This window comes from Kaistia defluvii, assembly GCF_040548815.1.
In the GTDB taxonomy this organism is placed as follows: domain Bacteria; phylum Pseudomonadota; class Alphaproteobacteria; order Rhizobiales; family Kaistiaceae; genus Kaistia; species Kaistia defluvii_A.
On sequence record NZ_JBEPSM010000003.1, the window covers coordinates 1 to 57,671 of the forward strand.

At 66.6% G+C, this 57,671-nt stretch carries 48 protein-coding genes and 2 tRNA genes (1 of these 50 running past the window's edge); 27 read left to right on the plus strand and 23 right to left on the minus strand.

The window, feature by feature from the left end; translation table 11 throughout:
• Positions 1–558: 558 nt before the first annotated feature.
• Positions 559–3,108 (minus strand): DNA translocase FtsK, encoded by a 2,550-nt coding sequence (locus ABIE08_RS16895; RefSeq protein ID WP_354552849.1) that lies wholly within the window; start codon positions 3,106–3,108, stop codon positions 559–561.
• A gap of 320 nt (positions 3,109–3,428) precedes the next feature.
• Here ABIE08_RS16895 and ABIE08_RS16900 point away from each other — a divergent pair, with 320 nt between their 5' ends.
• A complete protein-coding gene (locus ABIE08_RS16900; RefSeq protein WP_354552851.1) occupies positions 3,429–4,298 on the plus strand; it encodes an isopenicillin N synthase family dioxygenase in 870 nt (289 codons plus the stop codon).
• Positions 4,299–4,357: 59 nt separating this feature from the next.
• Here ABIE08_RS16900 and ABIE08_RS16905 read toward each other — a convergent pair whose 3' ends face one another.
• On the minus strand, positions 4,358–5,353 hold the full coding sequence (locus ABIE08_RS16905) for a LacI family DNA-binding transcriptional regulator (protein WP_354552853.1): 996 nt from the start codon (positions 5,351–5,353) through the stop codon (positions 4,358–4,360).
• Positions 5,354–5,617: 264 nt separating this feature from the next.
• Between ABIE08_RS16905 and ABIE08_RS16910 the strand changes: the two genes are divergently transcribed.
• From ABIE08_RS16910 to ABIE08_RS16930, 5 genes are all read left to right on the plus strand, one after another.
• On the plus strand, positions 5,618–6,736 hold the full coding sequence (locus ABIE08_RS16910) for a BMP family ABC transporter substrate-binding protein (protein ID WP_354552855.1): 1,119 nt from the start codon (positions 5,618–5,620) through the stop codon (positions 6,734–6,736).
• 42 nt (positions 6,737–6,778) lie between these two features.
• Positions 6,779–8,305 carry an ABC transporter ATP-binding protein gene (locus tag ABIE08_RS16915; protein WP_354552857.1) on the plus strand — a complete coding sequence of 509 codons (1,527 nt, stop codon included), beginning with the start codon at positions 6,779–6,781 and terminating at the stop codon, positions 8,303–8,305.
• A complete protein-coding gene (locus ABIE08_RS16920; protein ID WP_354552858.1) occupies positions 8,302–9,393 on the plus strand; it encodes an ABC transporter permease in 1,092 nt (363 codons plus the stop codon). The genes ABIE08_RS16915 and ABIE08_RS16920 overlap by 4 nt, the downstream gene beginning before the upstream one ends.
• Entirely contained in the window at positions 9,390–10,304 is a 915-nt protein-coding gene (locus tag ABIE08_RS16925; protein WP_354552860.1) for an ABC transporter permease, read from the plus strand. Before ABIE08_RS16920 ends, ABIE08_RS16925 begins: the two co-directional genes overlap by 4 nt.
• Before the next feature lie 88 nt (positions 10,305–10,392).
• On the plus strand, positions 10,393–11,355 hold the full coding sequence (locus ABIE08_RS16930; protein WP_354552862.1) for a nucleoside hydrolase: 963 nt from the start codon (positions 10,393–10,395) through the stop codon (positions 11,353–11,355).
• Here the strand turns inward: ABIE08_RS16930 and ABIE08_RS16935 are convergent.
• The 13 genes from ABIE08_RS16935 to ABIE08_RS16995 all read right to left on the minus strand — a co-directional run bounded on the left by ABIE08_RS16935 (position 11,315) and on the right by ABIE08_RS16995 (position 27,714).
• A complete protein-coding gene (locus tag ABIE08_RS16935; RefSeq protein ID WP_354552863.1) occupies positions 11,315–13,360 on the minus strand; it encodes a bifunctional DedA family/phosphatase PAP2 family protein in 2,046 nt (681 codons plus the stop codon). The genes ABIE08_RS16930 and ABIE08_RS16935 overlap by 41 nt on opposite strands.
• Before the next feature lie 40 nt (positions 13,361–13,400).
• Positions 13,401–13,817, minus strand: coding sequence for a nucleoside diphosphate kinase regulator (gene rnk, locus ABIE08_RS16940; protein WP_354552865.1), 417 nt, complete (start codon positions 13,815–13,817; stop codon positions 13,401–13,403).
• Positions 13,818–14,280: 463 nt separating this feature from the next.
• Positions 14,281–15,528, minus strand: coding sequence for a D-amino acid dehydrogenase (locus ABIE08_RS16945; protein ID WP_354552867.1), 1,248 nt, complete (start codon positions 15,526–15,528; stop codon positions 14,281–14,283).
• Between the two features lie 136 nt (positions 15,529–15,664).
• Positions 15,665–16,636, minus strand: coding sequence for an ATP-grasp fold amidoligase family protein (locus ABIE08_RS16950; protein ID WP_354552868.1), 972 nt, complete (start codon positions 16,634–16,636; stop codon positions 15,665–15,667).
• A 14-nt stretch (positions 16,637–16,650) separates the two neighbouring features.
• Entirely contained in the window at positions 16,651–18,285 is a 1,635-nt protein-coding gene (locus ABIE08_RS16955) for a GMC family oxidoreductase (RefSeq protein ID WP_354552870.1), read from the minus strand.
• Between the two features lie 114 nt (positions 18,286–18,399).
• A complete protein-coding gene (locus ABIE08_RS16960; protein WP_354552872.1) occupies positions 18,400–19,449 on the minus strand; it encodes a GGDEF domain-containing response regulator in 1,050 nt (349 codons plus the stop codon).
• Positions 19,446–20,483: a chemotaxis-specific protein-glutamate methyltransferase CheB gene (gene cheB, locus ABIE08_RS16965; protein ID WP_354552874.1), complete on the minus strand. Its 1,038-nt coding sequence runs from the start codon at positions 20,481–20,483 to the stop codon at positions 19,446–19,448. Before cheB ends, ABIE08_RS16960 begins: the two co-directional genes overlap by 4 nt.
• 22 nt (positions 20,484–20,505) lie before the next feature.
• Positions 20,506–22,773: a hybrid sensor histidine kinase/response regulator gene (locus ABIE08_RS16970; protein ID WP_354552876.1), complete on the minus strand. Its 2,268-nt coding sequence runs from the start codon at positions 22,771–22,773 to the stop codon at positions 20,506–20,508.
• Positions 22,770–23,414 (minus strand): chemotaxis protein CheW, encoded by a 645-nt coding sequence (locus tag ABIE08_RS16975; RefSeq protein WP_354552878.1) that lies wholly within the window; start codon positions 23,412–23,414, stop codon positions 22,770–22,772. Before ABIE08_RS16975 ends, ABIE08_RS16970 begins: the two co-directional genes overlap by 4 nt.
• Positions 23,414–24,670 carry a CheR family methyltransferase gene (locus ABIE08_RS16980; RefSeq protein WP_354552879.1) on the minus strand — a complete coding sequence of 419 codons (1,257 nt, stop codon included), beginning with the start codon at positions 24,668–24,670 and terminating at the stop codon, positions 23,414–23,416. The genes ABIE08_RS16975 and ABIE08_RS16980 overlap by 1 nt, the downstream gene beginning before the upstream one ends.
• A complete protein-coding gene (locus ABIE08_RS16985) occupies positions 24,670–25,134 on the minus strand; it encodes a chemotaxis protein CheW (RefSeq protein WP_354552881.1) in 465 nt (154 codons plus the stop codon). Before ABIE08_RS16985 ends, ABIE08_RS16980 begins: the two co-directional genes overlap by 1 nt.
• Positions 25,135–25,160: 26 nt before the next feature.
• A complete protein-coding gene (locus ABIE08_RS16990) occupies positions 25,161–26,798 on the minus strand; it encodes a methyl-accepting chemotaxis protein (RefSeq protein WP_354552883.1) in 1,638 nt (545 codons plus the stop codon).
• Between the two features lie 277 nt (positions 26,799–27,075).
• Positions 27,076–27,714 carry a GntR family transcriptional regulator gene (locus ABIE08_RS16995; protein ID WP_354552885.1) on the minus strand — a complete coding sequence of 213 codons (639 nt, stop codon included), beginning with the start codon at positions 27,712–27,714 and terminating at the stop codon, positions 27,076–27,078.
• A gap of 192 nt (positions 27,715–27,906) precedes the next feature.
• Between ABIE08_RS16995 and ABIE08_RS17000 the strand changes: the two genes are divergently transcribed.
• From ABIE08_RS17000 to ABIE08_RS17020, 5 genes are all read left to right on the plus strand, one after another.
• Positions 27,907–29,157, plus strand: coding sequence for an extracellular solute-binding protein (locus ABIE08_RS17000; protein WP_354552887.1), 1,251 nt, complete (start codon positions 27,907–27,909; stop codon positions 29,155–29,157).
• A gap of 118 nt (positions 29,158–29,275) precedes the next feature.
• Entirely contained in the window at positions 29,276–30,382 is a 1,107-nt protein-coding gene (locus ABIE08_RS17005; protein WP_354552889.1) for an enolase C-terminal domain-like protein, read from the plus strand.
• A 13-nt stretch (positions 30,383–30,395) separates the two neighbouring features.
• A complete protein-coding gene (locus ABIE08_RS17010) occupies positions 30,396–31,352 on the plus strand; it encodes a carbohydrate ABC transporter permease (protein ID WP_354552890.1) in 957 nt (318 codons plus the stop codon).
• A gap of 10 nt (positions 31,353–31,362) precedes the next feature.
• The gene (locus ABIE08_RS17015; protein ID WP_354552892.1) at positions 31,363–32,208 is read left to right on the plus strand and encodes a carbohydrate ABC transporter permease; all 846 of its coding nucleotides are present in this window, start codon (positions 31,363–31,365) and stop codon (positions 32,206–32,208) included.
• 10 nt (positions 32,209–32,218) lie between these two features.
• Positions 32,219–33,307, plus strand: coding sequence for an ABC transporter ATP-binding protein (locus tag ABIE08_RS17020; RefSeq protein WP_354552894.1), 1,089 nt, complete (start codon positions 32,219–32,221; stop codon positions 33,305–33,307).
• A gap of 54 nt (positions 33,308–33,361) precedes the next feature.
• Here ABIE08_RS17020 and ABIE08_RS17025 read toward each other — a convergent pair whose 3' ends face one another.
• From ABIE08_RS17025 to ABIE08_RS17035, 3 genes are all read right to left on the minus strand, one after another.
• Positions 33,362–33,874, minus strand: a complete 513-nt coding sequence (locus ABIE08_RS17025) for an Hsp20/alpha crystallin family protein (protein ID WP_354552896.1) — start codon at positions 33,872–33,874, stop codon at positions 33,362–33,364.
• Positions 33,875–34,182: 308 nt separating this feature from the next.
• A tRNA-Gly gene (locus tag ABIE08_RS17030) sits at positions 34,183–34,257 on the minus strand.
• 228 nt (positions 34,258–34,485) lie between these two features.
• Positions 34,486–34,560 (minus strand) — tRNA-Gly (locus tag ABIE08_RS17035).
• 289 nt (positions 34,561–34,849) lie between these two features.
• Here ABIE08_RS17035 and ABIE08_RS17040 point away from each other — a divergent pair.
• The 5 genes from ABIE08_RS17040 (at position 34,850) to ABIE08_RS17060 (ending at position 38,050) form a co-directional block, all read left to right on the plus strand.
• Entirely contained in the window at positions 34,850–35,452 is a 603-nt protein-coding gene (locus tag ABIE08_RS17040; protein ID WP_354552898.1) for an outer membrane protein, read from the plus strand.
• A 182-nt stretch (positions 35,453–35,634) separates the two neighbouring features.
• Positions 35,635–36,153: a prolyl-tRNA synthetase associated domain-containing protein gene (locus ABIE08_RS17045; RefSeq protein ID WP_354552900.1), complete on the plus strand. Its 519-nt coding sequence runs from the start codon at positions 35,635–35,637 to the stop codon at positions 36,151–36,153.
• Between the two features lie 57 nt (positions 36,154–36,210).
• Positions 36,211–37,158 (plus strand): thioredoxin, encoded by a 948-nt coding sequence (gene trxA, locus ABIE08_RS17050; RefSeq protein WP_436409573.1) that lies wholly within the window; start codon positions 36,211–36,213, stop codon positions 37,156–37,158.
• A gap of 12 nt (positions 37,159–37,170) precedes the next feature.
• The gene (locus ABIE08_RS17055) at positions 37,171–37,848 is read left to right on the plus strand and encodes an LON peptidase substrate-binding domain-containing protein (RefSeq protein WP_354552901.1); all 678 of its coding nucleotides are present in this window, start codon (positions 37,171–37,173) and stop codon (positions 37,846–37,848) included.
• Between the two features lie 10 nt (positions 37,849–37,858).
• On the plus strand, positions 37,859–38,050 hold the full coding sequence (locus tag ABIE08_RS17060) for a Trm112 family protein (protein WP_354552903.1): 192 nt from the start codon (positions 37,859–37,861) through the stop codon (positions 38,048–38,050).
• Positions 38,051–38,341: 291 nt separating this feature from the next.
• On the opposite strand, the gene ABIE08_RS17065 is transcribed toward ABIE08_RS17060, so the two are convergent.
• Positions 38,342–39,580 (minus strand): ubiquinone biosynthesis hydroxylase, encoded by a 1,239-nt coding sequence (locus ABIE08_RS17065; protein WP_354552905.1) that lies wholly within the window; start codon positions 39,578–39,580, stop codon positions 38,342–38,344.
• Positions 39,581–39,699: 119 nt separating this feature from the next.
• On the opposite strand from ABIE08_RS17065, the gene tesB reads away from it, so the two are divergent.
• The 7 genes from tesB to xth all read left to right on the plus strand — a co-directional run bounded on the left by tesB (position 39,700) and on the right by xth (position 48,756).
• Positions 39,700–40,551, plus strand: coding sequence for an acyl-CoA thioesterase II (tesB, locus tag ABIE08_RS17070; protein WP_354552907.1), 852 nt, complete (start codon positions 39,700–39,702; stop codon positions 40,549–40,551).
• Between the two features lie 314 nt (positions 40,552–40,865).
• On the plus strand, positions 40,866–41,204 hold the full coding sequence (locus tag ABIE08_RS17075) for a P-II family nitrogen regulator (RefSeq protein WP_354552909.1): 339 nt from the start codon (positions 40,866–40,868) through the stop codon (positions 41,202–41,204).
• A 147-nt stretch (positions 41,205–41,351) separates the two neighbouring features.
• Positions 41,352–42,689 carry an ammonium transporter gene (locus ABIE08_RS17080; protein ID WP_354552910.1) on the plus strand — a complete coding sequence of 446 codons (1,338 nt, stop codon included), beginning with the start codon at positions 41,352–41,354 and terminating at the stop codon, positions 42,687–42,689.
• 204 nt (positions 42,690–42,893) lie between these two features.
• Entirely contained in the window at positions 42,894–44,069 is a 1,176-nt protein-coding gene (locus ABIE08_RS17085) for an aminotransferase class I/II-fold pyridoxal phosphate-dependent enzyme (protein WP_354552912.1), read from the plus strand.
• Between the two features lie 123 nt (positions 44,070–44,192).
• Positions 44,193–46,766, plus strand: a complete 2,574-nt coding sequence (locus ABIE08_RS17090) for an FtsK/SpoIIIE family DNA translocase (RefSeq protein ID WP_354552914.1) — start codon at positions 44,193–44,195, stop codon at positions 46,764–46,766.
• 133 nt (positions 46,767–46,899) lie between these two features.
• Positions 46,900–47,574 carry a LolA family protein gene (locus ABIE08_RS17095; protein ID WP_354552916.1) on the plus strand — a complete coding sequence of 225 codons (675 nt, stop codon included), beginning with the start codon at positions 46,900–46,902 and terminating at the stop codon, positions 47,572–47,574.
• A gap of 378 nt (positions 47,575–47,952) precedes the next feature.
• On the plus strand, positions 47,953–48,756 hold the full coding sequence (gene xth, locus ABIE08_RS17100; RefSeq protein ID WP_354552917.1) for an exodeoxyribonuclease III: 804 nt from the start codon (positions 47,953–47,955) through the stop codon (positions 48,754–48,756).
• A gap of 65 nt (positions 48,757–48,821) precedes the next feature.
• Here the strand turns inward: xth and ABIE08_RS17105 are convergent, their stop codons facing one another.
• Both ABIE08_RS17105 and ABIE08_RS17110 read right to left on the minus strand, forming a co-directional pair.
• Positions 48,822–49,301: a cyclic nucleotide-binding domain-containing protein gene (locus ABIE08_RS17105; RefSeq protein ID WP_354552919.1), complete on the minus strand. Its 480-nt coding sequence runs from the start codon at positions 49,299–49,301 to the stop codon at positions 48,822–48,824.
• A gap of 51 nt (positions 49,302–49,352) precedes the next feature.
• Entirely contained in the window at positions 49,353–50,036 is a 684-nt protein-coding gene (locus ABIE08_RS17110) for a response regulator transcription factor (RefSeq protein WP_266333909.1), read from the minus strand.
• A 152-nt stretch (positions 50,037–50,188) separates the two neighbouring features.
• Between ABIE08_RS17110 and ABIE08_RS17115 the strand changes: the two genes are divergently transcribed.
• A complete protein-coding gene (locus tag ABIE08_RS17115) occupies positions 50,189–50,740 on the plus strand; it encodes a L,D-transpeptidase family protein (protein WP_354552921.1) in 552 nt (183 codons plus the stop codon).
• A gap of 525 nt (positions 50,741–51,265) precedes the next feature.
• Here the strand turns inward: ABIE08_RS17115 and ABIE08_RS17120 are convergent.
• Positions 51,266–52,015: a YggS family pyridoxal phosphate-dependent enzyme gene (locus ABIE08_RS17120; protein WP_354552922.1), complete on the minus strand. Its 750-nt coding sequence runs from the start codon at positions 52,013–52,015 to the stop codon at positions 51,266–51,268.
• Between the two features lie 196 nt (positions 52,016–52,211).
• On the opposite strand from ABIE08_RS17120, the gene leuS reads away from it, so the two are divergent.
• From leuS to holA, 3 genes are all read left to right on the plus strand, one after another.
• Positions 52,212–54,845, plus strand: coding sequence for a leucine--tRNA ligase (leuS, locus tag ABIE08_RS17125; RefSeq protein ID WP_354552924.1), 2,634 nt, complete (start codon positions 52,212–52,214; stop codon positions 54,843–54,845).
• On the plus strand, positions 54,832–55,404 hold the full coding sequence (gene lptE, locus ABIE08_RS17130) for an LPS assembly lipoprotein LptE (protein ID WP_354552926.1): 573 nt from the start codon (positions 54,832–54,834) through the stop codon (positions 55,402–55,404). The genes leuS and lptE overlap by 14 nt, the downstream gene beginning before the upstream one ends.
• A 339-nt stretch (positions 55,405–55,743) precedes the next feature.
• Positions 55,744–56,775, plus strand: coding sequence for a DNA polymerase III subunit delta (gene holA / locus ABIE08_RS17135; RefSeq protein ID WP_354552928.1), 1,032 nt, complete (start codon positions 55,744–55,746; stop codon positions 56,773–56,775).
• A gap of 40 nt (positions 56,776–56,815) precedes the next feature.
• Here holA and ABIE08_RS17140 read toward each other — a convergent pair whose 3' ends face one another.
• Positions 56,816–57,671, minus strand: partial view of a ParB/RepB/Spo0J family partition protein gene (locus tag ABIE08_RS17140; RefSeq protein ID WP_354552930.1) — the 3' portion only. The gene runs 29 nt beyond the window's last position; 856 of the gene's 885 nt are visible here — the last part of the coding sequence; its start codon lies beyond the right edge, outside the window — the gene reads right to left on this strand; its stop codon occupies positions 56,816–56,818.

The following is a 57,671-nucleotide window of genomic DNA, read 5'->3' on the forward strand; positions in this document are numbered from 1 at the left end:
CTAGTCATCCAAAGACAACCCGTCAAGCACCCAAATAACAAAACTCAGAGACGAGTTTTCCGTTCGCCGGCAGCGGTGCCGCCCGCGTTCTTGAGCCGGGTTATAGGCCCCAACCCAACAACCGTCAACCCAAATCCGAACCTTCCGAAACACATTCCGAAAGCCGCAATGCCGCCTGTGGACAAGGCACGGCCAGATCCACGAGAAACCTAGGGATCCCGCCGCTTACAGCTAAGCGACTGAAAAGATTAACGTTCGTTGAGAGTTGATGGGCAGGCCAGAGGCCGCCGATACGGGACCGCTCTATTGACTGGATCAACGGCACCCGAAGCCGGAGACCGAGGAGCGAACTTCCGGCTCCTGCCTTGCAAGGCAGCTGATGCCAGGATCGTGCGTCCTTCGAGGCCGGCTGCGGCGGGACCTCCGGATGATGCAGAGGGTGGGCCACCGGCCCCCCATAAGGGGTGATTGAGAAAAGGATGCCGCGAAACAGAAACGGCGGCCCGAAGGCCGCCGTTTGAAGGTGTGCGTACAGAGACTCAGGAGAGCACGCTGCCCCTAGCGCTCCATGAAGATCTCGCGTTTGCCCGCGTGGTTGGCGGGGCCGACAATGCCTTCCTGCTCCATCCGCTCCATGATCGAGGCGGCGCGGTTGTAGCCGACCTGCAAGCGGCGCTGGATGTAGGACGTGGAAGCCTTGCGGTCGCGCAGCACCACGGCCACCGCCTGCTCATAGGCGTCGCCGCCTTCCTCGCCCATCGAACTCTTGTCGAACACGGCGACGTCTTCCTCGACCGGGGCGGCCTCATCAGCCTCCTCGTCGCTGGCGGTGACGGCGTCGAGATATTCCGGACGGCCCTGCCGCTTCAGATGCGCCACAACGTGCTCGACCTCGAGATCGCTCACGAACGGGCCGTGCACGCGGGTGATGCGGCCGCCGCCGGCCATGTAAAGCATGTCGCCCTGGCCGAGCAGCTGTTCGGCGCCCATCTCGCCGAGGATAGTGCGGCTGTCGATCTTCGACGTCACCTGGAAGGAGATGCGGGTCGGGAAGTTGGCCTTGATCGTGCCGGTGATGACATCGACCGAGGGACGCTGCGTCGCCATCACCAGATGGATGCCGGCGGCGCGGGCCATCTGCGCCAAACGCTGCACGGCGCTTTCGATCTCCTTGCCGGCGACCATCATCAGATCCGCCATCTCGTCGATGATCACGACGATGAACGGCAGATGGGTCAGGTCCATCACCTGCTCTTCCTGGGTCATCTCGCCCGTCGTCCGGTCGAAACCGGTATCGATCGTGCGGGTGATGACCTCGCCATTGGCGCGAGCCTCGGCGACGCGGACGTTGAAGCCGTCAATGTTGCGCACGCCGAGGCGCGACATCTTCTTGTAGCGCTCCTCCATCTCGCGCACGGCCCATTTCAGGGCGGTGACCGCCTTCTTCGGGTCGGTGACGACGGGGGTCAGAAGATGCGGGATACCCTCATAAACCGAGAGCTCCAGCATCTTCGGATCGATCATGATCAGGCGGCATTCTTCCGGGCGGTGCCGGTAGAGCAGCGACAGGATCATGGTGTTGATCGCGACCGACTTGCCGGAGCCGGTGGTGCCGGCGACGAGGAGATGCGGCATGCGGGCGAGATCGGCAATCACCGGTTCGCCGCCGATGGTCTTCCCGAGGCAGAGGCCGAGCTTGGCCTTGGCTTCGGCGAAATCCTGGCTGGCCATCAATTCGCGCAGCCAGACCGTTTCTCGGGTCTGGTTGGGCAGCTCGATGCCGATGACGTTGCGGCCTTCGACCACGGCGACGCGCGCGGATACCGCGCTCATCGAACGGGCGATATCGCCGGACAGGCCGATGACGCGGCTCGACTTGGTGCCGGGCGCCGGCTCCAGCTCATAGAGCGTGACGACCGGGCCGGGATTGGCGTCGATGATCTCGCCGCGAACGCCGAAATCGCGCAGCGTCTGCTGCAGGAACGTCGAGTTCTGGTCGAGATATTCGGCCGAGAGCTCGAAGGGCGGCTCGGTGACGGGCGGCTCGGCCAGCAGCTCGAGCGGCGGCAACTCGTACTCGCCGGCATGGAAGCTGACCACCGTCTCGGCGCGAACCGGCGCGGGCTGGGCCTCGGCAACGACTTCGACGGGAGCTGCAGCAGCGGGCTGGGGCGCCGCCGCTTCCACCGGCTCGCTGGCGACGGAGTCGAGGAAGCTCTCGCGGCGCAGGCGGCGCTGCTCCCGTGAACGGGCGCTCAGGCTTTGCGCCGGCGTGACCCAGATCGGCCATTCGAACCAAACCTGAATCGAGGCCTGGACGAAACCGGGCAGCAGGGTTTCGGGCGTGCGCAGCACCGGGGCGATGATCTGCGGCACGGTTGAGACCGGAGCCGCGACCGCTTCGGGCTTCGCCTCGGCGATGGCGGGCGCTGCCGGCGCCTCTGCCTTGGGCTCCGGACGGACCGGACGGGAAACCCGGCCCGGGGCAAGGTCGGCGGCCGGAATGCGCGGCGCGGCGACGGGCGCCTCTTCGAGCCCGATGACACGCGGCGGCGGCACGGCGCGGCCGACCTGGATCAGGCGCTCGAGCCGGCGAATGTTGGAAGGCCGCGCGGCGGCAACGATCTCGGCCTGATGCGCGTCGGCGTCGGAAACCGGCGTCTCGGCCGGCGGCGGGGGCGGCGCCAGTTCGACCAGCGCTTCGACCGACGCTGCGATCGGCTCGACCACCTCGGGGACGGCCACTTCAACTACTTCGGGAATGGCTTCAACCGGGGCCGCTGCCTCGGGCGCGTCACCATCCGCGCCTTCGCCCTCGGATGCGGAGCCGCGCGGGCGACGCAGATAGTCGGGCGTGCGGGTGAAGCGGGCGTTCATGCCGGCGGTGAAGGGCTGCAGCCAGGAGGGCAGCGGCTCGCCATCGGGGCCGAGCACCGGCGCATCGCGGGGCGCGGCCGGCGCGGGCTGGTGCGCCGGCGGAACTGGGGGCGCTACCGGCGCGCGGGACGAAGTGGCATAGCGGGGCGCCTCCCGATCCATCGAATTCGGCACGGCCGGTTCGGCGGGAATGAAGGCGAGAGGATTGGGAGGCCGATTGGAAGAACGCATGTTTGTCGCTGACCCTGGTACGCGGTCTGGCCGACCGTTGCTGGTCGCTCAGGAATACGAAGAACAGCGTTAACGAATGGTTTGAGCCGGACCGACAATCCACCATTCGGGGCCGCTGTTGCACGGGGTCCACAGGGCTGCCCGACAGGCGTCGCAACGCCGGCGGGAAGCGGCTGTTGAACAGGCCCGGAGGCCAGCGCGGCATTGCGGGAAAATGCCGGCCCGATTTTCCCGCTTGTCGAAACGAGAGAGCCGACGCAAGCTGATGAAATCGGCGTGGAGCCGAAGAGTTAAACGTTTATCCAGGAGGGATCTCGCGCATGGATACGATCGACCCGACGGCCAGCCAGGAGGGCGTCGCCGCTGTCTCCTACAAGGATCCCGCCGCGCCGGCTCTGTTTACCGATTCGCTGCACCGCACCGGCTTTGGCGTCGTTCGCGACCATCCGATTCCGCAGGCCCTCGTCGAGGAGGTCTATGCCGAATGGCTCGACTTCTTTAACGGCGACGCCAAGCACGCCTATGCCTTCGACAAGGCCAAGCATGACGGCTTCTTTTCCTCGGCGGTTTCGGAAACGGCCAAGGGCAATACCAAGCGCGACCTCAAGGAATTTTTCCACGTCTTCCCCTGGGGGCGCTATCCGGCCGAGGTCTCGGATGCGGCGCGACGCTATTATGCGCTGGCCAGCGAATTCGCCGGCGAGCTGCTCTCCTGGGTCGAGGCGCATACGCCGCCGGAAGTCAGCGCCAAATTCTCCATGCCACTTGCCAAGATGATCGAGGACAGTCCGGCGACCCTGCTGCGCATCCTGCGCTATCCGCCGCTGACCGGCGAGGAAGAGCCCGGCGCCGTGCGGGCGGCGGCGCATGAGGACATCAACCTGCTGACCGTGCTGCCGGCGTCGAACGAACGCGGCCTGCAGTTACGGACCGCGACCGGCGAATGGGCCGACGTGCCGTCCGATTTCGGCACGCTGGTGATCAATGTCGGCGACATGCTGCAGGAGGCTTCCGGCGGCTTCTACAAATCGACGACGCACCGCGTGGTGAACCCCTCCGGCGACGGCGCCCGCCGCTCGCGCGTCTCGATTCCGCTGTTTTTGCAGCCGCGCCCGGACGTGGTGCTGTCGGAGCGCTACACGGCCGAATCCTACATGGACGAGCGCCTGCGCCAGCTCGGCGTCAAATAGAGCTCCAGGCTCGCGGGATAGGGGTCAGTCCGAATGGCCCGCCCCTATCCTGGCGCCCGTCAGATCGCGCGCACGCTGTCGCGCTCGGTCAGCTCGACGTCGAGCGAGGTGACGTCGCTCGCCTCGGGATCGGTCATCAGGGTGAGAATCCGCGCCACGACATGGGTGGCGATCTGCGGAATCGAGGGCGATACGGTGGTGAGGCGCGGTGCGCACTGCTCCGTCTGCTTGCAGTCGATATAGCTCAGCACCGAGAGATCGCCGGGCACGTTGATGCCGAGCTGGTAGGCGGCCTGCAGCACGCCGAAACCAAACTGTGTGCCATAGGTGAAGACGGCCGTCGGCCGGGGCGATTTCTCCAGCATCGCCCGCGCCCGGTCGCGCGCATCGGGAAAATCATAGCCCGTCTCGACCATCCAGCGCGGGTCGAGATTGAGGCCGAGGCGTGCGGCGGCCTTGCGCGAACCGGCCAGCAATCCCTGCGCGCGCGGCAGGCTCGGGCCGGTCATCAGGCCGATGTCGCGGTGGCCGCGCTCGGCCAGATAGGTCAGCGCCATCTCGGCGCCGAGGTCGAGATGCTCGACCAGGCCCTGCTCGCGAAACTCGGCCAATCGGTCCCAGTTCAGCATCACGCAGGGCAATTGCGCCGCCAGCGTCGCCTCGTCCTCGATCCATTCATCGGAATGGCCGAGCACGACGACGCCGGCCGCGCGCTGCAGCAGCGAGGCCAGGGCGCCGCCGCGCCGCATCTTTTCCAGCGTCGCGATCTGCACCCGCAACACGCTCAGATCGTGCCGCTCGAAACGCGCCTCGATCGCCGCCGAAACGTCGTCGAAAAACGAGGTATCGGCGTGCGGCGCCGCCAGGAAGATGACCGGGACCTGGGCCGTCTTGAACCAAGCGGCCATCGAATCCTTGCTGTAGTCGAGATCGGCGATCGCCTTGCCGATGCGCTCCGCCGTCGCTTCGCTGACCGCCTTGGTCTTGTTCATGTAGTGCGAGACCGTGGCGATCGATACGCCCGCCAGCGCCGCTACATCCTTGATCGTGCTCATGCCCGCCACCCCATTCGCGCGATCATGCCGTCTCGTCGCCGCCTGTCCAGTCCCTTGGCCACCGAGGCACGCATCGTCGCATCCTTCCCTGCCCGCTTCTTCGGCGATGTTCGCCTGAGAAATCGTCTTGACGCGCCGACAACCTCGATTAAGCTCATGGAAAACGTTTAACTGATTTCAATTCGGTCGTCATCCGGGCCGTGGCGACCGGCCAAGAAAATCCGCCCGAACCAGAGCGAACAACGAGCAGGGACAACCCAGATCATGGCGCATATCACCCGCAGGGGCCTTTCCACCCTTCTTCTCGCCTCCGTCGCGACCGCGACGCTCGGCCTCGCCGCCTCGACCGGGGCTGCCCTGGCCGATGGCCCGAAGAAGGTGGTCTTCCTCGTCAACGGCAATCTCGGCGACAAGTCCTTCTTCGATCTCGGCGCCGCCGGCATGAAGCAGATCAAGGCGAAATACGGTGACGCGGTCGAGACCAAGGTCATCGAGATGGGCACCGACCAGACCAAGTGGCTGCCGACCTTCGAGGACGTCTCGGAGCAGGGTTTTGACCTGATCGTCTCGTCGACCTTCGAGATCGCCGACATCCTGAGCGAGGTCGCGCCGAACCATCCCGACCAGACTTATGTGCTCGTCGATGGCGTCATGCCCTATGAGAAGGGCGGCTATGACAACGTCTATTCCGTCGTCTTCAAGCAGAATGAGGGCTCCTACCTCGCCGGCATCCTCGCCGCCGGCCTGCTGAAGGACGGCACCATTCCCGCCGACCAGGGCACGTCGATCGGCTTCCTCGGCGGCATGGACATCCCCGTCATCAACGATTTCCTCACCGGCTATGTCGAAGGCGCGAAGTCGGTCAATCCGGACATCAAGGTGGCGATCTCCTATGCCGGCTCGTTCAACGACGCCGCCAAGGGCAAGGAACTGGCACTGGCGCAGTACCGCACCGGCACGGCGATCGGCTTCAACGTCGCCGGCTTGACCGGCCTCGGCCAGCTCGCCGCCGCCAAGGATGTCGGCAAATGGGCGCTCGGCGTCAATTCCGACCAGGAAGCGATCTTCAAGGAGAGCGACCCGGCCATGGCCGCCAAGGTGGCGACCTCGATGGTCAAGAACATCGACGTCTCGATCCTGCGCACCTACGACCTGTTCCTGGAAGGAAAGCTGCCGGTCGGCAAGGTGGAAGCCATTGGCCTGGCGGAAAATGCCGTCGGCCTGGTCGAGACCGGCAACATGAAGACGCTCGCCTCGGACGATCTGAAGAAGCAGATCGAGACGGCCCGCGCCGGCATCATCGACGGTTCGATCAAGGTCACCTCGGCCTTCGGCCTGGAGACGGACAAGCTCAACGCGCTGCGCGACAGCGTTCGCCCCTGAGCCTTCGTTTCCGAAGCCCTGCCCGATAGCCCTGGAGGTCGCATGACCGATCGGCCCCTTATCGCCTTTGCCGGCATCTCCAAGACCTATGGCAACGGCACCCTCGCGCTCGACGACGTGTCGTTCGCGATCCGGCCCGGCGTCATCCATGCCGTCTGCGGCGAAAATGGCGCCGGCAAATCGACCCTGATGAAGATCCTGTTCGGCCTCGAGCAGCCCTCATCGGGTTCGATTCAGCTGGATGGCGAGGCGGTGGCGATCGCCTCGCCCCGCGTCGCCGCCGAAAGGGGCATCGGCATGGTTCACCAGCATTTCTCGCTGGTGCCCTCGCTCTCCGTCGCCGAGAACATCGTTCTGGGCCAAGAGCCGCGCCGGGGTGCGTTTCTCGACCGGGTGGCCGCACGCCGCCGGGTCGAGGAATTGTCCCGGCGCTACAATCTCGCCGTCGACCCGGACGCGACGGTACGCACGCTCTCCGTCGCCGCGCAGCAGAAGGTCGAAATCCTCAAGGCGCTGTCGCGTGACGTCCGCGTGCTGATCCTCGACGAGCCGACGGCCGTGCTGACCCCGCCCGAGACCGAGGAATTGTTCGACCGGCTGCGCGACATGCGCGCCGCGGGCCTCACCATCCTCTTCATCTCGCACAAGCTGCGCGAGGTCCGCGCCTTAGCCAGCCATGTCACCGTGCTGCGCGCGGGAAAGCTTGTCGGCGACGCGCCGCTGGCCGCCATCGACGACGAGGCGATCGCCCGGCTCGTCATGGGCCAGGCGGCAGGCCCGGCGCTGAAGCGCGGCGGCCGGTCCTCCGGCGCGCCACGCGTCGTCGTCACCGGCGTTCATCTGAAGGCCCGCGACGCCAATGACCGCGTGGAGGGCATCGACCTGACCGTGCATGCCGGCGAAATCCTCGGGGTCGCCGGCGTCGATGGCAGCGGCCAGCGCGGCCTCGTCTCGCTGCTGACCGGCCGCGCCCAGCCGACGACCGGCGCCATCACCTATGAGGGCAAGCCGTCCGCCGGCCTCGGCACGGCGGCGTTGCGCCGGCTTGGCCTCGCCCACCTGCCGGCCGACCGGTTCCAGGATGGTGGCTCGAAGCGCATGACGCTGGTCGAGAACGCCATGGCCGGCGCCCACCGCCTTGCCGCCTTTTCGACCGGCCCTTTCCTGAAGCGCCGCGCGATGGAGACGCGGACGGAGGAGATGATCGCGCGCTACAAGGTGCGCTGCCCGGGCCCGAACGCGCCGCTCTCTGCGCTTTCTGGCGGCAATGCGCAGAAGCTGATCGCGGCACGCGAATTCGCCACCGAGCCGCATTTCATGATCGCCGACCAGCCGACGCGCGGCATCGACGTCGCCGCCGCCGCCTTCCTGCATGAGCGGCTCGCCGAGCTCGCGGCCAAGGGCGGCGCGGTACTGCTGATCACCGCCGATCTCGACGAACTGCTGACCCTCTCCGACCGCATCGTCATCCTCTATGCCGGCCGTATCGTCGCCCGGCTGGAGAACGAACCCGGCCTGACGCCGGAACGGCTCGGCCCCTACATGCTCGGGCTGGAGAGCGCCGCATGATCCGCTCCGCTTTTGCGTCCTTCGTCATCACCGCCATCCTGCTGGTTCTAGTCGTCGGCATCGTGCTCGTGCCGATCGCCATGAGCCTTCCCGATCCGCTCGCCGTGCTCGATACCTTCGTGTTCGGCCCGTTCCGCAATCCGCGCCATACGGGCAACATCATCGAGATGGCGACGCCGGCGATGATGTGCGGGCTCGCCGTCGCCGTGATGTTCCGGGCCGGCATGTTCAATCTCGGCGTCGAAGGCGCGTTCTTCCTCGGCGGCCTCGCCACGGTCGCCACCGTGCTGCTGGTGCCGCTGCCCGCCTTCGCCATGGCGCCGGTCGGCATTCTCGTCGGCGCCGTCGTCGGGTCCAGCGTCTGCGCCGTGCCGGGCTATCTGCGCGCGCGCTATGACGCGTCCGAACTGGTCTCGTCGCTGATGTTGAACTTCGCCGCCCTGTTCATCGGCCTGTTCGTCGTCAACTACTTCCTGCGCGATCCCGCCGCCGGCGCCATGGTGTCGTTCAAGATCCCGGCCGAGGCCAAGCTGCCGAAGCTCATCACCGGCACACGCATCCATCTCGGCACGCTGATCGCGCTCGCCGCCTGTGGCCTCGGCGCCGTGTACCTGTTCATGACGCGGGCCGGCTTCGAGGCGCGCATCGTCGGCTCCAATCCGAGCTTCGCCGCCCATCTCGGCCTGCCGATCCGCTCGATCCTGCTGCGTTCGCAGGTGATCGGCGGCCTGATCGCCGCCGGCGCAGGGGGCATCGAGATGCTCGGCCTCTACCAGCGCTTCTCCTGGCAGTCGCTGCCCGGCAATGGCTGGACCGGCGTCGTCGTGGCGATCCTCGCCCGCGACAACCCGATCCTGCTGATCCCGGCCGCGCTGTTCCTCTCCTACCTGCAGGTCGGCGGCGACCTGATCGCCCGCAATTTCGACGTGCCGAGCGAGGCGGTCGGGTTGATCCAGGCGCTGGTCCTGATCGTCGTCACCGCCCAGGCGATCATGCGCAACCCACGCCTGATCCGCCTCGTCGCGGGCAAGAAGCCGGCCGCCAGCCCGGCCCAGGAAACCAAGGCCGTCGAGGGAAGCGTCGCATGACCGATTTCGATCTCGCTTCCCTCATCACCTTCATCCCGGCCATCCTGCGCGTCACCACGCCGATCCTGCTCGCAGCCCTTGGCGTGCTGATCTCCGAGCGCGCCGGCGTGCTCAATATCGGCGTCGAGGGCATGATGCTCACCGGCGCCTTTGCCGGCGTCGTGGTCAGCGCCGCGACCGGCAGCGCGTCGCTCGGCTTCCTCGCCGCGCTGATAGCCGGCGGGCTGCTCGGCGCCCTTCTCTCCTTCGCCGTGCATGTGCTGAAATCCGACCTGATCCTGTCCGGCATCGCCCTCAACATGGCGGCCGCCGCTGGCACGACGCTGCTGCTCTTCATGCTGACGGGCGACAAGGGGATGTCGGGCTCGCTGTCGAGCAAGGTGCTGCCCCATCTCACCATCCCCGTCATCGCCGGCATTCCGGTGCTCGGCACGCTGCTATCCGGCCATCACATTTTGACCTATGCCGCCTTCCTGGCGGTGCCGGGCGTCGGCCTGTTCCTGATGCGCACGCCGATGGGTCTCCGGCTGCGCGCGGTCGGCGAAAATCCGGAATCGGCGGCCATTGCCGGCATCAATGTCCGCCGCGTGCAGATCGGCGCGCTGGTCACGTCCGGCGTCTTCGCCGGCGCGGCCGGCGCGTTCCTGTCGATGGGCTATGTCAGCTGGTTCTCGCAGAACATGAGCGCCGGCCGCGGCTTCATCGCACTCGCCGCTGAGGTGATGGGCCATGGCAGCGCGTCGGGCACGATGTTCGCCTCGCTGCTGCTCGGCCTCGCCGAGGCGGCGTCGATCGCGCTGCAGGGCGCCGGCCTGCCCAGCGAGCTGATGCAGACCGTGCCCTATCTTGTCCCCGTCATCGCCCTCGTCGTCCACGCCCGCCGCCGCCAGCGCCAGCTGGCGCGGGCGTGATTCCCCGGCGAAGGCGCCACCCCTTCCCTTCTTGCCCGACCGCCGTATCCCGGCCGGACGGGACCGACAGCCAAAGGAAATTCTCCGCATGAACAAGACCAAGGTCATCTTCGACACCGATCCCGGCGTCGACGACGCCATGGCGCTGCTCTTCCTGCACCACGCGCCGGAAATCGAGCTGGTCGGCATCACGACGACGCTGGGCAACGGCACGATCGAGACGACCACCCGCAACGCGCTCTACCTGGCCGAGCGCTTCGGCATCGACGTTCCGGTCGCGCAGGGCCCGGCCACACCGCTGGTCGGCCCGGCCGGCGAGCCGCCGCATTACGTCCATGGCCATAACGCGCTGGGCGATATCCCGCTGCCCGATACCATCGCCAAGACGGTCGACCCGCGCCCGGCGCACCGGCTGATCATCGACCTCGTGCGGGAAAGCCCGGGCGAGATCGCCATCGTCGCGGTCGGCCGCATGACCAATCTGGCTCTGGCGCTGCGCGAGGACCCGGAGATCGCCGGCCTCGTGAAACAGGTCGTCATCATGGGCGGCGCCTTCGGCTTCCATGGCAACCACGGCAATGTCACGCCGGCAGCCGAGGCCAACATCATCGGCGATCCGCTCGCCGCCGACGAGGTGACGGGCGGCAGCTGGCCGATCACCATGGTCGGACTCGACGTCACCCAGCGCACGCAGCTCACGACCGAATATCTGGAAGCGCTGGCACGCGACGGCGGCGAAGCCGGCCAGTTCATCTGGGACATCACCCGCTTCTATGTCGCCTTCCACCACGCGGCCGGCGTGCCGAACATGTTCGTGCACGATTCCTCCGCCGTGGCCTATCTGATCGATCCCACCCTGTTCACGACGCGAAGCGGCGCGATCCGGGTCATCACCGAGGGCATGGCGATCGGCCAGACCATCCAGAAGCCGGATGGCTACGCCTTCCCGCCCGGCGACTGGGACAACCGGCCTTCGCACAAGATCTGCACCGAGGTCGATGCCGAGCGCTTCAAGGCGTTGTACCGCCAGACGATTCTCCGCGGGGCATAGGCGCGACCGGCGCCGGCAGGGTCAGGAGCACGACCCGCCGGTCGCCGAGGCTGTGCGGCTGGGCGTCGATGCCGGCAAGCTCGCCCACGGCAGCCAGCTGCTCCGCGGGCGGAACTTCCTCGTCATGCAGCAACGTGACGAGGCGCAGCGGGTGGCGGATCGTCTCCCGCGTCACCGCGCCGAGATGGATTGGGTGCCGGGCCGCGTCATCGACGGCGAGATTCGTCGTTGGCCAGAAGCGCAGCACCAGCCGGCTGTCGGGGCCGAGCGGGCGCACCAAAGTCAGTGCCGCGAAGCGGCCGACATGGGTGAGCGGCAAGGGCGGCAATTGCGCCAGCGTCGCATCCGGCGACAGGAACCGCGCCATGGCGACGGCATCCCCCGAGGGGGCTTCCTGCCAGCCGGCGCCGACCAGCGCGGCACGCAACGCCACGACATCGACATCGGCCTGCAGCGGCAGCGCGCCGCCCTCGGAGCCGTCCAGCTCCCAGCGCTGCGCCGGAAGCGTGCTCCAGCCGCCGTCGAGCCAGTTGGCCTCGACCAAGGTCGTTTCGGGCATGCGCGGCCGGTAGGCCTCGAGCGCGGTCGGGAAATGCAGGTAGATCCGCACGCCGCCCGCAACGGCGAGCGCCACCACGACGACGGCGGCGAACCGCCAGGGCTGCATGGCGCGGATATCGGTGCGGCGGAACACCAGCGCGTAGATCGCCGCCAGCGCCGATCCCAGCATTAGGCCGGCCAGCACATCGGATGGCCAGTGCGCGGCGAGATAGACGCGCGAGGCGGCGACCGCCGCGATCAGCAGCCCGGCCAGCCCGAAGCCGACGATCTTCCAGCGCAGGGCTGCATGATGCGTCGCCAGCCAGGCGATCGAGGCATAAAGCGCGGCGGTGGACGTGGCGTGGCCGCTCGGGAAGCTGAAGGCATCGGCCCCGGAATAGAGATCGATCGGCCGGGGAATGAGCAGCACGCTTTTCAGGAGCGGGACCGACAGCGCCGCCAGCGCCAGGGTCACGACCAGCCCGCCGGCCAGCTTTCGCTTGCCATGCGACAGGATCCAGAGCGCGGCCGCGGCCAGCACGGCGGTGATGACGACGCCGTCGCCGACGCTGGTGATGGCGATCATCGCCTTGTCGAACGCCGGCGTGCGCCAGCCCTGTACCAGCGTCGAGATCGCGGCATCCATGCGGGTGATCGGCTCGCGCATGAAGACGTCTTCGGCGAGACCGACAAAGGCACGCGCCAGCGCGATCGCAGCGATGCCCATGACGATCAGCGTCGAGGTGCCGGGATCGTCGGGATCGAGGACATAGACGACGGCGCGGTCGAGCCATGTGCCGCGCCGCTTGCAGCCGACGACGAAATGGCGATAGCGCCGCGCGAGGCTGGGGGCGATCCAGCGTATGGCGAGATGGAGCGCCCAGATGGCGAGGCCCGCCAGAATCAGCGCGCCGACGACGAGGGCGACCAGCCGTCCGGCGATCGACCCGAGCACGCCGAGCGCCAGTCCCATGCCGGCGCCGGGCAGGATATGGGCCGGCGCCCAGACAAGGGCCGAGAGAATATTGACGACATAGAAGCGCAGAGGCTTCATGCCGACGACTCCGGCCACCACCGGAATGATGGCGCGAACGCCGGGCACGAACCGGCCGATCGCCACGCTCATCGCGCCGAAGCGATGAAAGAACGCCTCGCCCTTGTCGAACAGCTCGGGTCGCTCGCGGAGCGGCCAGGTGGCGCGGATCCGCTCCTTGTAGCGATGGCCAAGCCAGTAGGAGACGCCATCGCCGGCGATCGCGCCGAGCGTCGCCCAGAGCAGGACCGGCCAAAGCGGCAGATCCCCCAGGCCGACCACCGCCCCGATGGCGATCAGGATCGCCGTTCCTGGCACGAACATGCCGATGACCGCGATCGATTCGGCCATGGCGGTAACGAAGACGAGCAGGCCCGCCCAATGCGGGTGCTGGGCAACCAGGTCGATGAAGGACTGCAGCCAATCGTTCATGACAGCGTCCGGCCGCGACCTGGATGGGCCCGGCACTGCATCAGGCGGCAGCCTCGGTGTTGCCGATCTGGAGGACGGTCAGGCGTTTGATGTCGCCATTGCGGGTTTCCCAGCTGATCGATTCACCGACGCCGACGCCGATCAGCGCCGCGCCGATCGGGGTCAGAACGGAGATGCGGCCCTGGCCGATATCGGCGTCTTCCGGATAGACCAGCGTCACCTTGCGCACGGTACCGGCCGTATCGTCGCGGAACTCGACCTCATGGCCCATTCGCACGAAGGGATGGGCCCGCTTGCCATCGGCGACGATCCGCGCACGGTCGAGTTCCTCCGTCAGTACCGCCGCGACATCGGGAACCGTGTGCGTGGCCGCGCGGGCGAGCGTCGAAAGCCGCTCGTGATCGGCAGCGAGGATGGTGATCCGGGGCTTCGCGCGGCTGGCGCTGCGGGTGGTCATGGCGATGGTCTCCAAGGTTTGGTCGGGGACGGCTCGCGCTGAAGCGGCGATCGTCCCGGGAATAATCCGATGCAGAGCCCGCCCCTCCCGCAGCGCTCGGCGGCGAAGGGCGGTAGCGGCTTCCCAGGATCTCCTTGCGCAATCATGCATGGCGATCGAGTCGGATGGAATGGATTGAATGAGCAGTCATGCTGGCAGCAGCCCCGTGTCCGGGGCGAAGGCGCACGCCGAACCCGGGGCTAGTGTCCCGCGATCAGAAGACCTGCGTGGTGCAGGAAACGGCGAAAGGTCGAATGGCTCAGCATGGTGCTCAAGACATAAGCACACTGGCAGGAAAGTCAAACCCGGCGAGTGTCACACGTGAAACACCGGCACGGCTTCCCGGCCGGCTCGCAGACAGCACCATAAGGTCCCCGACAGGCGGCGTCCGAGCCGAACGGCGCCTGCGGGAGAAATGTCGGCATTAGCGCGGCGCGAAGGAGGCGATATCGACCTCGGGGCGCTGGCCCGAGATCTGGTCGGCGAGCGCCTTGCCGGAGCCGCAGGCCATGGTCCAGCCCAGCGTGCCGTGGCCGCTGTTCAGATAGAGATTGGGATAACGGCAGGCGCCAATGCGCGGCGGGCCATCCGGCGTGACGGGACGCAGGCCGGACCAGCGCTCGGCCGCATCGATCGCCGCCTGCGGCACCTTGGGAAACAGCATGCGGAGCGAAGCGATCAGCCCCTCATAGCGCTTCTCCGGCCGGGAGAAATCATAGCCGGCGAGTTCCGCCGTGCCGCCGACGCGGATGCGGTTCTCCAGATTGGTGTGGCCTACCTTCATCGATTCGTCCGAGACGGTGCTGACCGGGCCGACCGCATCCGAATGCGCGTCGATGGTGAGCGAATAGCCCTTCACCGGATAGATCGGCACCTTGACGCCATGCGGCTCCAGCAGGCCCTTCGACCAGATGCCGAGCGCCACGACCACGGCATCCGCCTCGATCGTCTTGCCCCCGGCAACGACGCCGATGACCTTTTCTCGTTCGATGACCAGCTTTTCGGCGGCCTGGCCGTAGAGGAAACTGACGCCCCGTTCCGCGCATCGCTCCGCCAGCGCCTGGGTGAACAGGAAGCAGTCGCCGGTCTGATCGGTTTCCAGCAGCACGCCGCCCACCACCCCGCTGGCGGGATCGATGTTGGGCTCCAGCGAAAGCAGGTCGTCGCGGCCGAGGCTGCGATGGGGAACGCCGAGCTCGTCGAGCACGGCGAGGTCGCGCCGGTAGCCCTCCGCCTGCGCCGCCTCGCGGAAAGCGACGATCAGCCCTTTCTGGCGACCGTCATATTCGATGCCGATCTCGGCCCGCATGGCGTCGGTGCAGTCGCGCGAATATTCGGCGAGCCGCACCATGTTGCGCTTGGCGGCGAGATATTGCTCGAGGCTGGAGGCGCGCCACATCCGCCAGAGAAACTGGCTCATGGCGAGATCCGGCATGCGGCTGACGATCAGCGGCGCATGCTTGGCGAAGATCCAAGACGCCGCCTTGCCGATCAGGCCCGGAAAGGCCCAGGGCGAGGAAAGCGCCGGCGAGATCTGCGCCGCATTGGCATAGCTGGTGCCGTGCCCGGCCGAGGGGTTCTTCTCGATCACCGTGACCTGATGGCCGGCCTCGGCCAGATACCAGGCCGTCGTCACGCCGATCACGCCGGCGCCGAGCACGACTATGCGCATTGCTTCCCCGAATTCTCATCGCCGGAATCCGGGCGATTCCGGCCGCCGCCCGAGCAGCGCCGCTACCGTTCAAGCGGAAGTCGCGCCGCCGATCAAGCGGTCGTTGCGGCTCCCGGACGAGGACGCCGCAGATCGCTCAGGCGAGCTCCGGAATCGGATCGACACCCAGCCGTTCGACATGCCGGCGCAGCATCGCCTGGTAGAGGGCGCGCCAGCCCGTTTGCGGCGTGGCGAGGAACCACGACTGCCGGAGATCCCAGCAACGCCCCATCTGCGCCAGCACGGCGGGATCCGAATTGGTCATCAACCCGGCCGAGGGATAGGGCGTGATCTCGCCGCCATAGAGCTTGCCGTCGACCACCATGAAGTCGACGCGCAGATAGTCCGTCCCCTCCGCCAGCCGCCGCGCGACCGCGATCGCGCGAGAATAGCAATCCGGCACGCGGTACTGCGCTGGCAGCGCGCGGCCGGGATCCTTCGCGACGGTGGAGTTGGTGACGCGCAGCCGGCGTCCCGCCGCATCGAAGATGCCCGACCGGCCATCCTCCGTCTTCTCGCCCCGATAAATCAGTGCGTAGAACACCTCGCCGGAAAAGAGATGGACCTTGATCTCGTCGATGGCGCGCGGATCCGGAGCGATGGCGCGTTCGGCAAACAGACGCTTCGGCGCCATGCCATAGGCCCATTCGAGCGCCTCGACGCCAAAGGTCTGCTCCAGCCAGCCCTGGCAGGTGGCGAGGAAGAGGGCCGCGTCGCCGCGCCGATGGCGGAAGAACCAGTTGCGGTCGCAGGCGGCGTTCATCTTCACGACAACCTCCGCATCCCGCAGCGAGGCAGGCAGATCGGCAGGATCCGTGCCTTGCCACAGCACTTCCGCCACCGCGACGTCCTGCTGCTGGAACAGGCGCTTGGCCTGCAGCTTGTCGCAATGGGCTATGAAGGCCGGGTTGCGGTCGAATACCCGGCGCCAGAACATCTTGTCGCTATAGCTGACCGGCAGCGCGACGCGGGGCAGCTGGCCGATCTCGGCGCGAAAGGCGCGGGTCGCCTTGCGATGCGTGGCATGGAGCGACGCGTCGATCGAACGGGCCAGCAGGCGACTCGGCATGCGCAGAATTTCCGCTAACGATCGAGCACCGCGGGCGCGACCGTCTCGTTCATCAGGATCGACACCGCCTTGTTGCCGAGCGCCAGCGCGATCGCGTTGGTATTGGCGGACGGGATGAACGGGATCGCCGCGCAGTCGATGACGCGCAGCCCCTCGACGCCGCGCACGCGCAGCTGGGTGTCGAGCACCGCCATCGGGTCGTCGTCGCGGCCCATGCGGGCCGAGCCGGAGGGGTGATAATTGGTTTTCACCGTCTTGGCACAGAAGGCGGAAAGCTCCGCGTCGCTGAGCTTGTCGGCGCCCGGCAGCAACTCGCCCTTGATGTTGGAGCCGACCGGCTCGGTCTTGAGCAGCTCGCGGGCAAAGCGCATCGAGGCGATGGTCAGGCGCAGATCATCGGGATCGCCGAAGAAGTTGGAATCGACCACCGGCTTGGCGGCCGGATCGGCCGAGCGCAGCTTGACCGAGCCGCGCGCCTTGGGCCGCAGCAGGCAGGAGGTCAGCGTGACGCCATGGGTCGGCTGCATGTCGGTGACGTCGCGGTCGAGATAGACGATCGGCGCGCAATAGAGCTGCACGGTCGGGCGGTCGCCGCCGTCGGGATCGTAGAACAGGCAGGATTCGATGCCCGTCGTCGTCACCGGTCCCGTGCCGAACAGCACATATTGCAGGCCGTTGCGCAGCATCGGCCAGCCCTTGTCCTCGCCGAAATAGCCGCTCGCGCGCTTCGTCGTGGCGATGACAGGCACCTCGTGGTGATCCTGCAGGTTCTGGCCGACGCCGGGCAGGTCGGTATGGACGGCGATGCCGTGCTCCTTCAGATGCGCCGCGGGGCCGAGGCCGGACAGCATGAGCAGCTTGGCGGTGTTGTAGGTGCCGGTCGCGACCAGCACTTCCTGCTCCGCCCGCGCCTCGAGGCGCTTGCCGTCCTTCACATATTCGACGCCGACGGCGCGGCTGCCCTCGGTGAGGATCCGCGTCACCAGCGCCTCGGTGACGACGGTCAGTCTCTTGTCGTTCATCACCTGCGACAGGAAGGAAAACACCGCGTCGCTGCGGCGCATCTTGCCGTCGACCACGCCCATCGTGTGCTGCATGACGCCGACGCCGTTTTGGCGGGCGCCGTTGAAATCGGGATTGTAGGGAATGCCGGCGCCCTGAGCGGCGAGGATGTAGTCTCGCGTCATCTCGCAGAGCTGGCCCGGATCGGACACCAGCAGGCTGCCATCGATGCCATGATAGGCGTCGTTGAACTTCTGGTTCTTTTCCAGCGCCTTGAAGTGCGGCAGCAGGTCGGCATAGCTCCAGCCGGTATTGCCGCCGAGAAACGCATCCCAATGGTCGTAGTCGTCGCGCTGGCCGCGCATATAGACCATGGCGTTGACCGAGCTGCCGCCGCCCAGAACCTTGGCTTGGGGCACGATCGGACCGCGGCCGCCAAGGCGCGGCTGCTCGACCGTGTGGTGCATTTCGAGGAAGTCCTCGCGGCCGAGATATTTCATGTAGCCGGCCGGCATCTGCATCAGCTTCGCATAGTGCGACGGGCCGCGCTCGATCAGCAGGACGCGGGCGCCATGGTCGCGAACCAGGCGGGTCGCGGCGACGCAGGCGGACGAACCGCCGCCGGCGATGATGTAGTCAAAGGCCATGAAAAGGATCCCGTCGGAGCGAAGGCGCTCTTTGCCGACAGGAAAAAGAATTTTGCGGCCCCGCGCAAGGTGTTGGCGAGACCATTCCGCATCGCCCCGCCGGAAATACGCCGGCTAGGCTTCCCGCTGGGACTGCGGATCCGCGCTTCCGGGATCGGCGGATGGCTCGTGCAGCACGACGCAGTCACGCCCGGCCGCCTTGGCGCGGAAGAGCGCGAGATCGGCGGCATTGACGATCTCGTCCGGATCGACGCCGGGGATCATTGTCGCAACCCCGATGCTGACCGTCACCCGGCCTTCGCCATGCGGAATGGCGAGATCGCGCACGCCCTGCGAGATACGCTCGGCCACCACGCTCGCCCCGGCCAGCGTCACGTCCGTCAGCACGATGACGAATTCCTCGCCGCCATAGCGCGCCGCCAGGTCGGTCGAGCGGTTGGCGCCGGCCTGCAGCACCGACGATACCTGCTTCAGCACCTCGTCGCCGGCGAGATGGCCATAGGCGTCGTTGTAGCGCTTGAAATTGTCGACATCGATCATCAGCACCGAGATGGCGGCGCGGTTGCGCAGGCCGCGCTTCCATTCTGCGGCGAGATATTCGTCGAAATAGCGCCGGTTGCCGAGGCCGGTCAGCCCGTCGATCCGCGTCAGCCGCTCCAGCTCGAGATTGACGCGCATCAGCTGGCGCTGGCTCTCGCGCAGCGCGCGATAGGCCTCGTCGCGCTGGACGTGATCGAGATAGGCGCGGGTGTGATAGCGGATGCGGGCGATCAGCTCGACGCGGTCCGGCAGCTTGACGAGATAGTCGTTGGCGCCGGCCTGGAAGGCCTCGCTCTTGATGGCGGGATCGTCCTTGGTCGAGAGCACGATAACCGGCACCGAATGGGTCTGGGCGTTCTGCCGGTAATGGCGGACCAGCTCCATGCCGTCGATGCCGGGCATCACCAGATCCTGCAGGATCACCGTCGGCTTGACCCGGTCGGCCACCCGCAGCGCCTCCATGGGATCGGTGCAGTAGTGGAAATCGATGTCCGACTGGCTGGCCAGCATGCGCCGGACCGCCTCGCAGATCATCACCTGATCATCGACCAGCAGCACCAGCGCCATGTAGTTGTCGGCGGGCGGCGGCGTCGATTGCGGAGCGGGGTCCTGTTCGCCCTTCATGGGGTCGCCTTTTCAGTATTGCTTCGCATGCACACGTCGACCAGACGCGGCGCGATCGAATCGAGGGGGAGGATTTCAACGGCGGCGCCCAGCGCGGCGGCCGCCTTGGGCATGCCGTAGACCGCGCTTGTCGCCTGATCCTGCGCCAGCGTCAAATGCCCACGGTCGCGCAGCTTCTTGAGGCCAATGGCTCCATCCCGCCCCATCCCAGTCAGCAGCACGCCAACCAGCGCATCCTGCCACCACCGTGCGGCGCTTTCAAAAAAAACATCCACGGAAGGTCGATAAAGCTGATCGCGCGGCTCGGCGCTATAACCGAGTTCACTGCGCGTCTTGAAAACCAGGTGGTCGCTGGTCGACGCGACGAGGACGGTTCCCGGCTGCGGCGGCTCGCCCTCGCGCGCGGCCCGTACTGGCAGTTTCGTTTGCTGGCCCAGCCAATCGGCGAGGCCGGCGACGAACTGCGCGTCGAGATGCTGCACGAGCACCAGCGCCGCCGGGAAATCCGCCGGCAACTTGCTGAGCACGGCGGCGACAGCGGCGGGGCCACCGGCCGAGGCGCCGATCGCGACCAGCGCCGGCGACGAACCCGCCCTGGGACGGACAGCAATCCGGGACGGGCGCGATGCGGTATGGTCCCGCATCAGCCGGCCGAGGGTGGCGATCTTGACCAGAAGCGGCGAGGCGCGAACCGAGCCATCCGTGCGGAGGCTGACGGAAGGAAGGTCGACGGCGTCGAGCGCGCCATGGCCCATCGCCTCATAGACGCCCGGCACGTTGTCGTCGACGCTCGCCGTCACCAGCAGGATCGGACAGGGCGTCGCCAGCATGATCTGCCGCGTCGCCTCGATGCCGTCCATCACCGGCATGGTGAGATCCATCAGGATCAGATCCGGGAGGTCTAGCCGGCATTGCGCCACCGCCTCGGCGCCGTTCATGGCGACCCAGGCAAGCTGGTGTTCTCCGGTGCCGACGAGGATGCGCCGCAAGATCTCGACGGCGATCGGCAGGTCGTTGACGATGCCGATCCTCATGGCCGTAACCCGCCGTCGGCGTTCATTCCGTCGCCTCTCCGATCAGGTCCCTGACCGCGTTGAGCAGCGTCTCGTCGTGGAAGCTGCCCTTGGTGAGATAATAGTCCGCGCCGGCATCGAGACCCCGGACACGGTCCTCCTCGCGATCCTTGTAGGAAACGATCATGACGGGCAGGCTGCGCAGCCTGACATCCTTCTTGATCAGCGTCACCAATTCGATTCCGTCCATGCGCGGCATGTCGATATCGGTGACGACCAGATCGAAATTGTCGGAGCGGACGGCGTTCCAGCCATCCATGCCGTCAACGGCGACGTCGACCTCATAGCCGTTATAGTCGAGCAGCTTGCGCTCCAACTCCCGCACGGTGAGCGAATCGTCGACGACGAGGATGCGCTTGCGGCGGCGGGCGTCGGTGCTGGCGCCGCGACGCTCCAGCGTGCGCAGGCCGCCGACCGCCGCCAGCTTTTCGGCCGAGCGCACGAGATCGGCGACATCGAGGATCAGCACCGGCGAGCCATCCTCCATCAACGCCGCGGCGCTGATATCCTTGACCTTGGCAAGCCGCGGATCGAGCGGCCGGACGACCAGTTCGCGCTCGCCGAGAAAACGGTCAACGATCATGCCGTACATCTCGCCGCGATCGCCGACCACCACCACGGGCAGGTCGCCCTCCTGCGGATGCGATTCGCCGCGCCCGAGCACTTCGTGTGTGGTCAGCAGACCGAGTTGCCGGTTGTCGAAACGGAAATGCGGCCGGCCCTCCAGCAGCTCGATCGCATCGCGCGCGAGCGCCAGGGTGCGGACGATGCCGGCCAGCGGAAAGGCGTAGGGTTCGCCGTCGACCTCGACCAGCAGCGTGCGCATCACCGAAAGGGTCAGCGGCAATTGCAGCTGGAACTGGGTGCCGCTGCCGAGTTGCGAGGCAACGCTGGCCAGGCCGCGCACCTGCTTCGCCATCGCCTGGACGGCATCCAGCCCGACGCCCCGGCCGGAGATATGACTGACATCCGCCTTCATCGAGAAGCCGGGCAGGAATAGAAATTCGAGCAGTTCCGCCTCGCTGAGATCGGCCGCCGTCTCCGGCGTCGTCAGATTGCGGGCGAGAACCGCCGCACGGATCTGTTCCAGATCGATGCCGCGTCCATCGTCGGCGACGACGATCTGCAGCAGGCCGGCCTTGTGCCAGGCCTCGACGCGGACGACTGCCTCGGCGGGCTTGCCGGCGGCGAGACGCTCTTCCGGCATTTCGATGCCATGATCGACCGCATTGCGCAGCAGATGGCCGAGCGGGGCTTCCAGCTGTTCGAGAATATCGCGATCGATCGAGGTCGAGCCGCCGATGATCTCCAGCCGCGCCTGCTTGCCGAGGCTGCGCGCCAGATCCCGCACCGTGCGCGAGAAATGGCGTACGCCATCCTCGAACGGCCGCATCCGGCTCTCCAGCGTCTCGTCATAGAGCCGGTTGGCAAGATCGGTGGCGCGCCGGTCGATCGAATCCATCTCATCCAGCCGCGCGGCGAGAAAGGCGTGGCTCGCAAGAAGCCGCTGATGCGCCTCCTCGAAGGCTAGCTTCGTCCGCTCCTCGGAAGCGTTGTCCAGCGCGGCGCGCAGATCCTCGAAGGCGCGCGCGGCATCCGCCTGCAAGCGCTTCAGGCGAAGCAGGCTGTCGTTGAATGGGCGGAGCCGGCGCGCCTCCATCAGCGATTCGCCGGCAAGCCCGAGCAGGCGATTGAGGCTCTCGGCCGTCACCCGCACCATGCGATCGGCTCCCGCGGACCCTGAACCTGGCACCGGCTCGGCCGCAGCGGCGATGATAAGCGGACGCTCGATCGACGCCGGCTCGACCGGGTTGGGAGCGGGAGCGGCGGCAGGCGGCGCGGCCGGTTCGCTGGTCGCCGCCACCGCAGCCTCAAGCGTCCGCTGGAACTGGGCGACATCCGCCTTGACGCGCGGAGCCTCCGGATTTTCGGAAAGCGCGATCGCCACCAGCAGGTCGACACCCCTGAGCAGCGCATCGATATGGTCATGGCGAAGGGTGATCTTGCCGCGCTGCGCCGCCACGAGGCACTCTTCCATCGCATGCGCGACTTCGACGGCGGGCGTCAGGTCGATGATGCGAGCCGCGCCCTTCAGCGAATGGGCGGCGCGCATGCAGGCTTCGAGGTGATCGGCGGCGACCGGGTTCCGCTCCAGCGCCAGCAGGCCCGTCGTCAGCGCCTCGGATTGCGTCTCGAGTTCGGCCTTGAACAGGTCGAGCATGGAAAACTGGCTGAAATCCTCGCCGCTCATGCAATGTTCCGATCGATGGCGTCGAGAAGCCTGGCGTCGTCCAGCAGGCCGACCCTGCGTCCCTCCCAGGCCAGCATGGCGCTGGTGAAGGACGATCCCGCCTGCCCGACCGTGCCGGGCACCGGGGTCAGCGCGCCGCTTTCATAGCGATGAATGCCGTGCACCTCGTGCACGCTGAAGGCGATGCGGCCATTGGCGCGCCCGATCACCACCATGCGCTCGAAATGCAGGCTGCGGTCGCCGCGCTCCGTGGCGGCGTTCTTGTCGATGCCGAGCAGGGTCGCGAAGGAGATGCAGACCAGCAGCTCGCCACGCACATTGGCGATGCCGCGCACGATGCCGTTGCGACGGTGCGGCAGGGTATGGACCCGGCGCGGTTCCGCCACTTCCTTGAACACGGCGGTCGAAAGGGCCAGCCATTCCTCGCCGATCCGGAAGATCACGGCGGCGGCGCGCTCTTCCTCCACGCCCGTCTCGATCGGCTTCTCGCCGGCGAAGTGGCGGGCCCATTCGGCTCGGTATTCGGGCGGCAGCGGGCGATCGAGCAGGGTGCGCGCGATTTCCTCATAGGCCTTTCGGTCGCGCCGGCGCGGATGCGCAATCCCGGCCTCGTCCGCCTTCGGATCGGAAGCGTCCGACATCAGCTGCCGCTCCTGTTCGCCATCCGGTCAAGCCGGCTGTTCAACGCCCTGGCCCCGGCCCCATCGCCCTGCCGCTGCAGCAGCAGCGCCAGCTGCGCCAGCGCCTCGCGATGGTCGGGCGCCAGATAGATCGCCTTGCGATAGTTCTGGATCGCCTCGGCCGGATGGCCGTCGGCATCCTGCACCAGGCCCAGATGATAGAAGGCATCGGCGGAGGGGCCGAATTGCGCCAGATGCGCCAGCGCCGCCTCGCGCGCCTCGGCCAGCCGGCCGCCATTCGCGGCCCGCTCGATCGACGCCAGGCTGGCCGCCCGCGGATCCGGCGCGGGGCTTTCCTTCGGCTGCAAGGGCCGGCTCACCGCCGGCGGCTTTTTAGGCGGCGCCGGACGCATCGGGGCGGCGGGTCGTGCGACCGGCTTGGCAGGCGGGGCTGCCGGGGTCACCGCGCGAGGCGGTTCAACCGGTTGGGTCTTCGGCGCGCGGACGAAGGCAAAGGCCATGGGCAGCCGCGCCGAGGCGAAGCCGCGCGCGATCGGCAGCGCCGATTCCGCCGGGCCCACCAGCAGCAAACCGCCCGGCGCCAGGAATTGCTCCAGCCGGTCAAGCGCGCGGTCCTGCGTCGGACGATCGAAATAGATCAGCAGGTTGCGGCAGAAGACGATGTCGTAGCCTCCCAGTTCGGCCGCCTCGGGCGGATCGAGCAGATTGGCGAGCTTGAAATGGACGCGCCCGAGCACCGCCGCGTTCGGCCGATAGCCGCCCTCTTCGACCGGCTCGAAATAGCGATCGCGAAAGGCGAGATCGGTGCCGCGAAACGAGTTGCGGCCATAGAGCGCGAGCTGCGCCTGTTCCAGATTGCGCGAGCTGATGTCGCGCGCCTCGATGGTGAAGTCGTCGGCGCCATAACCGGCGTCGAACATCGCCATGGCCATCGTATAGGCCTCCTCACCCGTCGAGCACGGCAGGCTTAGGAGCCGGATCGGGCGACGCCGCGTGATGTGGGCGCGGGCATAGCCGGTCATGCCGGAAAAGGCGTCGCGATCGCGAAAAAACCAGGTCTCCGGCACGATGACGGCGTTGATCAGCTGCTGCAGCTCGCTGCGCGAGCGGGTGACCACGGACCAGTATTCATGCAGGTCGCCGATGCCGGTCGCGGTCATCCGCTCCTTGAGCGCATGCCGGATGACCGAGAGGCCGACCGACTGGCTGTTGAGGCCGATCTCGTCTTTGAGCAGCTGTTCGATGGCGCCCAGCATCAGGAATCCGCCTGAAGCTTGCGAAACAGGATTTCGCGAAGCTGGGGCGGCAGCAGCGCCTCGGCCCGGACCAGCTGGATCAACCCCTCGGCGTCCGACGCGACGGGACCGAGATAAGGCGGCATGCCGGCATCGACGCCGGACGGCACGAAGTCGTTGGGATCACGCGACACCGTCTCGATCACCCGCTCGGCGATCAGGCCGAGCCGGCGAGTCTCCCCACCCTCGACGGGATAGCGGATCAGGATCACGCGGGTACTGATCACCGCCGCCGAAGGCCGGCCCAGCGCCAGCAGGCTCAGATCGAGCAGCGGCACGCCCTGCCCGCGATAGTTGATCGCGCCGACGACGCCATGCGGCGCCCCCGGCAGCAGCGTCGGCTCGAGGAAGGGCAGCACCTCCTCGACATGCTCGACATCGAGGACGTAACGGTCCGCGCCGAGCCGGAACATCAGAAACAGCATCGTGTCAGACCCCGCCGTTTCTGCCGTCAGGCGCGCAGCTTGAACCGTGTGATGCTGTTGCGCAGCCCGCTCGACACCTGATTGAGCTCGTCGATGGCGATCGACGACTGCTGCAGCGATTCGACCGTCTGCTGCGCCGCCTCGCTCAGTTGCGACAGCGCATCGCTGATCTGACCGGCGCCGGTCGCCTGCGCCTGCATGCCCTCATTGGCGATCTCGAAGCGTGGCACCAGGCCCTGCACCTGCTCGATGATATCCGACAGCTGGCCGCCGACCTGCTGCACTTCCGTCATGCCGCGGCGCACTTCCTCGGAGAACTTGTCCATGCCCATGACGCCGGCGGCGACGGCGGACTGGATGTCCTTGACCATCTGCTCGATGTCATAGGTCGAGACGGCCGTCTGATCGGCCAGGCGGCGGATCTCGGTCGCCACCACCGCGAAGCCGCGACCGTACTGGCCGGCCTTTTCCGCCTCGATCGCCGCGTTGAGCGACAGCAGGTTGGTCTGATCGGCCACCTTGGTGATGGTGGTGACGACCTGGTTGATGTTGCCCGCCTTCTCGCTGAGGATTGCCAGCTTGGCGTTGATCGCGGCCGCCGCATCCATGACGTGGCGCATGGTCGCTTCCATCCGCTGCAGCCCGGCCTGGCCGCCATTGGCGAGCCCCGCCGTCTGCTCCGCCACCGTCGACACCTCGTTCATCGTGCGCACGAGCTCGTTCGACGTCGCGGAGATCTCCTTGGCGGTGGCGCCGATCTCCGTCGTCGTCGTGGCGATCTCGTTGGCGGTCGCCTGCTGCTGCTTCGAGGTGGCGGCGACTTCGGTGATCGAGGTGTTGACCTGGATGCCCGACTTCTGCACCTGGCCGATCAGGCTCGTCAGGTCGTCGATCATGGCGTTGAAGCCGTCGGCGAGCGTCGTGAATTCGTCGCGGCGGGTCAACGAGACGCGCTGGCTGAAGTCGCCGCGCCGCATGACCTCGACCGCCGCCACCAGCTTGCCGAGCGGGCCCATCACGGCGCGGAACAGCAGATAGGCAAACAGCAGCGACAGGGCGACGGCGACGACGAAGCTGACGATCAGGATCAGCTTGCCGGTCTCGGCGCTGGCGCTGATCGCCTGCGTGGCCCGGTCGCTTTCGTCCTTGTTGTAATCGACCATCTTGCGCACGGCGTCCTGCACCGTGAAAATGGCCGGCTCGATATCGGTCTTGATCAGCGCGCGCTGCCGCACGAGCGCCTCCTCGGAAAGGCCGTCCCGCGTCATGGCGACGAGATCGGCGCGTTTCGCGAAGACCGCCTCGGACAGGCGCTTCACATCGTCGAGATTGGCGCGGTCCTGGGGCGAATCGACGGACGCCTCATAGGAGACCATGAAGCCGCGCAGCTTTTCCTCATTGGCGGAAATCTTCGTCACCGCCGCGTCCCGGCCCGCATCACTGTCGGACAGCGCCAGATCCTGGACCAGCGCCTGCGCCTCGAACCATCCGGCGCGCATGCGCAGGCTGTAGAACAGGCCCGGCATGGTGTTGGTCTCGATGGTGGCTGCCTCGTTGGCGGTGCGGACCAGCGAGAGGAAGGACAGCGCCGCCATGATCGACATCACGGCCAGGACGGCGGCGAAGCTCCCGAGGATGCGTTGGCGTATGGTCAGATTATTCATCGCGCTGGATTCCGTCCTGGAAGCACACATCAAGGGACGATGCGGTCTCGCCGGCTGCCGGCTGAAGATCGGAAGCGCAGGAGCAAGGTCGCACCACGCCATCGGCCAGGGTGGACGCTAGCGCACAATCCTTTCTTGTCTCTTGCGGATTCGGCGGAAACAGCCTGCCGGGGTGCCATGGAGACGTCGCTCGACCGCATAAAGGGATCGAACCGCCGATCCGCTATGCCCCGACACGCGGAACCGCGCGAAAAGGCCCTGCGAGCGGCCGCCCGGCCTAGAGGCCCATCGCGCGGTGCATGGCGCGGGCGAGATGCGCGTCCATGGCGGCGGCGGCGCCATCCGCATCATGCGCCTCGAGCGCGGCCAGGACGGCCAGATGCTCCTGCATCGTCTGGATGATCGCGAGCGAGGACAGCATGTACATGTTGTCGAGCCGGATGACGCCGATCTGCTCCATCATGTGCACATGGGCGGAAATCATCAGCGGGTTGCGCGTACTTTCGGACAGGGCGGTGTGAAACGCCTGGTCGACCTCGGTGGAGCGCTCGATCAGCGCCGACTCGACCGTGCCGCCATGCGCAAGATCGATGATCCGCTCATGCCGGGCCCGCCAGTCGGCGAGTTCCCCCATCGTGACGCGCTCGGCGAAGCGGCGGACCGCCTCCCCCTCCAGCGCGCGCCGCATCTGGAAGCAGTCCTTCAGATGGCTCATGTCCGGCTTGACGATGCGAATGCCGGAGCGGGGCAGGACGGTGAGGAAGCCCTCCTTCTCCAGAAGCTGCATCGCCTCGCGCAGCGCGCCGGTCTGGACCTGCAGAAGCTCCGCCAGCTCGCCCTGCGAGACCGTCGCGCCGATCGGGATCTGGCGCGAGAACAGCGCCTCCTTGAAGCGCTGATACGCGATCTGACTCAATTTGGTGGGAGCTTCCGCCGCCTGCGCCATAACTCGAAATCCTCCTGCGACGACATCCATAGCACGTTCTTCATATATGAAACAGGCACCCTGTTGCTATCAGAGTGGCTATGTGAATAATCAGTTCTGGATTTTGGTTGCGGGAGAGGCGGCCAATCTCACCGATATGACGTGCCGATCTGGGAGGAACCAATGATCGCCAACATCACCCGCCGCAGCCTGATGGCCGGCAGCGCCGCCCTGGCCGCCGCAGCCGCCCTCGCGCCGATGCGCGCGCTTGCCGCCACCAACATCAACTACTGGCACCACTTCACCAGCCAGGCGGAATTCGCCGGCCTGAAGGCGGTGATGGAGGCCTTCGCCAAGGCCAATCCCGAGATCGTGGTGACGCAGGAAAACATCCCGAATCCGGAATTCATGGCCAAGTTCACCGCCGCCGTGGTTTCCGGCAGCCGGCCCGACACCACCATGGTGACGGCGGAGCGCCTGGCCGACATGCTGGCCATGGAAGGCCTGGTCGACATCACGGCCCGCGTCGACGGCTGGCCGGAAAAGGCGAATTTCCCAGCCGATCGCTGGGCCGGCATCTCGAAGGAAGGCAAGATCTACGGCGTGCCCGCCTTCGCCTTCGTCGACTGGGGCTACTACCGCTCCGACTGGTTCGAGGAAGCCGGCATCGCCGGCCCGCCAACCACCTATGCCGAATTCGTCGACATCGCGAAGAAGCTGACCGACCCGACCAAGGGCCGCTTCGGCTTCGGCATGCGCGGCGGCGCCGGCGGCCAGAAATACGTGCTCGACATGATGGAATCCTTCGGCGCGCCGGTGGTCGACGCCGAGGGCAATATCGGCCTCGACCGCGACAAGGCGATCGAGGCGGTCAAGTTCTATGCCGGCCTGTTCACCACCGAGAAGGTCGTGCCGCCAAGCGCACCGGGCGACGGCTATCGCCAGATCATGGAAGCGTTCCGCACCGGCCAGACGGCGATGGTGTGGCACCATACCGGCTCGTTCCAGGAAATCTCGGCTGCCCTCAAGCCGGGCGTCGAGTTCAAGACCTTCGCGATCCCCGCCGGTCCAGCCGCCCGCGTCGCCCGCCTCGCCTATCTCTATAACGGGCTGATGAAGGAAGAGAACGCCGACGCGTCCTGGGACTGGATCTCCTATTGGGGTCAGGCCGAGCCGGCCATCGCCTTCCTCGAAAAGACCGGCTACTTCCCGGCCAATGCGGCCGTCGTCAAGGACGAACGCATCACCGGCAATCCGCTCTATGCGCCCGCCGTCGAGACGCTCGCCTTCGGCCGCCTGCCGGCCAATTTCGTCGGCATTGCCGGCTGGTCCGAGCACACGGTGCTCGCCGCCTTCCAGAAGGTGCTGATCGGCCAGATGACGGCGGAAGATGCCGTCGACGAGATGATCGCCGGTCTCGAAGAGACCAAGTAGGTCCTCCGATCGAAACGCAGCCGGCCGCGTATAGCGGCTGGCTGCCTCGGCGCACGCCGTCGCCCGCCCTCCCCTCCGGACATCGAACGTGGCGTGCCGATCACGCCGGGAGTCCCTCGTGAAAATCACCGACATCCGCGCCTACATCGTCGAGGACGATCACCCGCAATATCCGTTCCGCTGGCGCACGGGCCTGGCCGGCTCTGGCGACGGCACGCCGCTCGACCAGCGCCCGAAATCGGCGATCCTGCGCATGGATACCGACGAAGGCATCACCGGCGCGATCAAGATCGGCGATGGCGAGGCGATCGCCAGCCTGACCCGACGCCGCCTCAAGTCGCTGATCGGCGAAAACCCGCTGATGACCGAGCGGCTGTGGACCAAGATCTGGGAAATCGACCGGATCGAGGAGCTGCACATGCGCAACCTCGGCCTGATCGATCAGCTCGCCTGGGACATCAAGGCCAAGAAGGCCGGCCTGCCGCTCTACCAGCTGCTCGGCGGCAATTCCAACCGCATCCAGGCCTACGCGTCCACGGTCACCTGGGACACGATGGAAGAGTATGAGCGCTACATCAAGGAATGCATGGATGTCGGCTTCACCGCCTTCAAGCTGCATGCCTGGGGCGATGCCAAAGAGGACGCCAAGCTCAGCCACAACCTGCGCAAATGGACCGGCGACGACGCGCAGCTGATGTTCGACGGCTCGGCCGGCTGGGACTTCGTCACCTCGCTCTGGTTTGGCCGCCAGCTCGAGGATGCCGGCTTCCTCTGGTACGAGGAGCCGATGCGCGAATTTGACCTGCGCAGCTATGTGAAGCTGACCGAGCAGCTCGAAATTCCCGTGCTCGCCGCCGAGACCTCGGATGGCTGCCACTGGAACGCCGCCACCTGGATCGACATGGGCGCGCTCGACATGATGCGCACCTCCTCTTTCTACAAGGGCGGCATCACCGGCGCGATGAAGGTGGCGCATCTGGCGGAATCGCATGGCATGCGGGCCCAGGTGCACGGCATGGGCGTCGCCAACGCACATATCTGCGGCGCCATCCCGAACAATGATTTCTACGAGCAGCTCGTCATGTCGAGCGCCCAGATCCAGGGCCTCGCCACCATGGCGGAACTGCCTGTCGTCGATGGCTTCATCACGGTGCCGGAGACGCCGGGCCTCGGCTTCGAGCCGGACTGGAACCATCTCGAGCGCACCGCGCTCGCGATCGTCTGAGGAAACAAGACCGATGGCCGAACGCATGTCAGCCCTGTCGCAGCATCCCCCCTCCGTCTGGCGGCGGCTCGATCCGGCGGCGGCGCTCGGCCGTCTCTCCGAAACCCGGTACTGGATGTATCTGCTGCTGGTCCCAAGCGCGATCCTGATCCTCGCCGTCGTGCTCTACCCGACCGTCTACGGCTTCCAGCTCTCGTTCCGCCAGATGCGGCTGAACCGGCCGGATCTCGGCACCGGCTTCGTCGGCTTCAAGCACTATGTCGCCATGTGGAACGACAAGGTCTTCTGGCTGTCGCTGCGCAATACCGCCGTCTGGGTGACGTTCGCCGTCGTCATCGAATTCGGGCTCGGCCTGCTCGCAGCGCTGGCGCTTAACCGCAACCTGCCCGGCACCAAGATCATGGGCGTGCTGATCCTGCTGCCCTTCTTCCTGCCCAATGTCGTCGCGGGCCATATGTGGGCGCTGCTGCTCGACCCGCGCCTCGGCGTCATCAACGACATCCTGGTCCGCCTCGGCTTCCTCGAAACCTACAAGGCCTGGTTCGCCGATCCCTCGACCGCGCTCGGCGCCGCCATCCTCGTCGAGGCCTGGCATGGCTTCCCCTTCTTCGCGCTGCTGCTGCTCGCGGGTTTGAAGGGCGTGCCGGACGATCTCTACAAGGCGGCCTCCGTCGATGGCGCCGGCCCGATCCGGCAATTGCGGCTGATCACGCTGCCGATGCTGCGCTCCGTCATCGCCGCCGCCGTGATCCTGCGCGTCATCGGCCTGGTCAACTCGCCGGACCTGCTGCTGATCCTGACCGGCGGCGGGCCGGGCCAGTCGACCCAGGTGCTGTCGCTCTATGCGTTCCAGAAGGCCTACAAGGACTTCAACTTCGGCTATGCCGGCGCGCTTTCGGTCGTGATGTTCGTGCTGCTCATGCTGTTCGCCTGGGCCTATGTGCGCGTCTCCAAAGTGAACCAGGACTGAGGACCAGCCCATGATCACGACAAGCCGTCGCGCACGTCTCGGCTGGAACATCGCCACCTATGCGGTGCTGCTGATCCTGACGACCTTCTGCATCTTCCCGCTGCTCTGGACGCTGCTGACCTCCCTCAAATACGAGGCCGACATCGTCACCCAGACGATGCAGTACATCCCCAGGCGCATCACCTTCGAGAACTACGTCACGATCTGGACCCAGTCCGGCTTCCCGACGCTGGTGTTCAATTCCTTCGTCGTCACCGCCACCACCGTCGTGCTCTGCCTGATCACCGGCACGCTCGCCGCCTATTCCTTCTCGCGCTTCCATTATCCCGGCCGCGGCGCGCTGATGCTCGGCTATCTGGTCATCCGCATGTTCCCGGCCGTGCTGATGATCATCCCGCTCTTCATCCTGATGCGCGGCGTCGGCCTGCTCGACAGCCGCTTCGGCCTGGCGCTCGCCTATACGAGCTTCCTGCTGCCGCTCTTCGTCTGGATGCTGAAGGGCTTCTTCGACGCGGCGCCGAAGGAGCTGGAAAGTGCCGCCCGCATCGACGGCTGCACCCGGCTCGGCGCCATGATCCGCATCGTGCTGCCGCTCGCCCGCAACGGCTTGGTCGCTACCTCCGTCTTCGTCGCCATCGCGGCCTGGAACGAATTCCTGTTCGCCCTGATGCTGACCACCAGCCAGGGCTCGCGCACCTGGCCGGTCGGCCTGCAGCTGATGGTCGGCGAATTCCAGTTGCCCTGGGGCGTGCTCGCCGCCGGCGGCATCATCAGCATCATCCCCGTCATGATCCTGTTCGCCATCGTGCAGCGGACCATGGTCCACGGAATCACCGCCGGCGCGGTCAAGGGTTGAGGACACCACCATGTCGACACTGACGCTGAACGGCGTACGCAAGAGCTTCGGCGCCCTCGATGTGCTGCAGAGCATCGACCTGAAGCTGGAAGACGGCGAGTTCCTGGTGCTGCTGGGGCCGTCGGGCTGCGGCAAGTCCACCCTGCTCAACATCATCGCCGGGCTGGAGACGCCCACCGCCGGCGACATCCTGATCGGCGACAAGCGGGTCAACGACGTCCATCCGAAGAACCGCAACATCGCCATGGTGTTCCAGTCCTACGCGCTCTATCCGACCATGCCGGTCGAGCGGAACATCGGCTTCGGCCTGGAAATGCGCGGCGTCGAGACGGACACGCGCAAGCGCGCGGTGGATGGCGCGGCGCGCATGCTGCAGGTCGACCACCTGCTCGACAGGAAGCCCGGCCAGCTCTCCGGCGGCCAGCGCCAGCGCGTCGCCATGGGCCGCGCCATCGTGCGCGAGCCGGAACTGTTCCTGTTCGACGAGCCGCTCTCCAACCTCGACGCAAAACTGCGCGCCGAAATGCGGACCGAGATCAAGCGCCTGCACAACCGCCTCGGCACCACGGTCGTCTATGTGACGCACGACCAGATCGAGGCGATGACGCTCGGCACCCGCATCGCCGTGATGAAGGGCGGCGTCATCCAGCAGCTCGCCGATCCGATGACGACCTATGAGAAGCCGGCCAACATGTTCGTCGCCGGCTTCATCGGCTCGCCCTCGATGAATTTCATCACCGGCACGCTGGCCCGCGACGGCGAGCATGTCGCGCTCACGACCGATGGCAACAATCCGGCGACGATCCGCCTGCCCCGCGTCGCCGCCAATCTGGACGCCCTGCTCGGGCGCAAGGTGGTGCTCGGCGTCCGGCCGGAATCCTTCTCGGCCGAGATCACCACGCCGGACCTGACCGGCACGATCGACGTGGTCGAGCCGACGGGACCGGACACGCTGGTGGTGCTGGCGCTGGGCAGCCAGACCATCACCGCCCGCCTCGGCCCGAAGCTGACGGTCGCGACCGGCCAAACGCTGGGCCTGTCGATCCAGCCGGATTCGATCAGCCTTTTCGACCCCGACTCCGGCAACCGCATCGGGTAGTGTCCCAGAATCCCGGCGCCGCCCCGGATCGGGCGGCGTCGGGTGCAAGGGTGCTCAGTGGCTGGTGTCGCGGCCCGTGCTCTGGCCGCTTTTCACCGGGATGTGGCGGGTCTTTTCCTGCGCCGCGTTCTTCGGCAGGACGATGGTCAGCACGCCGTTCTCGACATTCGCTTTGACCTGGTCGCGGTTGACCGATTGCGGCAGACGGATCGAGCGCATGAAGCGGCCGAACGACCGCTCGACGAAGTGATAGTTCTCCTTGTCTTCCTTCTGCTCCATCCGCTTCTCGCCGCGGATGGTCAGCACGTCGTCGTCCAACGTGACATCGACGTCCTTCTCGGCCACGCCCGGCAGCTCCGCCGTGATGCGCACCTCGGATTCCGTCTCGGAGACGTTGATCTGCGGCATCAGCAGGCCAACTTCATGCCCCTCCGCGCCGCCCGCCGGCATGCCAGCGTTGCGGAACACGTCTTCCATCAGACGATTCATGCCGCGCTGGAGCGAGACGAACGGGTCGCCGCCGATCAGGGGGCTGCCGCCGAAGGGAACGAGGGAATGACGTGCCATGGTGCTTCTCCTCTTGCTGGGTCCGCCAGCTGCGCCGAAAGCTCCCACCCTGCCCGGCCGGCGTCACAGCGCGGGACGGGAGCGTGCCTTTGCCTGCGGCCGACCCGGGTGGCAGGCCGCGAAGCCGCTTGCACATCGGGCAAGATAGGGTGTCGCCGCAGCGTTTCGAGGGTGCGCGACAAGGAGCGGCAGGCGCGGCGCAGACCGCCTCCCAGGCGGTGGGCCGAACGCGGCTCGGTGGCCGAAAAAGCAAAAAGGCCACGGAAAACCGTGGCCTTTTTGAAGCTCCGGTGGGTGACCGGAGATATTGGAGCGGGTGAAGCGATTCGAACGCTCGACCCTAACCTTGGCAAGGTTATGCTCTACCCCTGAGCTACACCCGCTTAACCCCGGCTCGCGCCGGCATGCGCACCTTATGGCGCAAGCCCGGATCGATTGCAAGCGAGGCCGGCGTGCCTTCCTGCCCGTTCTCCACAGCCCGGCGCGACGCGGAAAAGGATCGACGACGCTCGGAAGGCGGATGTAACGGAAGGCGAAAAACGATCCCGAAAAGCAAAAAGGCCACGGAAAACCGTGGCCTTTTTGAAACTCCGGTGGGTGACCGGAGATATTGGAGCGGGTGAAGCGATTCGAACGCTCGACCCTAACCTTGGCAAGGTTATGCTCTACCCCTGAGCTACACCCGCTTAAACCCCGGCGGTGCCGGCGTGCGCACCTTATGGCCGAAGCCGGAATCGATTGCAAGAGAGTTTTTTCGCGCCGATTTGCGCCAGAAAGCCGCCACCGCCCCGCCACGATGAGCGACCTTTTTGGCGCAGCCCAGTCGGGAATCCGGGCCTGGGACGGGGCGCGCCGTCGCTGCCATCGTTCTGTCCAGAAGCCGGTGCTAAGCCCTCGCCACGGGTAAGCCAGGGGTGGCTGAGAGACGGAGTTTCGGGTGCGTATTGGCCCGGGCTCGCATCTCTTGAGGTACCAATGACCAAGCTTTTTCTCGCCGGCGCCGCCCTGATCGCGCTGACCGGCGCCGCTTCCGCCGCCGATCTGACCTATGAGCCCGCTCCGGCCCCGGCTCCGATCGTCACCGAAGCCGCCTTTGACTGGACCGGCTTCTATGTCGGTGTGCATGGCGGCGCGCTGTTCGGCGATTTCACCGGCGATCTTGACGGCCTGAGCGGCACAGGCGGCCTTGTCGGCGCCCAGGCCGGCTACAACTACCAGATGGACCATTGGGTGATCGGCGTCGAAACCGACATCGCCTACACCTCGCTGAAGGACGTGGCGGAGCTCGACTGGCTCGGCAAGACGACGGTTCGCGCCGGCTATGCCTGGGACAACTTCCTGCTCTACGCTAAGGGCGGCGTCGCCTATGGCGATCTGAAATATGCCGACGAGAGCCAGTGGGCCGTTGGCTGGACCGCCGGCGCCGGCGTCGAATACGCCTTCACCAGGAACCTGACCGGCCGCCTGGAATACGACTATGTCGACCTCGGCAAGAAGGACATCGGCAATTTCGATCCGGTCGTGAATGGCGGCGTCACCGCCCATGCGGTCACCGCGGGCCTGAACTTCAAGTTCTGATCCCTCGCGCCTGCGACGACGAGAAAGCCCGGCCCGCGCCGGGCTTTCTTTTTGTCCGCCTGCGCCTCCGCGCTTGCCGCCCCCAGCGCGGCATGCTTCAGGAAAGACCTGCCCCGCGAGACCCGACGACGGTTTTAGCGCAGGGGTGCGGAACGAAAATCAGCCACTGGGGGGGGAAACGCATGCCGGCAAGCCAGGACGAACTGTTCGCCTTTCTCGAAAGCCTCGGCATCGAGACGACCACCGTCACCCATCCGCCGCTCTACACGGTCGAGGAATCGCAGGCGCTGCGCGGGGCGATTGACGGGCTGCACAGCAAGAACCTGTTCCTGAAGGACAAGAAGGGCGCGCTCTTCCTCGTGGTCGCCGAGGAAAATGCCGCGATCGACCTGAAGCGGCTGCATGAGCGGATCGGCGCCTCGGGCCGCGTTTCGTTCGGCTCGGCCGAGCTGATGCAGAGCCTGCTCGGCGTGCTGCCGGGTTCGGTGACGCCGTTCGGCGTGATCAACGACCAGCCGGCCCGGTTGACCGTCGTGCTCGACGAGGCGCTCGCCACCGCGGGCGCCGTCAATTTCCATCCGCTCGTCAATACCGCGACCACGACGATCGCCGCCGCCGACCTGCTCGCCTTCCTGCGCGCCACCGGCCACGAGCCGCTGCTCCTGTCTTTTTCGCAAGCCGCGGCCAGTCCGGATTTGTAAAACCGGGTTCGAAGCGCCATGTTCTCCGCGACGCGCCGGCGCGGGAGCCGGCCTTTGATGATCGAGGCAATCCGCATGAACCAGCCCAGCTTCAGCATCGGCGACAGCGCCGCGACCCAGGCTGCCAATGGCGCCGACACGCTGATCAAGGACACGACCACCAACAATTTCGCCAAGGACGTTCTCGAGGAATCGCGCCGCCAGCCGGTGCTCGTCGATTTCTGGGCGCCCTGGTGCGGCCCATGCAAGCAGCTGACGCCGGTGATCGAGAAGGTCGTCCAGCAGGCGCGCGGCACGGTCCGTCTCGTCAAGATGAACATTGACGACCATCCGCAGATCGCCGGCCAGCTCGGCATCCAGTCGATTCCGGCGGTGATCGCCTTTGTCGACGGCCGGCCGGTCGACGGCTTCATGGGCGCGCTGCCGGAAAGCCAGATCAAGGAATTCATCGAGCGGGTCGCGGGTCCCGCCGGCGGCGCCGAAGTCGAAGCGGCGCTGGCGGAAGCCGACGCGCTGGTCGAGCAGGGCCAGTTCGCCCAGGCCGCCGACGTCTACGCCGCGATCCTGGCCGCCGAGCCCGACACCTTCAAGGCGCTGGTGGGCCTTGCCCGCTGCGACGTCGCGACCGGCAATGTCGAGGCGGCGCGCGAGCTGCTCGATTCGCTTCCGCCCGAAAAGGCGAACGACCCGGGCGTCACCGCCGTCCGCGCCCAGATCGCGCTGGCCGACCAGTCGGCTGATCTCGGCGAGGAAGGCGAGCTTCGCGCGCGGATCGAAAGCAATCCCAAGGATTTTGACGCCCGATTCGACTTGGCCCTGCTGCTCAATGCCAAGGACCAGCGCGAGGATGCCGCAGACCAGCTCCTTGACATCTTCCGCCTCAATCGCAGTTGGGAGGATGACAAGGCCCGCAAGCAGCTCGTTCAGTTCTTCGAGGCCTGGGGCCCGATGGACGAGGTGACGCTGTACGGGCGCCGCCGTCTTTCCTCGCTTCTGTTCTCGTAAGGCGCCATTCGCATGCAGGCAGGCAATGCCATCTATGAAGCCCCGGACGATCTTCCCGATCTGATTCCGGTCTTTCCGCTCCCCGAAGCGCTGCTCTTGCCGCGCGGCCAGATGCCCCTCAACATCTTCGAGCCGCGCTACATGGCCATGGTCGACCATGCGATGGCGGGCGACCGCATCATCGGCATGGTTCAGCCGATGACGGTGACGGAAGACGGCGAGGACGCGGCGGAGCTGTTCGCGGTCGGCTGCGCCGGTCGCATCACCTCCTATTCGGAGACGGGCGACGGCCGCTACATGATCTGCCTGACCGGCATCAGCCGCTTCCGCATCCTGGAAGAGGTCGAGCCCGAATCGGGCTTCCGCCGCTGCCGCGTCACGGCGATCGATTTCCCGTCCGACTTCGTCGAGGACGCCGGTTCCGACACCGTCGATCGCAGCCATCTGCTCGATACGTTCCGCCTCTATCTCGACGCCAACCAGCTCGAAGCCGACTGGGACAGCATCGAGAAGGCGTCGAACGAGACGCTGGTCAATGCGCTGTCGATGATGAGCCCCTATGGCATGGCGGAGAAGCAGGCGCTGCTCGAAGCACCGGACCTGCGCACCCGGGCCGAGACGCTGATCGCGCTGACGGAGATCTCGCTCGCCCGCCGCGGCGACGGCAACGCCTCGTCGCAGCTGCAATAGGAGCCGGGCGATGGCGCATGCCGAACGCGAGGAAAGCCGGGTCGATCCCAAGCTGCTGGAGCTGCTGGTCTGCCCGCTGACCAAGACGACGCTCGAATATGATCCCGAGCGCCAGGAACTGGTGAGCCGCGCCGCGCGTCTCGCCTATCCGATCCGCAGCGGCATCCCGATCATGCTCCCGGACGAAGCCCGGCCGTTCTGAGAAAATTCCGTTCCTCCGCCGACCGCGGCGGAACGATGATCCGGATCGCAACGTCCGACAGGCGAAGCCGGTCGGCGCAACAGACCCAAAGGCCGCGTCCCCAAAACGCGACCATCATCCTGAGGTGCCCGGCAAAGCCGGGCCTCGAAGGAGGGTCCAGGGAACACCCGCAATCGGGACCGCCGCGCGGATTTCTTCCGCTGAATCATCCTTCGAGGCTTTGCTGTCGCGAAGCGCCTCAGGATGATGGCAGTGCGGGGTGATAGGCTGGAAAGGACAGGGAAGCCTCCCTCAGATCACTTCGCCGCGCAGCAGGCGCGGGCCGGCCTGGCCGACATCGGACGCAGCGCCGATAAAACTTTCCTTGAGGCGCGGCAGGCGGTCGACCAGCCCGAGGCCGACATCGCGCAGGATGCGCAGCGCCGGATTGTCGTTCGAGAACAGCCGCGTCAGCCCGTCCGTGACGATGCCCATCTGCACCGTGTCGAAGCGGCGCCAGCGCTCGTAGCGCTCCAGTATGTCGAGCGTGCCGGGGTCGAGCCCGAGGCGGGCGGCGTCCACCACCGTCTCGGCCAGGGCGGCCGCATCCTTGAAGCCGAGATTGAGGCCCTGACCGGCGATCGGATGGATCGCATGCGCGGCGTCGCCGACCAGCGCCACGCGCGGCGCGATGAAGGAACGCGCGAGCTTCAACCCGATCGGATAGGCGCGCCGCGGGCCGATCGCCTCGATTGGTCCCAGATGATGGCCGAAGCGCCGCTCGAGCTCGAGCTGGAAGGTGAACTCGTCCGCCTGGACCAACCGGTCCGCATGCTCTGTGCGCTCCGACCAGACCAGCGACGAGCGGTTGCCCGGCAAGGGCAGGATGGCGAACGGACCCGCCGGCAGGAAATGTTCCTCGGCCCGGCCGTGGTGGGGCCGCTCGTGCTGCACCGTCGTGACGATGCCCGATTGGCCATAGGACCAGCCGACCGTGCGGATGCCGGCGAGATCGCGCAGGCGCGACTTCGCGCCATCGGCGGCGACCAGCAGGCGCGCGGTGATCGTGCCGCCGCTGGCAAGCTTCGCCTCGACCGAGGCCGCGCGCGTGGTGAAATCGGCGACCGAATCGCCTGAGATCAGCTCGACGCCGGCGATGCGGCAGGCCTCCGACAGCGCGCCGACCAGCGCCCCGTTCGGCACCATATGCGCGAAGGGCTCGCCATTCTCGACCGAGCCGGAGAAGGTGAGGAAGATCGGGCGCACGGCGTCGCGCAGGCGACTGTCGGTGACGATCATCTCGGTGATCGGCTGGCTGGTCGCCTCGATCTGCTGCCAGATGCCCAGCGTCTCCAGCATCCGCTTCGCCGCCGCGGCGATCGCCGAGGCGCGGCCGTCGCGCGAGCCGGCGCCGGCCGGGGCCGGATCCACGACTGCGACGGCAAGCGAGGGCGCGCCCTGCTTCAGCGCCAGCGCCGTGCAGAGGCCGACATAGCCGCCGCCGGCGATCAGGACGTCGATGGCCGAACCCGTCTCCATCCCTGCTGCCATGAACTCATTCCTTCCGGCTATGCGCCGCCACGCCCGGTGGCCGCTTGACTTGGTGGGTGGGCGGCCGCAACTGAGCGACGTCCGCCGATCCCGATTTTCCGAACGCGACCGATGCAAGCATGATCAACGACCTTCTCTCGATACTCGATCTGGAGCCGCTGGAACACAATCTGTTCCGGGGTCGCAGCTTCGATCCCGGCTGGCAGCGCGTTTTCGGCGGCCAGGTGATCGGCCAGGCGCTGGTGGCCGCGTCGCGAACTGTCACGGACCGGCTGGTGCATTCGCTGCACGGCTATTTCCTGCGCCCGGGCGATCCGTCCGCGCCGATCGTCTACGAGGTCGAGCGGGTGCGCGATGGCGGCAGCTTCTCGACCCGCCGGGTCGTCGCGATCCAGCATGGCCAGACGATCTTCATCATGTCGGCTTCCTTCCACATCCGCGAGGACGGGCTGGAGCACCAGATATCCATGCCCGACGTGCCGGGACCGGAAGACCTGCCGGTCGATGGCGAGATCGGCGCGGCCCTGCTCGACGGCGCCCCGGCGGGCGTCCGCCGATACTGGGAGCGGCTGCGTCCGATCGAATTGCGCCCGGTCGACCAGAAGGCCTATTTCCGGCGCGACGAGCCGCGCCACAGCCACGCCATCTGGATTCGCGCCAAGATCGCGATCGGCGACGATCCCGTGCTCAACAGCTGCATACTCGCCTATGCCTCCGACCTGACGCTGCTCGATACCACGCTTCTGGCGCATGGAAGGTCGGTGTTCGAGCCGGGCCTGCAGGTCGCCAGCCTCGACCATGCCATGTGGTTCCACCGGCCGTTCCGGATGGACGACTGGCTGCTTTATGTCGAGGACAGCCCCTCGGCGCATGGCGCGCGCGGCTTCAACCGCGGCAGCCTGTTCGACCGCCAGGGCGTGCTGGTCGCCTCGGTGGCGCAGGAAGGACTGGTCCGGCCGGTCAGCCGGTGAGCGTCGCGTCTACCGCTTTCGCCCGTTGGCCAGGCATTGCGTACACCACAGCCCATTAATTGGGCAAAATTCGAAATTTGCTCATGCCGCGATCAGAATTTGCGGCGAGATCGCGGCGACGCCTGCGTTTTGACAGGCGGCGTGCCGCCCTTTTGCGCTGTTCACATTTTTTTCGGCACAATCGTCAGAGTTGGCACGGACCTTGATTGGTGTTTGCCAGCGAAGGCGTTCGCTTGTCCGCGACCGTTACTGAGGGCCCCGAGCGATCGAGGTCCGCCGTCCACCAGACGCAGAGAGAAATGGGATCCGAACACATGCAAATCGTGATGGCGATTATCAAGCCGTTCAAGCTGGATGAGGTGCGCGACGCCTTGACCAGCATCGGCGTGCAGGGCCTGACCGTTACCGAGGTCAAGGGCTATGGCCGCCAGAAGGGCCACACCGAGATCTATCGCGGCGCCGAATACGCCGTCAGCTTCCTGCCCAAGCTCAAGATCGAAGTCGCCGTGGCCAGCGAAGCCGTCGACAAGGTCGTCGAGGCCATCGCCGCCGCCGCCAAGACCGGCCAGATCGGCGACGGCAAGATCTTCGTCTACCAGATCGAGCAGGCCGTCCGCATCCGCACGGGCGAGACCGACACCGACGCGCTCTAGCGCCTTCCGCCTCGCGCCGTTCGCTGGCTCCAGCGGGTGGCACACCCTTCAAGTCGACCCGCCATCCCATCGAAAAACAGCTGCGAGAAGGGCTTCGCCCCGGGCGCAGGCAACCGGCGGCAACGCCGGTCCGACAGGAGAACTGCAATGAACCTTCGAAATGCTCCCTTCTCTCTGGCTGCGGCGGGAGGCGCGCTGCTGGCATCGGCGGTCGCCGCCTTCGCGCAGGACGCCACCGAGCCGGCCGTCGAGGCGGTCACCGCCGCGGTGCCGACGCTGAATTCCGGCGATACCGCCTGGATGCTGGTTTCGACCATCCTGGTGCTTGCAATGATCGTCCCCGGCGTCGCGCTGTTCTACGGCGGCCTCGTCCGCACCAAGAACATGCTGTCGGTGCTGATGCAGGTTCTCCTGATCGCCTGCGTCGCGATGATCATCTGGGTGTTCTACGGCTACAGCCTCGCCTTCACCGATGGCGGCGCGCTGATCGGCGGCCTGTCGAAGGCCTTCCTCGCCGGCATCACGCCGGACACGCTCTCCGGCACCATTCCGGAATACGTCTTCCTGTCGTTCCAGATGACCTTCGCGGCGATCACCGCCACGCTGATCGTCGGCTCGTTCGCTGAGCGCACGAAGTTCGCCGCCGTCATCCTGTTCATGATCCTCTGGATCACGGTCGTCTATCTGCCGATCGCCCACTCGGTCTGGCAGTCGACGGGCTGGCTGTTCAAGCGCGGCGCGCTTGATTTCGCCGGCGGCACGGTCGTCCACATCAACGCCGGTATCGCCGGCCTGGTCGGCGCCCTGATCATCGGCAAGCGTACCGGCCTCGGCAAGGATCTGATGCCTCCCCATTCGCTGACCCTCTCCATGGTCGGCGCTGCGATGCTCTGGGTCGGCTGGTTCGGCTTCAACGCCGGTTCGGCTCTCTCGGCCGGCTCGGTCGCCGGTCTCGCCACCATCAACACCTTCGTCGCCACGGCGGGCGCCGCCATCGGCTGGTCGCTGATCGAATGGATCGTCCGCGGCAAGCCCTCCATGCTCGGCGGCATCTCGGGCGTCGTCACCGGCCTGGTCGCGGTCACCCCGGCTGCCGGCTTCATCGGCCCGGTCGGCGCCATCGTGCTCGGCTTCGGCGCCGCCATCGTCTGCTTCTTCTTCGTCACCACGGTGAAGAACAGCTTCGGCTATGACGACAGCCTCGACGTCTTCGGCATCCATGGTGTCGGCGGCATCGTCGGCGCCATCGCCACCGGCATCCTCGTCAGCCCGTCGCTGGGCGGCACGGGCGTCGCCGACTACGCGATGGGCCACCAGCTCTGGGTCCAGATCGAAGGCGTGCTGTTCACGGTCGTCTGGTCCGGCGTCGGTTCGGCGATCCTCTACAAGATCGTCGATGTCATCATCGGTCTCCGCGTCCGCAAGGAAGTCGAGAGCGAAGGCCTCGACATCGTCGAGCACGGCGAACGCGCCTACCACAACTAGCATCGGCGGGCGCCCCCGGGCGCCCACCCCAAAAACAAGCCTTCCAGAGTGGAAAGACCCCGGCCTTCGCGCCGGGGTCTTTTTTTGGCCTCCGTCGCCATGGTTAAAGCCGGCTTAACCAACGGCCGCTACGGTTGCTCTTCTGCAATCCAGACCCGGGTGGGACTCCGCCCGCCGAGCGACCCAGCCAGTGTGAAGGCAAGCGTGACGACCAGCGCCAAGAAAGAGACCTCTCCCTTCGCCCGCCTGAACAGCCTTCTGGCAGGCGTCGAACCCGGCTTGCCCGCGATCAACCTCACCATCGGCGAGCCGCAGCATCCGATCCCGGCCTTCGTGGCGCCGGTGATCGCGGAGAACGTCGCGCTGTTCGGCCGCTATCCGCCCATTCGCGGCACCGATGCCTTCCGACAGACGATCGCGCGCTGGCTCGACAGGCGCTATGGCCTCCAGGCGACCATCGACCCCGAGCGCATGGTGCTGCCGCTGAACGGCTCGCGCGAGGGACTGACGCTGGCCGCCCTCACCGCCCGCCAGCGCAAGCCCCGCCTCGAAAAGCCAGTCGTGCTGCTGCCCAACCCGTTCTACCAGGCCTATGCCGCCGGCGCGGAAGTCGCCGGCGCCGAAGTGGTCCTGCTCGGCTCCGGCCGGGAGGGTTCCTTCCCGGATCTGGGCCAGGTGCCCGCCGAGGTGCTCACGCGCACCATCGCCGTCTACATCGCCTCGCCGACCGCGCCGCAGGGCGACGTCGCGACGCTGGAGGACTGGACCCGCGTCATCCAGATCGCCCGCGCGCATGACTTCATGATCTTCGCCGACGAGTGCTATTCCGAGATCTACCGCGAGACGCCGCCGCCCGGCGTGCTGCAGGCGGCCGACCGTCTCGGCGCGGGCTACGCCAACATCCTGACCTTCCATTCGCTGTCGAAGCGCTCGAACCTGCCGGGCCTGCGCTGCGGCTTCGTCGCCGGCGACCCGGATTTCCTCGAGACCTGGACCCGCTTCCGCAATGTCGCGGCGCCGCAGGTGCCGGGCCCGATCCAGGCCGTGGCGGTGGCGGCCTATTCGGATGAAGGCCACGTCGCCGAGAACCGTGCGCTCTACAACGCCAAATATGATGCCGCGCTGGCAACGCTGGGCCCCCGGGTCCGCGCCACGCGGCCGGAAGGCGGATTTTTCCTCTGGCTCGAGGTCGGCGACGGCGTCGAGGCGGCAACGCGGCTCTGGCGCGAGGCGGGCGTACGCACGATCCCCGGCGCCTATCTGTCGCTGCCGCTGCCGGACGGGAGCAATCCCGGCACACCCTTTATCCGCGTCGCCATGGTCCAGGACCAGGCGACGACGCAGGAAGCACTGGCCCGCATGGCGCGGGTTCTTGGCTAATCGGATCGCCATGGAGGGGAACCGACTTCGGCCCTCCGACGATCCAACGACGGAGACAGTGCGGGACCGTTTCGACCTCACGAAGCGCCCCCGCGCTAGACGTGCAAAGGACATGACCGGACCATGCGTTCGACACGATCGGTTTCAATGCCCATGCCCTCCGAGGACGAGGACGGCATGAGCCGGCTTGTCCGCCGCCATCTGGGACATCTGGTCGGGCTGGCGCTTCTCGCCGGCATCGCGGCCATTGCCACGGCGCTCGCCACCTGGACGGTCGACGATCCGTCCCTCTCCTATGCGGTGTCCAAGCCGGCCGCCAACATGCTGGGCCTGCCAGGCTCGATCATCGCCGATCTGCTGATGCAGTTCTTTGGCCTCGCCGTGGCGATGCTGCTGCTGCCCGCCGTGATCTGGGGCTGGCGCTGCCTGTTCGGCGGCCGCCGCTTCCGCAAGACGATGCTGCTTTCCTGGCTCGGCGCCAGCGCCTTCGCCGCCGCGCTGCTGGCGCTGGTGCCGGTGACGGCCAAATGGCCGCTGCCGACCGGCATGGGCGGCGTGATCGGCGACATCTTCGCCCGCCTGCCCGCGCTCGTGGTCGGCACGCCGGTCAGCAGCAACGCCACCTTTGTCGCCGGCGCGCTGTTTGCGCTCCTCGCCATCGTCCTGTTCCTGCATGCGACCGGCTTCATCCGCTTCGGCCGCGAGGAAGAAGAGGCCTTGCCGGTCCGCGAGCCGACCCGCGCCGCGCCCAAGCGTTCGCGCCGCGACGAGGATTTCGACACCGACGACATCATGGGCGAGGAGGATCGCTCCAACTTCCTGACCGTGCCGCTCGGCGCGCTGGCGCATTTCGGCTATTCGGCCAAGGCGAGCCTCGGCCGGCTTTTCGGACGCGGCAATGCCGACAAGGCGGAACGCCGCGCCGCGGCAGCCGACATCCCCGAGGGCCGCATCGGACGGGTCGAGCCGCGCATGGCCGCCGGCCAGGCCAGCGGCCGCGTCAAGACCGCGCCGGTCGAGGCGGATCTCGACGATTGGGCGGACGAGGAGGACGACGACCTGCCGATCCCCGCCCCGATGCCGGCGGGCCGTACGGCCCAGCCCGCTGCCCGCGCCCGGCCCGGCAAGCGCCAGACCCGCGAGGCGCAGCCGACGCGCGGCCAGAACGACGTGTTCGAACTGCCGACCCTCGACTTCCTGGCCGCCCCGCGCGCCGTCGATCCGCGCACCAAGATCAACACCGAGGCGCTGGAGCAGAACGCCCGCGTGCTCGAAGGCGTGCTCGACGATTTCGGCATTCGCGGCGACATCATCAATGTTCGCCCCGGCCCCGTCGTGACGCTGTACGAACTCGAGCCGGCACCCGGCATCAAGTCGAGCCGCGTGATCGGCCTCGCCGACGACATCGCCCGCTCGATGAGCGCGATCGCCGCCCGCGTCGCCGTCATCCCCGGCAAGAACGCCATCGGCATCGAATTGCCGAATGCGCGCCGCGAAATGGTGTTCCTGCGCGAAATGCTGGCCGCCAACGATTTCGAGCAGTCGAAGGCGCGGCTGCCGATCGGCCTCGGCAAGACCATCGGCGGCGAGCCGGTCGTGGTCGACCTGGCGCGCATGCCGCATCTGCTCGTCGCCGGCACCACCGGTTCCGGCAAGTCGGTCGCCATCAACACCATGATCCTGTCGCTGCTCTACCGGCTGACGCCGGAAGAGTGCCGCCTGATCATGATCGACCCGAAGATGCTCGAACTTTCCATCTATGACGGCATCCCGCATCTGCTGACGCCCGTCGTCACCGATCCGAAAAAGGCCGTCGTCGCCCTGAAATGGACCGTGCGCGAGATGGAGGACCGCTATCGCAAGATGTCGAAGGTCGGCGTGCGCAACATCGACGGCTACAATGCCCGCGTCGGCCAGGCCAAGGCCAAGGGCGAGATCCTGACCCGCACGATCCAGACCGGCTTCGACAAGGAAACCGGCGAGGCGATCTACGAGCAGGAAGACCTGCCGCTGGATCCGATCCCCTACATCGTCGTCATCATCGACGAGATGGCCGATCTGATGATGGTGGCCGGCAAGGACATCGAAGGCGCCGTCCAGCGCCTGGCCCAGATGGCCCGCGCCGCCGGCATCCACGTCATCATGGCGACGCAGCGTCCATCGGTCGACGTCATCACCGGCACGATCAAGGCCAATTTCCCGACCCGCATCTCCTTCCAGGTCACGTCGAAGATCGACAGCCGCACCATTCTCGGTGAACAGGGTGCCGAGCAGCTACTCGGCCAGGGCGACATGCTCTACATGGCCGGCGGCGGCCGCATCCAGCGCGTGCACGGACCCTTCGTCAGCGACGAGGAAGTCGAGAAGATCGTCAACCACCTGAAGCTGCAGGGCCGTCCCGATTATCTCGACGCCATCACCGAAGACGATGGCGAGGGTGACGAGTCGGGCGGCGGCGAGGCCGGCGGCTCGGTGCTCGGCGGCGATGAATCGAACGACCTCTATGACAAGGCCGTCGCCGTGGTCTTGCGCGACCGCAAGGCCTCCACCAGTTATATCCAGCGTCGTCTGTCGATCGGCTACAATCGCGCTGCCTCGCTGATCGAGCGCATGGAGAAGGAAGGCCTTGTCGGCGCCGCCAACCATGCCGGAAAGCGCGAAATTCTCGTCGAAGGCGAGGAAGCCAGCCGGTTCTGACGTCGCGAAATCGCCATCAAGCGGAACTAGGTCGCGAGGCGAGACGTTTTCCAGCGCCGGTCTGTCCGGCCCCGACCGCATGACGCTCGCGACGATGATCGCGAATGACGCTAGACTGCGAACCACGCGAAGGATGCCCATCGTGACGATCGATACGGAGACCGGCCTGACCCGGCGTCGCTTCTTGGCCACCACCCTCGGCCTTGGCGCTACGGTAGCGCTCGGCGCGATCGGCCTGCCCGGTCGCGCGGAAGCGGCCTTCAACGCGCAGCAGATGGCGGCGCTTCGCAAGATCAACGCCTATTTCAACTCGATCCGCACCATGCAGGGCCGCTTCATCCAGTTCGGCCCGAGCGGCGAGCAGTCGGAAGGCGTGTTCTTCCTCGCCCGTCCCGGCAAGATCCGCTTCAACTACAGCCCGCCGGTCAAGATGGACGTCGTTGCCGACGGCAATCAGGTCGCGATCCGCGACAACAAGATGATGACGCAGGACCTCTATCCGCTGAAGAAGACGCCGCTGCGCTATCTTCTTGCCGACCAGATGGACCTGACCTCCTCCAACATCGTGCGCAAGCTGATCGAGGAGCCGGACCTGATCTCGCTGGTGCTGGAACAGGGCTCGGCCTTTGGCGGCGGCAGCCTGAAGCTGATCTTCGACACCCGCACCTATGAGCTACGCCAGTGGGTCGTCACCGATTCGCAGGGTCTCGATACCTCCGTCGCCGTCTACGACGTCGAGATCGGCAAGCCGGCCGACCCGAAGAATTTCAAGATCAACTACTACCTGCCGAACAAGAGCTTGAAATAGGCCGCTCGCGCGCTTGTGAACGTGCAGGTGCGATAGAAATGGCACGCCGACTTGAATTCGCTCAGGGCCGCACCAAATCTATAGACAGCGGGCCATTCCATCGATCGGTAGTGCCCCCCGTCTCGCCGAAGATGGTCCCGCGAAGCGCCGCGTCATAGACGGGCGCAAGGCGCTGTAAAGCGCAACGCCCAGCTTCCCCCCCGGAGCTGGGCGTTCCTTTTTGGGGCCAGCCCTTCCCGCATTCCATCCCGACAGTTCCGTGTCTCGTCCAGGCCATGCCGACCTTGCGGCACAGCGACCCCCGCGATTTTTCGTTGGCGATATCCGGCGCGATTGCGTATTGCGGGCGCCGCGGTTCTCCTGCCGCCGGGGCCTCACATGACCATTAGCATCGCGACCTGGAACATTAATTCGGTCCGTCTCCGGATCGACCTCGTCACCGCTTTCCTGGAGGCGCACCGTCCCGACGTGCTCTGCCTGCAGGAGATCAAGTGCATCGAGGACAATTTCCCGTCCGGCGCATTCAGGAAGCTCGGCTATGTCCACCAGGCCGTGCACGGCCAGAAGGGCTATCACGGCGTTGCCACCGTCTCGCGCAAGCCCTTCATCGAAACCAAGCGGCGCGGCTTCTTCGGCAAGGAAGATGCACGTCACATCTCCGTGACGCTGACCGACCGCGACCTGCCGATCACGCTGCACAATTTCTACATTCCGGCCGGCGGCGACGAGCCGGACCCCGCGATCAACGAGAAGTTCGCCCACAAGCTCGGTTTTCTTGAGGAGATGAAGACCTGGCTGACCGGCGCCGAGACCAGCGGCCCGGCAATCCTCGTCGGCGATCTCAACATCGCCCCCTATGAGAATGACGTCTGGTCGCACAAGCAGCTGCTGAACGTCGTCAGCCACACCCCGGTCGAGACGAAGCTGCTGGAAGAGGTGCGCGAGGCTGGCGGCTGGATCGACGCCATGCGCCAGTTCGTGCCGATGGACGAGAAGCTCTACACCTGGTGGAGCTACCGCGCCAAGGATTGGGAGACGTCCAATCGCGGCCGCCGCCTCGACCATGTCTGGGTGACGCCGCCGCTGCGCGCGCGCCTGCAGGGCATCGAGGTGATCAGCGAGGCGCGCGGCTGGAACAAGCCGTCCGACCACGTGCCGGTCATCGCCCGCCTGGCGGTCTGAAGTCTTTCACGGTTCGCGTCTTCTGCACGCCAACCGAAACCCGCTTCGGAAAAGCGCTTGGCCGGCTACTGGCCCGGCGCGGAAAGGCTGATACCCTCGAACCGGCTTTCCAGCCTGCCGAGCGCGCCGACGGTTTCCATCAGCTGGTCGGCGATGCGGGTGTGCATCCGCGCCGCCACATCCGGATATTCCGTCAGGATCCGCCGCATCAGCGTGCGGTCGATCTCGATGACAAGCGCGTCGCTGGTGGCCGTTGCCGTAGCGGGCCGGCGCGTCTCGATGAACAGCGCCACTTCGCCCAGAAGCGTGCCGGGGCCGAACAGGCCGAGCCGTCTGTGGTTCTCGCCATGGCCATCGGCCATCTCGATCTCGCCCGACATCACGACGAAGCCGGACAGCGCCTTGCTGTCGGCGCGAAACAGCACGCGCCCGGCCGGCAGTTCCAGCCGCGTCGCGCTGAAGGCGATCAGGCGCAGATGGTCCGTCGAAAGCTCCGCGAAGAGCGGCACCGTCGAGAGAAGAGCGATATCCTGTTCAAGCGTCACGCCGATATTCCTGCCCCTGGCCGCGAACGAAGCAGCCTCGCGGCGACTCTATCACGGAACCAGCTTGTAACCGCCTGCTTCCGTGACGAGCAGTTCCGCAATCGACGGTTCGCGCTCGATCTTCTGCCTGAGACGATAGATATGGGTTTCCAGCGTGTGCGTCGTGACGCCGGAATTATATCCCCAGACTTCGTGCAGCAGGATATCGCGGCCGACCACCTTCTCGCCGGCGCGATACAGGAATTTCAGGATCGACGTCTCCTTTTCGGTCAGCCGGATCTTCTGCCCGCGCTCGTCCAACATCAGCTTGGCGCTCGGGCGGAAGGTGTAGCGGCCGATCGAGAAGGTGGCGTCCTCGCTCTGCTCGAACTGGCGCAGTTGCGCGCGGATGCGCGCCAGCAGCACGGCGAAGCGGAACGGCTTGGTGACATAGTCGTTGGCGCCGGCCTCGAGGCCCAGAATGGTGTCGGATTCCGAATCCTGACCCGTCAGCATGATGATCGGACCCTTGAAGCCGCCCTTGCGCAGCAGCTTCACCGCCTCGCGGCCATCCATGTCCGGCAGGCCGACATCCATGATCAGCAGATCGGTGGGCTCGGCCCGGGCGCGCTGGACGCCCTTGGTCGCCGTCGCCTCGTCCATCAGTTCGAATTCTTCATAGAGCGACAATTGCTCTACGAGACTTTCGCGCAACAGATCGTCATCATCCACAACCAGAATTCGCCGTGCGGCCATGGCGTTTGCCCCCTGACGGTTTCTTCGGTTCCTGCGGGAACAACCGAAGTACGCTTCTGCATCGCTGGCCTAAGGTTTAGACCTCATTCAGGGCGAGATGCAAGGCGGGCCCCGCACCACTAAATCCATGGATCGATGTACGGAAAATAGGGATGCCGAAGCAAAATCGTCCGGAATCGCGGCACAACCGCCAGGCGTTGATCGTCCAGCCACGCCCCGGCGCGCCGACGAAGGGAATTCTCCGCCTCGGCGATCGCCGCTTCCCGTGCGCGCTCGGCCGCTCCGGCGTCACGCGCAACAAGCGCGAGGGCGACGGCGCCACACCCGCCGGCCGCTTCGGCATCCTCGACATCCGCTACCGCGCCGACCGCATTCCCCGTCCCGCCACCCACCTGCCGCTCCGGCGTTCCCGCCCGACCGATGGCTGGTGCGACGCCGTCGGCGACCGCAATTACAACCGCCCGGTGCGGATGCCCTATCCGAAGAGCGCCGAAACCATGTGGCGCGACGATGGCCTCTATGATGTCGTGGTCATCCTCGACTGGAACGTGACGCGCCGCAGCCAGGGCCGCGGCAGCGCCATCTTCTTCCACCTCGCCCGCCCCGGCTTCCTGCCAACCGAAGGCTGCGTCGCCGTCCGCCTGGCGGACATGCGAAAACTTCTGCAACGCCTGAGACCCGGCGCGGCCATCGAGGTGCGTTAGGTTCTGTTGAAGGGGCGGGATGGCCCCAAACCAGTGAACTTTCTCCACCCCCTCCGCCATCATCCTGAGGCGCTTCGCGAAAGCGAAGCCTCGAAGGAGGCTCCAGCATGGCTCCATGACGCAGATCAGATTCCTGGACCCTCCTTCGAGGCCCGCCTTCGCCGGGCACCTCAGGATGAGGGTCGAGGTTTTGGATGGAGACTGAACCGACGTCGGCTGGAGATCTCTTAAGGACGCTCGAAGCAAGACCCTCACCCCAACCCTCTCCCGCAAGCGGTAGAGGGAGCTCGACTGCGCTCGCGGCAATTTTGGCGGCATGCACATGGCGAAGGAAGACGACACACCCTCGCCGTCATCCCTGGGAAAGCAGGGATCCATGCATCTGCAGGCTCGTCCGTCGAATCCTCTGCGGCGCCAACGCCGCTGAATGGATCGCGGGTCAAGCCCGGATGACGCCGGAGGGTTGGCGCAGGCGGCGCCCTGACCTGCCTTAAAGAAGAAAGGCGGGCGCAAGCAGCCGACGCCTCAGCCCGTCTCGCCCGGGCGTTCGGGCGCCGCCGCCGGCGCTTCCGGCTCCGGCGTCGCCGCCACGATCGGAGGGCGGGAGCCGAAGATCGCGCCGCCAACGCGGACATGTGTCGCGCCGAAGGCGATGGCGGTTTCGAAATCGCCGCTCATTCCCATGGAGAGGTATTCGACGCCGATCTCGGCCGCCATCTTGGCCAAGAGCGCGAAATGCGGCCCGGCTGCCTCGCCCGCCGGGGGAATGCACATCAACCCGCGGATCGCGAGCCCATGCACCGTGCGGCAGCGCTCGACGAAATCGGCCGCCTCGCGCGGTGCGATGCCGGCCTTTTGCGGCTCGAGCCCGGTATTGACCTGGACGAAGAGCTGCGGTGTCCGTCCCTGCTTCTGGATTTCGCCGGCAAGCGCGCCGGCGATCTTGTCGCGATCGACGGTATGGATCGCGTCAAACAGCGCGATCGCCTCCTTCGCCTTGTTGGATTGCAGCGGCCCGATCAGGTGCAGCTCGATATCATCGGCCATCTCGCGCAGCAGCGGCCACTTGGCCTGCGCCTCCTGCACCCGGTTTTCGCCGAAGCGGCGCTGGCCGGCGGCGATCACGGGGCGGATCTCGTCGACCTCGAAGGTCTTGGAGACGGCAATCAGCTTGGCCGAGCCGGGCGCGCGGCCGGACTGTTCCTCCTTCGCCGCAATGCGGGCCAGGACGGAGGCCAGTCGGGATTGGACATCGTCGGTCTTGGGAACGGGCATGTCGCCTCCGGAGCAGATGGATGCTGCGCCTAGCATGGCCGGCGGTGGCGCTCAACCAAGCGAAGCCGGCGCGAAGGCGCGGGATCGCGCCTGCGTCGCCGATAGCGGTTGACCGGGCGGCGCGTTTCTGGTGAAGGTCGCACCCTGTTCCGGCGGCATGAAGCTGCCCTTTTCCCACTCTTTTCGACGACGGACCATGGCCATAGAACGCTACAACCCTCGTGATGCCGAACCGCGCTGGCAGCGTGCCTGGGCCGAACAGAGCATTTTCGAGACGAAGAACGACGATCCGCGTCCGAAATACTACGTGCTCGAAATGTTCCCCTATCCGTCGGGACGCATCCATATCGGCCATGGCCGCAATTATGTGATGGGCGACGTGGTGGCCCGCTTCAAGCGCATGAAGGGCTTCAACGTCCTGCACCCGATGGGCTGGGACGCCTTCGGCCTGCCGGCCGAGAACGCCGCCATCGAGCGCAACAGCCACCCGAAGATCTGGACGTATGAAAACATCGAGACGATGAAGGCGCAGCTGAAGCTGCTCGGCCTGTCGCTCGACTGGAGCCGCGAGATCGCCACCTGCGATCCCTCCTATTACGCCGAACAGCAGCGCATCTTCACCGACTTCTTCGCGGCCAACCTCGTCTACCGCAAGGAGAGCGAGGTCAACTGGGACCCGATCGACAACACCGTGCTCGCCAATGAGCAGGTGATCGACGGGCGCGGCTGGCGCTCCGGCGCGCTGGTCGAGCGGCGCAAGCTGTCGCAGTGGTTCTTCAAGATCACCCAGTTCGGCGAGGAACTGCTGGGCGCCTTGGACGAACTCGACCGCTGGCCGGACAAGGTCCGGCTGATGCAGAAGAACTGGATCGGCCGCTCCGAGGGCCTGATGGTCCGCTTCGGCCTAGACGCGATTTCCGCTCCGACCGGCGAGACCGAGATCGAGGTCTACACGACCCGTCCGGATACGCTCTATGGCGCCTCCTTCGTCGCCATCGCCGCCAACCATCCGCTCGCCGCCAAGGTGGCCGAGACCAATCCGGCGCTCGCCGATTTCATCGTCGAATGCGGCCGCACCGGCACCTCGGCCGAGGCGATCGAGACGCAGGAGAAAAAGGGCTTCGACACGGGCATCCGCGCCAAGCACCCGCTGGTGCCGGGCTGGTACCTGCCCGTCTATGTCGCCAACTTCATCCTGATGGATTATGGCACCGGCGCCGTCTTCGGCTGCCCGGCGCATGATCAGCGCGATCTCGACTTCGCCCGCAAATACGACCTGCCGGTCAAGGCCGTCGTCCTGCCCGAAGACGCCGATGCGCTCACCTTCGAGGTCGGCGACGTCGCCTATACCGATGACGGCACGCTGTTCCGTTCCGACTTCATGAACGGCATGACCATTCCCGAGGCGAAGGAAGCCGTGGCGCAGCGCCTGGAGAGCCAAGTGCTCGGCAACGCGCCGCAGGCCAAGCGCCAGGTCAATTTCCGCCTGCGCGACTGGGGCATTTCGCGCCAGCGCTATTGGGGCTGCCCGATCCCGATCATCCATTGCCCGAGCTGCGGCCCGGTCGCCGTGCCAAAGGCGGATCTGCCGGTCAAGCTGCCGGACGACGTCACCTTCGACCAGCCCGGCAATCCGCTCGATCGCCATCCGACCTGGAAGCACGTCACCTGCCCGCAATGCGGCGGGGCGGCGACGCGCGAGACGGACACGATGGATACGTTCGTCGATTCGTCCTGGTATTTCGCCCGCTTCGCCAGCGCACCCGGCGAGGCGCCGCTTTCCAAGGAAGCGGCCGATCACTGGCTGCCGGTCGACCAGTATATTGGCGGCATCGAGCACGCGATCCTGCACCTGCTCTATTCGCGCTTCTTTACCCGCGCCCTGGAGCACACCGGTCGCGTCTCGGTGAAGGAGCCCTTCGCGGGCCTGTTCACCCAGGGCATGATCGTGCACGAGACCTACAAGGACCAGAACGGCAAGTGGCTGTTCCCGGAAGAGGTCGAGAAGCGCGCCGACGGCACGTCCGTCAAGGTCGGCACCGATGAGCCCGTGACGGTCGGCCCGCCGGAGAAGATGTCGAAGTCGAAGAAGAACGTGGTGCCGCCGGAGATCGTCGCCGACACCTATGGCGTCGATTGCGCCCGCTGGTTCATGCTCTCCGACACCCCGCCCGAGCGCGACAGCGAATGGACGGAAGCCGGCATCGAGGGCGCCTGGCGCTTCACCCAGCGCCTCTGGCGCCTGGTCGGCGAGGCGGTCGAGCTTTCGGCAGGCGACGTCGCCAGGCCGGACGCTTTCGGCCCCGAGGCCGATGCGCTGCGCCGCGCCACGCACAAGCTCGCCGCCCATGTCGAGGAAGACATCGACCGGCTGCGCTTCAACGTCGCCGTCGCCCGCATCCACGGCTTTGCCAACGTCTTCGCCGAAGCGATCGGCACGGCGCGCAATGGGGTTGAACGCGGTAGCGGCAAGCCGGCGGCGGATCTCGCCTTCGCACTGCGCGAAGCGGCCGAATTCCTGGTCGCCGCCATCGGCCCGATGATCCCGCATCTAGCCGAGGAACTCTGGGTCGTGCTCGGCCGCGAAGGCCTTGCCGCCGAGGCCGCCTGGCCGACCGTTGATCCGGCGCTGCTGGTCGAGGATCAGCTCGTCCTGCCGATTCAGATCAACGGCAAGAAGCGCGCCGAATTGACAATCTCGGCGACGGCGTCGGAAACTGAGATCGAAGCGGCTGCGCTGGCGCTCGACGGCGTCATCAAGGCGCTCGAAGGCCGCGCACCCCGCAAGATCGTCATCGTGCCGAAGAGGATCGTCAATGTCGTCGTCTGATCGCGGACTGGATTTGGCGCGCGCCTCGGCGGGTGCCGGGCGCCTGTCGCGGCTGGTGCGGGGCGGCCTGGTCGCCCTGACGCTCGGCGTACTGGCTTCCGCCTGCACCGTGCAGCCGGTCTACATGACCATCGCCAACGGCCCCAATGTCGCGGCCGACCTCTCCGCCGTCCAGGTCGAGGACGTCAGCGACCGCGTCGGCCAGGAAGTCCGCAACAATCTGATCTTCGGCTTCACCGGCGGCGGCAACCCGGCGCCGCCGCGCTACGAGCTGTCGCTGCGGGTCACCTCCGCCGATGCGCGCCTCGGCTTCGAGCGCGACGAGACGGCGCCGGCCTATTCGGTCACCGTCACTGTCGCCTACGAACTCAAGGAAATCGCGACCGGCAAGGTCATCCTGCGCTCGCTCAACCGCGGCGTCGCCTCCTATGACCGCTCGAACCAGGCCTTCGCCAACCAGCGGGCCAAGATCGACGCCGAGAACCGCGCCGCGCAATCGGTCGCCGACGACATCCAGCTCCGCCTCGCCGCAGCCCTCGCCAGCGGCAAGGCGAGCTGAGGCCAAGGTCTAGCGCGCGCTCCGGCTTCCCGGGATAAAGCTGCACGGTGGCCTACAGCGGCCGTGCAGCCGCCCATCCTCAACATCCTGAGGGGGCTTTCGCAGAAAGCCGTCTCGAAGGACGCAGAGCCTTGGGGCCACTCTCCTCGCAGACCTTCCGGCCTTCGGTTTTCGAAACCGCGTTTGGGGCTTGCCTCGGCAAGGTGAGGGCGGCGTTAGCCGGGAGCGCGGCTTTGGCCACTCGCGTTCAGCCCATCGCCGCACGAGGCCTTTGCGCCACGACGCAAGCTGCCTAGACTTCATAGTCCCTAGAGGGCAATCCACCCGGACGGCAACACCATGGTCCAGATCAAGCCCCAGGACGCCGACCGCTTCCTCAGCAAGCCGGATCCGGGCATCCGCGTCGTCCTGCTGCATGGCAGCGACACCGGCCTCATCTCCGAGCGCGCCAGCGCCTTCGCCAAGACGATCCTGGGCAAGAGCGACGATCCCTTCGCTCTGGTCCGGCTCGATTCGGCCGAGATCGCCTCCGACACCGGCCGCCTGGCCGACGAGGCCAACACCATCGCGCTGTTCGGCGGCACCCGCGCCATCTGGGTCAAGGTCGCCGGCAACCGGCCGATCCAGGCCGCCGTCGAGGCCGTGCTTGCCAACCCGCCGCAGGATGCCTGGATCATCCTGGAGGCGGGCGACATCAAGAAGGGCGTGGGGCTGCGCAAGCTCTGCGAGAATGCGCGCGGCGCGGCGGCGCTCGCCTGCTATGCCGACAATGACGCGGCGCTCGACCGCATGATCGATTCCGAGCTGCAATCGACCGGCCTCAAGATGGATCCGGATGCCCGCACCCTGCTGCGCGGCCTGCTCGGCGCCGACCGGCTCGCCAGCCGCTCCGAGGTGGCCAAGCTCTGCCTTTATGCGCTGGGAGAGGCCTCGATCGACGTCGAGGCGGTGCGCGCCGTCGTGGGCGATGCCGGCGCCTCGGCCACCGACGAGGCGGTCGATGCCGCGGCGCTGGGCGACGCCAACGGGCTCGACAAGGCGTTCCGGCGCATCCTGGGTTCGGGCACTGCGGCCTTCGTCGTCGCCAATGCGGCGCTGCGCCATTTCCAGCTGCTGCACCGGATCAAGACGGCGATCGAGGACGGCGTCCCGGCCTCGACCGCGATCGAGCGCAATGCCGGCGGCATCTTCTTCCAGCGCAAGGGCAAGCTGGAACAGCAGCTCCGCATCTGGCCGGCCGACCGGCTGATGGCGGCGCTTGACCGGCTCGATCGGGCGACTTTCGATAGCCGGCTCAAGGCAAACATAGCCGACGAAGTCATCGGCCAGGCCTTGCTTTCCGTCGCGATGATGGCCCGCGTGAGGCGATAATGCTACGCTGGCTAATCGAATCGGACGGGCTGGAGCAGGCCTACTCGCGCTTCAACAGCCGGCAGATTTCATCGAGCTGTTCGAGCGACTTGTAGCGGATCTTCAGCTCGCCGCTGCCATTCGACTTGTGGTCGATCGTCACCATCAGGCCGAGGCTGTCGCCGAGCAGCTTTTCCAGCGCCCGCGTATCGGCATCCTTCTCGGCCTTGCTGGCGGCGCGCTGGGCGCCACCCTTCTTCGGCTCGTTCTGCGTCAGCGCCTCGGCGTCGCGGACCGTCAGGCCCATATCGACGATGCGCTGCGCCACCGCTTCCGGATTGTCGACGGTCACGAGCGCGCGGGCATGGCCAGCGGTCAGCTTGCCGTCGCGCAGATAGGTCTGCACCGCCGGCGGCAGCTTCAGCAGTCGCAGTGTGTTGGCGACATGTGGCCGGCTCTTGCCGATGACGTCGGCGAGCGCCGTCTGGCTATAATCGAATTCGTCGATCAGCTGCTGGTAGCCCAGCGCTTCCTCGAGCGCATTGAGATCGGCGCGCTGGACGTTCTCGATGATGGCAAGCTCGAGCGCTTCCTTGTCATTGACGTCGTGGATGATGATCGGCACGTCGTGCAGCGCCGCCCGCTGCGCCGCCCGCCAGCGCCGTTCGCCGGCGATGATCTCGTAAGCGTCGGCCGGGCCACCCGGAACCGGGCGGACGAGGATCGGCTGCATGATCCCCTTCTCGCGCACGGAGGCGGTGAGATCCGCCAGGTCGTCTTCCTCGAACGCCTTGCGCGGGTTGCGCGGATTGGGCCGCAGGAATTCGATCGGCACCCGGCGCGAATTGCGCGAGCGGTCGGTGACAACGCTTTCCTGGCCGACATCGCCGATGAGAGCGGCCAGTCCACGGCCCAGC

Bases quoted from the DNA above. Each gene is read 5' to 3' on its own strand.
- ABIE08_RS17080 (WP_354552910.1), top strand. From the start codon at position 41,352: ATGAACCTTCGAAATGCTCCCTTCTCTCTGGCTGCGGCGGGAGGCGCG.
- ABIE08_RS16955 (WP_354552870.1), bottom strand. From the start codon at position 18,285: ATGGCCTTTGACTACATCATCGCCGGCGGCGGTTCGTCCGCCTGCGTC.
- ABIE08_RS17010 (WP_354552890.1), top strand. From the start codon at position 30,396: ATGGCCGAACGCATGTCAGCCCTGTCGCAGCATCCCCCCTCCGTCTGG.
- ABIE08_RS17040 (WP_354552898.1), top strand. From the start codon at position 34,850: ATGACCAAGCTTTTTCTCGCCGGCGCCGCCCTGATCGCGCTGACCGGC.
- ABIE08_RS16920 (WP_354552858.1), top strand. From the start codon at position 8,302: ATGATCCGCTCCGCTTTTGCGTCCTTCGTCATCACCGCCATCCTGCTG.
- ABIE08_RS17110 (WP_266333909.1), bottom strand. From the start codon at position 50,036: ATGGCCGCACGGCGAATTCTGGTTGTGGATGATGACGATCTGTTGCGC.
- ABIE08_RS16945 (WP_354552867.1), bottom strand. From the start codon at position 15,528: ATGCGCATAGTCGTGCTCGGCGCCGGCGTGATCGGCGTGACGACGGCC.
- ABIE08_RS16960 (WP_354552872.1), bottom strand. From the start codon at position 19,449: ATGAAGGGCGAACAGGACCCCGCTCCGCAATCGACGCCGCCGCCCGCC.
- ABIE08_RS17075 (WP_354552909.1), top strand. From the start codon at position 40,866: ATGCAAATCGTGATGGCGATTATCAAGCCGTTCAAGCTGGATGAGGTG.
- ABIE08_RS17055 (WP_354552901.1), top strand. From the start codon at position 37,171: ATGCAGGCAGGCAATGCCATCTATGAAGCCCCGGACGATCTTCCCGAT.
- cheB (WP_354552874.1), bottom strand. From the start codon at position 20,483: ATGAGGATCGGCATCGTCAACGACCTGCCGATCGCCGTCGAGATCTTG.
- ABIE08_RS17025 (WP_354552896.1), bottom strand. From the start codon at position 33,874: ATGGCACGTCATTCCCTCGTTCCCTTCGGCGGCAGCCCCCTGATCGGC.
- ABIE08_RS16950 (WP_354552868.1), bottom strand. From the start codon at position 16,636: ATGCCGAGTCGCCTGCTGGCCCGTTCGATCGACGCGTCGCTCCATGCC.
- ABIE08_RS17045 (WP_354552900.1), top strand. From the start codon at position 35,635: ATGCCGGCAAGCCAGGACGAACTGTTCGCCTTTCTCGAAAGCCTCGGC.
- ABIE08_RS17095 (WP_354552916.1), top strand. From the start codon at position 46,900: ATGCCCATCGTGACGATCGATACGGAGACCGGCCTGACCCGGCGTCGC.
- rnk (WP_354552865.1), bottom strand. From the start codon at position 13,817: ATGACCACCCGCAGCGCCAGCCGCGCGAAGCCCCGGATCACCATCCTC.
- lptE (WP_354552926.1), top strand. From the start codon at position 54,832: ATGTCGTCGTCTGATCGCGGACTGGATTTGGCGCGCGCCTCGGCGGGT.
- ABIE08_RS17115 (WP_354552921.1), top strand. From the start codon at position 50,189: ATGCCGAAGCAAAATCGTCCGGAATCGCGGCACAACCGCCAGGCGTTG.
- ABIE08_RS17090 (WP_354552914.1), top strand. From the start codon at position 44,193: ATGCGTTCGACACGATCGGTTTCAATGCCCATGCCCTCCGAGGACGAG.
- ABIE08_RS16970 (WP_354552876.1), bottom strand. From the start codon at position 22,773: ATGAGCGGCGAGGATTTCAGCCAGTTTTCCATGCTCGACCTGTTCAAG.
- ABIE08_RS16990 (WP_354552883.1), bottom strand. From the start codon at position 26,798: ATGAATAATCTGACCATACGCCAACGCATCCTCGGGAGCTTCGCCGCC.
- ABIE08_RS17000 (WP_354552887.1), top strand. From the start codon at position 27,907: ATGATCGCCAACATCACCCGCCGCAGCCTGATGGCCGGCAGCGCCGCC.
- ABIE08_RS16895 (WP_354552849.1), bottom strand. From the start codon at position 3,108: ATGCGTTCTTCCAATCGGCCTCCCAATCCTCTCGCCTTCATTCCCGCC.
- leuS (WP_354552924.1), top strand. From the start codon at position 52,212: ATGGCCATAGAACGCTACAACCCTCGTGATGCCGAACCGCGCTGGCAG.
- ABIE08_RS17020 (WP_354552894.1), top strand. From the start codon at position 32,219: ATGTCGACACTGACGCTGAACGGCGTACGCAAGAGCTTCGGCGCCCTC.
- ABIE08_RS16985 (WP_354552881.1), bottom strand. From the start codon at position 25,134: ATGCTGTTTCTGATGTTCCGGCTCGGCGCGGACCGTTACGTCCTCGAT.
- ABIE08_RS16905 (WP_354552853.1), bottom strand. From the start codon at position 5,353: ATGAGCACGATCAAGGATGTAGCGGCGCTGGCGGGCGTATCGATCGCC.
- ABIE08_RS16930 (WP_354552862.1), top strand. From the start codon at position 10,393: ATGAACAAGACCAAGGTCATCTTCGACACCGATCCCGGCGTCGACGAC.
- ABIE08_RS16900 (WP_354552851.1), top strand. From the start codon at position 3,429: ATGGATACGATCGACCCGACGGCCAGCCAGGAGGGCGTCGCCGCTGTC.
- ABIE08_RS16975 (WP_354552878.1), bottom strand. From the start codon at position 23,414: ATGTCGGACGCTTCCGATCCGAAGGCGGACGAGGCCGGGATTGCGCAT.
- ABIE08_RS16935 (WP_354552863.1), bottom strand. From the start codon at position 13,360: ATGAACGATTGGCTGCAGTCCTTCATCGACCTGGTTGCCCAGCACCCG.
- holA (WP_354552928.1), top strand. From the start codon at position 55,744: ATGGTCCAGATCAAGCCCCAGGACGCCGACCGCTTCCTCAGCAAGCCG.
- ABIE08_RS16915 (WP_354552857.1), top strand. From the start codon at position 6,779: ATGACCGATCGGCCCCTTATCGCCTTTGCCGGCATCTCCAAGACCTAT.
- ABIE08_RS17065 (WP_354552905.1), bottom strand. From the start codon at position 39,580: ATGGCAGCAGGGATGGAGACGGGTTCGGCCATCGACGTCCTGATCGCC.
- tesB (WP_354552907.1), top strand. From the start codon at position 39,700: ATGATCAACGACCTTCTCTCGATACTCGATCTGGAGCCGCTGGAACAC.
- trxA (WP_436409573.1), top strand. From the start codon at position 36,211: ATGATCGAGGCAATCCGCATGAACCAGCCCAGCTTCAGCATCGGCGAC.
- ABIE08_RS17015 (WP_354552892.1), top strand. From the start codon at position 31,363: ATGATCACGACAAGCCGTCGCGCACGTCTCGGCTGGAACATCGCCACC.
- ABIE08_RS17120 (WP_354552922.1), bottom strand. From the start codon at position 52,015: ATGCCCGTTCCCAAGACCGACGATGTCCAATCCCGACTGGCCTCCGTC.
- xth (WP_354552917.1), top strand. From the start codon at position 47,953: ATGACCATTAGCATCGCGACCTGGAACATTAATTCGGTCCGTCTCCGG.
- ABIE08_RS16980 (WP_354552879.1), bottom strand. From the start codon at position 24,670: ATGCTGGGCGCCATCGAACAGCTGCTCAAAGACGAGATCGGCCTCAAC.
- ABIE08_RS16910 (WP_354552855.1), top strand. From the start codon at position 5,618: ATGGCGCATATCACCCGCAGGGGCCTTTCCACCCTTCTTCTCGCCTCC.
- ABIE08_RS17060 (WP_354552903.1), top strand. From the start codon at position 37,859: ATGGCGCATGCCGAACGCGAGGAAAGCCGGGTCGATCCCAAGCTGCTG.
- ABIE08_RS16925 (WP_354552860.1), top strand. From the start codon at position 9,390: ATGACCGATTTCGATCTCGCTTCCCTCATCACCTTCATCCCGGCCATC.